The following is a 56,313-nucleotide window of genomic DNA, read 5'->3' on the forward strand; positions in this document are numbered from 1 at the left end:
GGGCCCGCCCGGGCGGCATGCGCGGCATGGACGCGACACCGCCGCCGAAGTCCGCGGATGTGCGTCCGGCGACCCGCCGGTGGTACAGTGCTGGCTGTCCGGGCCGGGGCGGCCCGCGCGCCTGCGCGCCTGTGCCGTCTGCTTTTGCCGGCCGACCTCCCCGCCCTGCCCGATTCGCCGTCCAGCCGCCTCACCGATACCGCCTGATATCCCATGGGAGCTTTAAGCCACCTCCGCGTTCTCGACCTGACCCGCGTGCTCGCCGGGCCCTGGTGCGCCCAGAACCTTGCCGACTTCGGCGCCGACGTGATCAAGATCGAACGGCCCGGCGCCGGCGACGACACCCGGACCTGGGGCCCGCCCTGGCTGCAGGACGAGTCGGGCCGCGACACCGCAGAGGCGGCCTACTACCTCGCCGCCAACCGCAACAAGCGCTCGGTGACCTGCGACATCAGCACGCCGGAGGGCCAGCAGCTGGTACGCGAACTGGCCGCGCAGAGCGACGTGGTGCTGGAGAACTACAAGGTCGGGCAGTTGAAGAAGTACGGGCTCGACTACGAATCGCTGAAGGCGGTCAAGCCGGACCTGATCTACTGCTCGGTGACCGGCTTCGGCCAGACCGGCCCCTACGCCGCCCGCCCCGGCTACGACTTCATCATCCAGGGCATGGGCGGCTTCATGAGCCTGACCGGGGAGCGCGACGACCTGCCCGGCGGCGGCCCGCAGAAGGCGGGCGTGGCGATCTCCGACCTGATGACCGGCCAGTACGCGACCATCGCCGTGCTGGCCGCGCTGGCGCACCGCGACCGCACCGGCGAGGGCCAGTACATCGACATGGCGCTGCTCGACGTGCAGGTCGCCATGCTGGCCAACATGAACACCAACTACCTGGCCAGCGGCGTCGCGCCGAAGCGCTGGGGCAACGCGCACCCGAACATCGTGCCGTACCAGACCTTCCAGGCGGCCGACGGCTGGATCATCGTCGCGGTCGGCAACGACGGGCAGTTCCGCAAGTTCGTCGAGGCCGGCGGCCGGCCCGAGCTGTCGGCCGATCCGCGCTTCGCCACCAATCCGCAGCGCGTGGCCAACCGCGACACGCTGGTGCCGATCCTGGCCGAGATGGTCAAGCCGCGCACGCGCGCGCAGTGGATCGCCGCGCTGGAGGCGGCCGGCGTGCCGTGCGGACCGATCAATACGCTGGACGATGTGTTCGAGGACGCCCAGGTCAAGGCGCGCGGGCTGCGCGTGGACCTGCCGCACCCGAGCGCCGGCGAGGTCAAGCTGGTCGGCAGCCCGATCAAGATGAGCGCCACGCCGCCGCAGGCGGTGCGCCACCCGCCGCTGCTGGGCGAGCACACCGACGCGGTGCTGGGCGAGATGCTCGGTTACACGCCGGAGCGCATCGCCGAGCTGCGGGCCAAGGGTGTGCTGTGACGAGCTGATGCCGCTTCGAATGACGATTTGAAAGGCGGTTCGATGCCGCTTCGATGCCGTATCGAATGACGAGTTGCACGACGGTTCTTGCGATGCATGACGAGGCGGCGGCCAAGGGGCCGGCCGTCGCCCGAGCCGATTCCCCCAACCCCCTTCCCCACCCTGAACCGAGCCGGAGTACCCATGCAGATCGATGCCTTGCTCGCTTTTCTCCACTTCCTGTCCATCTTCGCGCTGATCACCTTCCTGGTCGCCGAGGCCGTGGTGCTGCGGCCCGGCATCACACCGGCGGCGGTGCGCCGGGTCGGCATCTACGATCTGCTGTACTTCGGCTCCGCGATGGCGGCGCTGGCCACCGGCCTGCTGCGGCTGTTCTATGGCGCCAAGGGCGTCGAGTTCTATCTGCCCAACCCGTGGTTCCACGCCAAGATGACGGTGTTCGTGCTGATCGCGCTGTGCTCGCTGCCGCCGACCTTCCGCTTCCGCCGCTGGCGTGCGCAGGCCGCCGGCCAGGCCGGCTTCGTGCCGTCCGACGCCGAACTGAAGGCGGCGCGCCGCTGGGTCATGGTCGAGGCGCATCTGCTGATCCTGCTGCCGTTGTGCGCGGTGATGATGGCGCGCGGGCTGGGTATCCGCGGCTGAGTCCCGCCGCGCCCGCCATGCGGAGCCCGGGACCATGAAGACAACCAAGATCACCAACCCCGATACGAGGCGCCGGCGGACCCGCCGCGCCCACCGATTCCCAACCTGCTGACTGGCTACCATGTTCAAGACCTTCGCCGCCAATGCGCTGAGCGCGGCCGCCCTCGTGGCGTCCATCGGCGCCGCCCTGTTCGCCGCCCCCGCGGCCGCCCAACCGCCTGCCGCCGCCTGGCCGAGCAAGCCGGTGCGCTTCGTCGTGCCCTATCCGGCCGGCGGCCCGCTCGACACCGTCGCGCGCGCGATCGGCGACAAGCTCAAGGACTCGCTCGGCCAGCCGGTCGTCATCGAGAACCGTCCCGGCGCCGGCGGCAACCTCGGCGCCGATTACGTGGCACGCCAGCCGGCCGACGGCTACACCATCGTGATGGGCGCGGTCGCGACGCACGCGATCAACCCGACGCTGTTCGCGAAGATGCCGTACGACCCGATCAAGGACTTCACGCCGATCACGCTGGTCGCCGACGTGCCCAACGTGCTGGTGATGCATCCGGGCAAGGCCGCCGAGCTGCATATCGAATCGGTGCGCGACCTGGTCGAATACGCGCGCAAGAACCCGGGCAAGCTGGACTACGCGTCCGGCGGCAACGGCAGCGCCGGCCATCTGTCGGGCGAACTGTTCAAGAGCCTGGCCAAGGTCAGCATGGTCCATATCCCCTACAACGGTGCCGCGCCGGCCCAGTTGTCGGTGCTGTCAGGCCAGACCGACCTGATCTTCGACAACCTGGCCTCGGCCAGCGCCAATATCAAGGCGGGCAAGCTCAAGGCCTTCGCGGTGACCACGCCGGCGCGCGCCAGCGCCGTGCCGGAGCTGCCGACCATCGCCGAAGCGGGCAAGGGCCTGGGCCTGGAGAGCTTCGACATCTCGACCTGGTTCGGCGTGTTCGCGCCGGCCAACGTGCCGCGCGACATCGTCGACCGCCTCAACCGCGAGATCGTCGCGATCCTGAAGACCGACGAGATGAAAGCGCGCATGGCGCGCATCGGCGCCCAGCCCGCGCCGACCACGCCCGAGCAGTTCGGCGCGCTGGTGCAGCGCGAGCTGAAGAAGTACGCGCAGATCGTCAAGGCGTCGGGCGCGAAGGTGGACTGACGCGGCCTGACGCCACCGCGTCGATCCCGCCCGGCTGGCGCAAGCGCGGCCCGCTGCCTGTCATGGGCAGCGGGCCGTTTCCTTTTTTGACAGGGAGATTTCCGCGCGGACCGCTTTAACAATCTTTGCGCATGCTGCGACACGGCCTCCCCCGTACCTTGATGCCACGGCACCGCGGACGCGGTCCTGCATCAATGCAACTACCGGGGAGACATCGTGAACGCCAGCCACATCGACTTCGACATGCCGCTGCCGCCCGCCGCCTGGCACGGTACCTATCAGGTGCAGTGCGGCGCCGACGGGACGCTGGAGCTCGGCAGCAGCTTCGGGATGGCGCTGCGCGCCGGGCTCCACCGCCTGTTCCGTATCGGCAAGACCAGTGCCGATACGGCACGCAACCAGGCCTCATGGCGCGCACTGATCGCGGCTGTCGAAAGGCGCGGTGGCGCCGCGGTACGCGAGCGCCTGTGCCGCGCCAGCCTGGCGCTGCCTGGCGATCGCGTGCCCGGCCTGACGGTCGCCGACCGCATCGAGCGCGGCACCTATCTGTCGCACGCGGCGCTGCAGCAGGTATTCGTGCTGTTTCGCCGCGCCGTGTCCGTGGATCGGGCCAATCAACGGATCTATGCCGAACTGCTGACCCCGGCCGCCACCTCGTCGTCGGCAACGCCGCTGTACGCGATGCTCGACGGCATCAGCCTGGGGTTGAACGAGACCACCGACGCCGGCGCGCCTTGTCCGTTTCCGGCTACCCGCGCCTACGTCGCCGAACAGCTGAAGCTGGGGCTGCAGGCGCAGACCGCGCGGGCGCGCCGCCGCGATCCGGCCATGCTGAAATCCGCGCTGGCCAGCTGCGCCCCCCGAACTGGCCGGCCCGAACAACGCCGCGGGCTGCGATCGATGGCTGCGCGAATACGATCGCCGCCTGCGCTGCGGACCGATCCAGCACCCGGCGATGAGTCCCGGCGAACGCAAGGCCTGCGACCGGGAAGCCGCGGCAGCGGGACTGCTGGCCGAACTGCGGCACGGGGAACTGATGCGCGACCTGAAGCAGAACGAAGCCCGCCTCGCCCAGGAACGGTCGCGGCTGGCGCGCGCGGCCGGGAGCGCGGACGGGGAAGCGCTCCGGCACGGCACCGCAGCGCCGGCTGCGTGCAACGCAGGCAACGACAGCGACGCCGACGACGCTGGCGGCGACACGCTGTCCGGGCTGCTGGCCTCGCGCACCAGGCTGCTCGCCGAGCTGAAGGAGCGCGAACTGTACGACGTGCTGCGCCGCTGCGATGGCGAGCTGGCATTGAGCCCGCTGAGCCAGGACATGCCGCACATGCGCTCGCTGATGCAGCGCCGCGCCCAGGCGCGCGCGCAGCTGGACGGCGACCTGGCGGTGCTGAAGCAGCGCGACCTGATCCGCGCCGACCTCGTCAAGGGCTTGTGCCAGGCCGTACGCCAGCAAGTCGATCGCCATACCGCGCGCGGCGAACGCATGGACGAGTCGGCACTGTTGCGCATCGTCGAGGCGAAGCTGTCGGACCCGGCCTATCTGCGGCAGTTTCTCGCCGCCCGCAACCTGCAATACCTGCATGACCTCGGCCACGGCCACGACCGCGCCGCCGCCATCGCCGGGCTGGTGCGCGCCAGCGATCGGCATCCGCTTGACGAAGCCACACGGGGCGAGCTCGACAGCAGCGACTTCCAGTGGCTGTCCGCCGCGCTCGAGGCGGGCGAAAGCAAAGCCGTGGCACTCAACTACCGGCCAATGCTGACCGGCGCCCGCAAGCTGTTCGCACACTTTTTCCGCGAACGCTGGCCGATCGCGCAGATCTGCAACAACGTCGCGGCGCTGCTCGACGACTTTGCGGAAGACCACCTGCACGCGCAGCACCAGCGCGCGAGCCATGCGGCGATCCCCCTGGAAACACGCTGGCAGGCCGGCGTGCATGCGCTGCGTGACTGTATCCGCAGCGGCGAGCTGGGGCCGCCGGATGTGATCGGCGTCATCTTCCCCCGCGATCAAGCCGTACCTGCGCGAACGGCACCGCGTGATGGACCATGTGCGCCGCGAAATCCTGCTCGCCGAAGCCAGGCTGGACGAGTTGCGCGGCCTGTATCCCGCGCTCGCGGACTGGACCGCCAGCGTGCCGTCCGGCGCGGTGGCCGCCACGCTGCTCGACCTGGCCAGCATCCAGATCACCGCCCGGCTGATGAACGCGCACAATCGGCGGCTGGAAGCCAGGCGCGAGCAAGCGACCGGACAGCAAGAGGAGCAGCTCGCGATCACGACCGCCCGCAGGCTGGACGACTCGCTGCGCAAATGGTCCGGCCTGCGCGACGCGTATCGCGCCAGGATGGCCGATCACGGCATGGACGACCCCGAAGCGGACAGCCTGGGCCGCGCCGGCGACCGGGATCCCGACAGCATCGGCGACACCGCCGGCGGTCCGGGCGCGCCCGCTTCCGATGCACTCGCGCACAGCTTCCGGCAGCAATGGGAGCAGGCCGACCGGCATGCCTCGCAGACACTGGCCGCCACCGCCAACGCGCTGGAGAACGATCTGGACGCCGAAGTCGAGCAGCTGCGCCGGCGATCGGTGGCGCAGATGGTCAATGCCAAGCGGGACATCGAGCGGGCGCTACGCGACGCGCTGGAGGGCAGCCGCTCCAAGGCCGGCATGCTGGAGACCGTCTGCGACGTGCTGGAGCGGGCCGGCACGCTATTGCCGCGCTGGCTCGCGGCGATGAACGCCAACGGCGAATTCGAGGCGAACAACGCCACGCGCCGGAAAGCGCTGGCGTTGCGCGAGGCGGCGGTGTGCGCCTTGCCGCTGATCGACGAGATACGCCGCGAGTACGTCGAGCCGCTCGCCTACATGGCCGATCTGCCGGAGGCCGTTGTCGCACCATACCGGGAGGACTTGCAGGCCGTGCACCGCGCCCTGGACGCCCTCGCCCATTCGCTGCAATGGGTTGTCTCGGCGATACGTATTCCCGGCATGGAGAGCACGCCTGCCTCCCATCGCGACCCAGGCGAGGCCCGCGACACCCGCGACACCCGCGATGCCGGCAAGGCGGACCCGTCCCGGCTGCAGGTGCAACGCAGGACCCTGTCTCCCGGCAACAAGATCGTGCTCAACCTCTATCGCGGCAAGCTGCCGCCCCTTGTCGGCTGGACGGTACGGCAACTGGTCAGCATGGGCGCCCTGCGCTGATGCACGGCGCCAATGGACTGCACTCATGGACTGCGCTAATGCACTGCGCTCATGGACTGCGCTGATGCACCGCGCTAAGCCTGCCGCGGCAACCTCAACCCCACCTGCACGATGCGGCCATCCTCCATGCGCACCGCGGTCAAGGTCAGCCCCGCAATCTCCACCGTGTCGCCCTCCACCGGCGGGGGTGGCGAAGGCGTTCAGCATCGCGGCCTCCAGCGTCGACGGATACTCGCCCGGCGTCAGATCCCGCGTGCCATACAGTCCGGCCACATCGCGCAGCAGCGCGTCGCCCGACAGCACGAAGTCGTGCGGCACCTGCTGCCATGCCGGTGCGCGCTCCGGCGTGCGGAACAGCCGGGCCAGCGTCGGCACGCTGCTGGCCGGTCCCAGCACCGACGCCGTATCGCCGGCCTGCAGAACGGCCTGCTCGAGCGGCAGCAGCGCCTCGCCGCGGGCCACCGTCATCAGGCGGCAACGCGGCGGCAATTCGACCCGGTCCGCGCGCACGCCCGTCACCGCGGACTCGGGCTCGACCTCGAACTGCATCAGGTCCATCGCCGGTGCCCGCGTGCCGTGCAGGCGTTCGCGCGCCAGCGGCTCGGGATACGCGGGCCGCAGCACCCGGCCAAGCCGGGCAGCCAGCGGCACCGTGGTCCCCTGCAGCAGCAGGCTGGCCAGCACCACGGCAAAGGCGATGCGGAACAACAGGCCGGCATCGGGCATGCCCTGCAGCAGCGGAAACAGCGCCAGCACGATCGGCACCGCGCCGCGCAGTCCCATCCAGGCAATGAAGCCCTTCTCGCGCGCATTGAAGCGGAACGGCAGCAGCGAGATCCAGACCGCGACCGGGCGGGCCACCAGCATCAGGAACAGCGCCACGGCCATCGCGGGCACCGCCACGTCCCAGATCCGGTGCGGCGTCACCAGCAGGCCCAGCAGCAGGAACATCGCCGACTGGGCCAGCCATGCCATGCCGTCCATCGCCCGCATCGCGTCCGGGCTGACCGCGCGGTCGCGGTTGCCGATCAGCATGCCGGTCAGATACACGGCCAGAAAGCCGCTGCCGCCGGCGGTCTGCACGATCGCGAACACCATGGCGCCGCCCGAACACAGCAGGATCGCCTGCAGGCCTTCGGCCACCCGGATGCGCTCCAGCACATTGGCCAGGCAATAGCCCAGCGCCAGTCCCATCGCGCCGCCGACGCCGAACTGCACCAGCAACCGCCACAGCAGCGCGCCACCGCTCAGCCCTGCCGGCGCATGAATCCACTCGATCAGCGTCAGTGTCAGGAAGATCGCCATCGGATCGTTGATGCCCGATTCGATCTCGAGCACGCTGGCGACCCGCTCCTTGAGCCGGACGCCGCTGCTGTTGAGCAGCGAGAAGACCGCGGCCGCGTCGGTCGAGCCGACGATGGCGCCCAGCAGCAGGCCGAGCTTCCAGTCGATCTCCAGCACCCAGGCCGCGAACAGGCCCACCAGCCCGGTGGTCAGCAGCACGCCGACCGTCGCCAGCGCCAGCGACGGCCGCAACGCGACGCGAAAGGTCGCGTACTGGGTGCGCAGCCCGCCATCGAGCAGGATCACGGCCAGCGCCAGATTGCCGACCAGAAAGCTGAGCCAGGTATTGGAGAAGCGGATGCCGCCCGGGCCGTCGACACCGGCCAGCATGCCGACCAGCAGGAATACCAGCAGGAACGGCACGCCGACGCGCGAGGAGAAGGCGCCGACGACGATGCCGAGGGACATCACCACGGCGCCGATCAGGATCACGTGTTCAATGCTTTCCAAACTGGCCCTTGCAACGATAACGGTGGAGGAGACGGAGGCGGACAGCCTCGCGGCGCGGCACACAGGCGCCAGGGCGCACGGGCACAGGCGCGCGCGCACTGGCGCACCCCGGCGCGTCCGGCGCCCCCGGTGCACCCGGTGCAGCGGCGCTGCGGCGCTGCGGCGCGCAGCACGACAGCGCAGCATGACGGCCGCCGCGCCGCCGATGATAGCCGACGGCCATGTCGGCACTGCCTGGCCCGCCGCATCGCCGTCCTGCGCGCTGCGTGGGGCGGCCTCCGCGGAGACCTAGGGAGATACCCTCACATTGACCAAGTTTGCAGACATCTGAAAGGTCGCTGAAAGGTGGCGCCCTTACCTTCCCCCTGCCTGCGGACGGGGAGGGTGCCGCGCGTGATTTCGTTGCACTGCACAAAGGCTGCAACGACCCATCGCGACACCATGAGACCAGCGCCATCGACGCGCGGCTCACAGCGCCGCAAGCCCCAGTTTTGTCAAATCGAGGAGAATCATTTTGCGCATACGTAGCCAAAAGGACTTTGCCTCCGGCCTGATGTTCATCCTGGTCGGATTCGGCTTTTCCTGGGTCGCTCGCGGCTATTCGATGGGAACTGCCGCGAAGATGGGTCCGGGGTATTTCCCGTTCTGGCTCGGCGTCGTGCTCGCCCTGCTGGGCGTGCTGGTGCTGATCGGATCGATGTCCAGCAAGGGCGATGGTGACGAGCTGGCCCGCTGGGATATCAAGCTGCTGCTGTGGATCCTCGGTTCGGTGGTGCTGTTCGGCCTGCTGCTCAAGCCGCTCGGCATGGTGCTGTCGGTGATCGTGCTGGTGCTGGTGTCGTCGATGGCCAGCCACGAGTTCACCTGGCGCGGCGCGATCCTGAACACCATCGTGCTGGTGCTGATCAGCATGGGCGCCTTCGTCTACGGCATCAATCTGCAGATGCCGGTGTGGCCGGCCTTCATTACCGGCTAAGGAGCGCCAGATGGAACTGCTAACCAACCTGGGCATCGGCTTCTCGACCGCCCTGACCTTCCAGAACCTGGCCTACGCCTTCCTCGGCTGCCTGCTCGGCACGCTGATCGGCGTGCTGCCCGGCCTGGGACCGCTCGCGACCATCGCGATGCTGCTGCCGATCACCTACACGCTGCCGCCGGTGGCCGCGCTGATCATGCTGGCCGGCATCTACTACGGCGCCCAGTACGGCGGCTCGACCACGGCAATCCTGGTCAACCTGCCCGGCGAATCGTCCTCGGTGGTGACAACCATCGACGGCTACCAGATGGCGCGGCGCGGCCGCGCCGGGGTGGCGCTGGCGACCGCGGGCATGGGCTCGTTCTTCGCCGGCTGCGTGGCGACGCTGATCCTGGCCGGCTTTGCCGCGCCGCTGTCGGAACTGGCGTTCAAGTTCGGCCCCGCCGAGTACTTCTCGCTGATGGTGCTGGGCCTGATCGGCGCCGTGGTGCTGGCCTCGGGCTCGCTGGTCAAGGCGATCGCGATGATCGTGCTGGGACTGCTGCTGGGCCTGGTGGGTACCGACGTGAACTCGGGCGCGGCGCGCTTCTCGTTCGACGTGCCGGAGCTGACCGACGGCCTGAACTTCGTGGCCGTGGCGATGGGTATCTTCGGCTTCGCGGAAATCATCGCGAACCTGGAGCAACGCGAAAAGCGCGAGACCTTCACCGACAGCATCACCAACCTGTTCCCGACCAAGGAAGACTTCAAGCGCATGATCCCGGCGGTGCTGCGCGGCACCGTGCTCGGTTCGGCGCTGGGCATCCTGCCGGGCGGCGGCGCCTCGCTGGCTTCGTTCGCGGCCTACACGCTGGAGAAGAAGTCGTCGAAGTATCCGCACGAGTTCGGCAAGGGCGCGATCGAAGGCGTGGCCGGTCCCGAGTCGGCCAACAACGCCGCTTCGCAGACCTCCTTCATCCCGCTGCTGACGCTGGGCATTCCGCCCAACGCGGTGATGGCGCTGATGGTCGGCGCGATGACGATCCACAACATCCAGCCGGGTCCGCAGGTCATGACCAGCAACCCGCAGCTGTTCTGGGGCCTGATCGCCTCGATGTGGATCGGCAACCTGATGCTGATCATCCTGAACCTGCCGCTGATCGGCATCTGGGTCAAGCTGCTGAAGGTGCCCTACCGCTTCCTGTACCCGGCCATCCTGACGTTCTGCTGTATCGGCGTCTACTCGGTCCAGAACACTACGTTCGACGTGTTCCAGACCGCGGCCTTCGGCGTGGTGGGCTATCTGTTCCTGAAGCTCAAGTGCGAACCGGCGCCGCTGCTGCTCGGCTTCGTGCTCGGACCGATGATGGAAGAGAACTTCCGCCGCACGCTGCTGCTCTCGCGTGGCGAGTTCACGGTGTTCTTCACCCGTCCGCTGTCGCTGAGCCTGCTGATCGCCGCCGCGATCCTGGTGCTGATCGTGGCCCTGCCGTCGATCAAGGCCAAGCGCGAGGAAGCGTTCCAGGAAGAATAAGAAGCAACACGCAACACGTGAAACGGGGTGCCGGCCGGCACCCCGTTTTTTTTGGCCGAGGCGAACGAAACGCGCCCTAGCGCGGCTCGCAGAACAGCGCCGCGCAGGCGGCGCGGATCGCCTCGGTGATATGCCGGCGCGAATGATCGCGCCGCTCCAGCATGCCGATGGTGCGCCATACCGGCTCGCCTCCCGCCTCCAGCGGCAGCACCCGCAGCGCCTCGTCGTCGCGCCAGCGCGCCCGCTGCAGCAGCGGCACCACGGTCACGCCGACCTGCTGCCGCACCAGCTCGACCAGCGCCTCGATCGAATTGAGTTCGAGGAATTCGTTGACGCGCAGATGCGCGCGCCGCAGGGCCCGCTCGACCAGCATGCCGGTCAGCTGGGTCCGGTCGAAGCGCAGGAAGGCCTGGCCCGCCAGCGCCTGGCGCGCGTCCGCGGCGGCGCTGCCCGCGGCGGCAATCGCCACCAGCGGCTCGCGATACAGCGGCGTCCAGCGCAGCGCCCCCGCCAGCCGGCCCGGCCCCTCCACCACGATGGCCGCGTCGAGCTCCCCAGCCTCGACCAGCGTGGCCAGCTCGATCGACTTGGCGCCGACCAGCCGCACGTCCAGCGCGGGATGCTCGGTCTTCATGCTGGCCACCACGTGCGACAAGCCGCCCATCACCGACACCACGGCGCCGACGGCGACCGCACCGGCCATCGCCTCCGGCGTCTCCGGCGCGGCGCGCATCTCGTCGTACAGTGCCAGCAACCGGCGCGCGCGCGGCAGCAGTTCGCGCCCGCCCGCGTTGAGCACGACCACGCGGCCGGTCCGGTCGAACAGGTCGCGCCGCAGTTCGCCCTCGAGCGCGCGCATCTGCAGGCTGACCGCCGCCTGGGTCAGCGCCACATGGCCGGCGGCGGCGGCAAAGGAGCCGTGCTCGGCGACGGCGACAAAGGTACGAAGGAACCGGATGGTGCTCATAAAGTAAGAGGGAAGCGGTCAGCGCGGAGGCGGCAGACCGGGTCTGGAAGCAGCGTGCCTTAAGCAAAACTTGAGAAGCAAGCAAGAAATATTAGCTTTCATTATGTAAAGCTGCACGGAATAATGCGCCATCGGCCGGCCCGCCGGCATCGAACCGACAACGTCCACGGAGATTGAAGATGACATCCTGGCTGCGCCTGCTGGGCACCGGCCTGGCGGCGACGCTGGCCTTCGCCGCCGCGCCCGCCCTGGCCGAAAGCTATCCCGCCAAGCCGATCCGCCTGATCGTGCCCTTCCCCCGCCAGCGGCGCGACCGACCTGCTGGCGCGCGCGATCGCACAGAAGGTCGGCGCCAACCTCGGCCAGCAGGTCGTGGTCGACAACCGGCCCGGCGCGGGCGGCGCGATCGGCTCCGACATGGCCGCCAAGGCCCCGGCGGACGGCTACACGCTGCTGATGGCCACCAGCAGCACGCATTCGATCGGCCCGCATATCCATCCGCGCCTGCCGTACAACGTGCAGACCGATTTCACGCCGATCGGCCAGGTCGCCAGCGCGACCAATCTGCTGGTGGTGTCGAACCATCTGCCGGTCAACAGCGTCAAGGAACTGATCGCCTATGCCAAGGCGCATCCCGGCGAGCTGAACTACGCGTCCAGCGGCAACGGTACCGTGGTCCATCTGATGGCCGAGGCCTTCAGCGCGCAGGCTGGTGTCCAGCTGACGCACATTCCGTACAAGGGCACCGCGCTGTCGATCGCCGACCTGATCTCGGGCAAGGTGCATATCCTGTTCGACAGCATCGTCACCGGCCTGCCGCACGTGCGCGACGGCAAGCTCAAGGCGCTGGCGGTGACCAGCCCGAAGCGCTCGTCGCTGGTGCCCGACGTGCCGACCGTCGGCGAATCGGGCCTGCCCGGCTTCGTCAGCGAAACCTGGTTCGGCATCTATGGCCCGAAGAACCTGCCGGCCGACCTCGTTACCCGCCTGAACGCCGAATTCAACAAGGCGATCCAGGCGCCGGAGGTCAAGGAACGGCTGGCCAAGCTCGGCGCCGAGCCGGTCGGCGGCACGCCCGCGCAGTTCGCGACGATCGTCGGCAAGGAAAGCGCCCGCTGGGGCAAACTGATCAAGGACCGCAACATCACCGCGGAATAACGCCAAGACCGAATTACGCCAAGAGACAAGGGACAAGAGACACGCCATGCAGACCTTCGACTGGACCAATCCGTACCCCTCCGTGCGCATTCCGCTGTTCGCGCGCAACGTGGTATCGACCTCGCACCCGCTGGCCGCGCAGGCCGGCCTGCGCATGCTGCTCAAGGGCGGCAATGCGATCGACGCGGCGATCGCCGCCGCCGCCGCGATCACCATCGTCGAGCCGGTCTCCTGCGGCCTGGGCAGCGATGCCTTCGCGATCCTGTGGGACGGCAAGCAGCTGCACGGCCTGAACTCGTCGGGGGGTGGCGCCGGCCGCATGGAATCCCGAGTACTTCCGCAACAAGTACGGCGAGGAAGGCAATGGCATCGCCAAGCGGCCGATCCGCGGCTGGGACAGCGTCACCGTGCCGGGCGTGGTGGCCGGCTGGGCCGCGCTGCACGAGCGCTTCGGCAAGCTGCCGTTCGCCGACCTGATGGAGCCGGCCATCGAGATCGCCGAGCGCGGCTACGCCGTGCCGCCGATCATCGCGCACAAGTGGGCCGCCGCGGTGCCGGACCTGAAGGACCAGCCGGGCTACGCCGACACCTTCATGCCGAACGGCCGCGCGCCGCATACCGGCGAGAAGTTCGTGATGAAGGCCGCCGCCGAAACGTTGCGCCGCATCGGCGCCAGCGGTGGCCGCGACTACTACGAAGGCCAGATCGCCGAGCGCATCGCCGCCTTCAGCAAGGAGTGCGGCGGCGCGATGACGCTGGCCGATCTGCGCGACTACCGTCCGGACTGGGTCGAGCCGATCCGCAAGTCCTATCGCGGCTACGAGATCCACGAGATTCCGCCCAACGGCCAGGGCATCGCCGCGCTGATGGCGCTCGGCATCCTGGACAACTTCGACGTGGGCAACCTGCCGGTCGATTCGATCGACTCGCAGCATCTGCAGATCGAGGCGATGAAACTGGCGTTCGCCGACCTGTACCGCTACGTGTCCGACCCGCGCAGCATGGAAGTCACGCCCGAGCAGATGCTCGACGATGCCTACCTGAAGTCGCGCGCCAGGCTGATCGACATGAAGCGCGCCACGCATTTCGACTTCGGCATGCCCAAGGTCGGCGGCACCATCTACCTGACCGCGGCCGACGAGAACGGCATGATGATCTCGTTCATCCAGTCCAACTACATGGGCTTCGGTTCCGGCGTGGTGGTGCCCGGCACCGGCATCAGCCTGCAGAACCGCGGCGTCGGCTTCTCGATGGATCCGAAGTCGCCCAATGTGGTGGCCGGCGGCAAGCGCCCGTTCCACACCATCATCCCCGCGTTCATGACGCGCAACGGCCGGCCGGTGATGAGCTTCGGCGTGATGGGCGGCGACATGCAGCCGCAGGGCCATCTGCAGACCGTGGTGCGCATGCTCGACTACAAGCAGCAGCCGCAGGCGGCCTGCTGCGCGCCGCGCTGGAAGGTCAACCGCGACTTCACGCTGGACGTCGAGGCCACCATGAACGCCGCCACCGTCGCCGGCCTGAAGGACCGCGGCCACCAGCTCAAGTCGGTGGCCGACCCCTACATGGACTTCGGCTCGGGGCAGTTCATCTGGCGCCTGTCGGAAGACGCCGAGCACGGCTACGTCGCCGCCAGCGACAGCCGCCGGGACGGGCAGGCCGTGGGGTTCTGACGGTCCTCCGATCCCGCTGTCCCCCTGGACACTCATTGCGCCGGCTTCATGCCGGCGTTTTTTTTGCTTCCCGACAATGCCTTGTGTATTCAATTCCCCTCCATGTATAAACCATGTTGAAACATTCCCGCCACGACCCGAGACTTGCGCCACAGGAGGCTCAAATGGCCAAAGCAGCCAGACTGACCATCCAGAAATGGGGAAATAGCCTTGCCGTCAGGATTCCCTCCGCGGTAGCGAGATCGGCGCACTTTGTAGAAGGACAGGAGGTCGAGGTGCAGGTGGAAGAGGTGGGAGTGACCGTCAAGCCTGTGGGAAAGCGGGCAATGACGCTTGACGAGAAGCTGGCCCTGTTTGACTCGGCCGTCCACGGCGGCGAAGTCATGGCGGCGCCACCCGTCGGTTCGGAGGCGATGTAGCGATGCCGAAGAGCGCGTGGGTACCCGATCGCCGCGACATTGTGTGGATCGAATGCAGCCCGCAGATCGGGCGGGAAATGAAAGACCGACACCCGTTGCTCGTCTTGTCGCCACGGGCGTTCAATGAAAAAACCGGCTTGGTCATCGGCTTGCCGATGACGACGGCCGCCTACAACGAGACCAACCCGTTTGCCATCAAGCTCGAAGGTGTCGGCAAGCTGTCGGCCTACATCCTCGCGCATCAGCCAAAATCCTTCGACTGGCGCGGCCGGCACGCCAAGCCCCATCCCTGGAAGCAGGCACCCACGGATGCCTTCGCGGCAGCCTGCGAGCAATTGAATCAGATCGTCTGTCTGTGCGGCTGACGCGGGGACGGGAACTGGCCTGATGCCGGGCTAGCGAACTGTATATGGCTCGGGCGCGCCATCGTCCTACACTGGCACCCTGTCCCTACCCGATGCCACCGCCATGCCCAGCTACGCCTTCCGCCTGCTCAATGTCTTCGCCGAATCGACCTTCGGCGGCAATCCGCTGTGCGTGTTCGAGGACGGGCGCGGGCTGGACGATGCGACCATGCAGGCGCTGGCGCTGCAGTTCAATCTGTCGGAGACGACCTTCATCCTGCCGTCGGAGCGGGCCGACGCGATGGTGCGGATCTTCACCCCCGGCTACGAGATGCGCTTCGCCGGCCATCCGACGCTGGGCACCGCGCATGCGGTACGGGCGCTGCGCGGCACCGGCGATGCGCTGACGCTGGAGTTCAAGGCCGGCGTGGTGCCGGTGCGCGCGCACGGCGATGTCTGGACCTTCACCGCCCCGCATCGCGGCCAGCCAAGGACCGCGCCAGCGCCACTGCCGGATGCCGAAGTGGCCGCGCTGCTCGGGCTGCGGGCCGACGACCTGGCCGGCTCGCCGATGTGGGTCGATACCGGCGCCGACCAGCTGCTGGTGCCGCTGAACAGCCCGGACGCCGTGCGCCGCGCGGCGCCCGACGGCAGCCGCCTGGACGCCTGGCCCGCCAGCAGCCTTGGCCGCAAGACCGCCTATCTGTTCGCCTTCGACCCGCAGCAGCCGGGCCGCGTGATCGCGCGCTACTTCTTCACCAAGCAGGGCGGCGGCGTGGCCGAGGACCCGGGCACCGGCTCGGCCTGCGCCAACCTGGGCGGCTGGCTGCTCGCCACCGGCCATGCCTTGCCGGCCCGCTACGAGATCGCCCAGGGCGACCTGGTCGAGCGGCCCTGCCGGCTGCGGCTGGAGGTCGATGCGGAAGACGGAGAAGGCGCGATCCGCGTCGGCGGCCGCGTGATCGAGATCGGCCGGGGCACCGTCACGCTGTAGACTTGCCGTTGCCGCGCACGGCGTCCAACGCGCACGGTCCACCCGTTCCGCCGCACTGCGCCCAACGCGCACGGTCCAACCCGTTCCGCCCCACTCTTCCACCTCGCTCCGACCGCCAATCCGCCATGACCGACCACACCATCACCACGCTGGCAGACCTGGAAACGCACTACGGCAAACCCGCGCCGGCCTCGCTCGCCAAGGAAGTCGATTACCTGCATCCGCACTACCGCGCCTTCGTCGAGGCCTCGCCGTTCTGCCTGCTGTCGACGGTGGCCGACGGCATGGCCGAATGCTCGCCGCGCGGCGACGCGCCCGGCTTCGTCAAGGTGCTGGATGACCGCACGCTGCTGCTGCCGGACCGCCGCGGCAACAACCGCATCGACAGCCTGCGCAACATCCTGGCCGACCCGCGCGTCGGCCTGCTGTTCCTGGTGCCGGGCGTCGACGAGACGCTGCGCGTGGCCGGCACGGCGACGATCTCGACGAATCCCGATCTGATCGCCCAATGCACGGTCGACGGCAAGGCGCCCTCCACCGTGTTGCTGATCGCGATCCGCTCGGTGTTCTTCCAGTGCGCCCGCGCGCTGGTGCGTTCGCGCCTGTGGTCGCCGGAGGCGCAGATTCCACGCAGCGCGCTGCCGAGCACCGGCACCATCCTGGCGACGCTGAGCCGCGATGCGATCGACGGCCGCGCGTACGACGCCGAACTGCCGCAGCGGATCCGCCAGACGCTGTACTGAGGGCCTCGGGGCTTGGGGGCCCTCGGGCGTCCGGGCCGTGGGGCCTCGGGATCTCGGGATCTCGGGATCTCGGGGTCTCGGGGGGTTTCGAGGTGTCGGCGAGGTGCGTCTCGGAGACCTTGCCCCCCGCGCCCCCGTGCCACACCTCGCCCATAACCCCGTGTTAAGCCGGTGCAATAAAACGGCATAGGACATGCGCAAGCGCGCTCCTTACACTGGGCTTGCCCGTGCGCTCCACCGTTCGAGCGGCACGCGGCGGGAGGCCCATGGACGATATCGTCGACCTGCTCGAGACCCGGGCGCGCGAACAACCGGATCGGCTGCTGCTGGCCTGGGAGCCATTCGAAGGCCCCGCGCGCGAATGGACGCGCGGCGCATTCCTCGATGACGTCCGCCGCGTCGCCGGCGGACTCGCCCGGCGCGGCGTGCGCCCCGGCGATCGCGTGCTGCTGCATGCCAACAACTGTCCCGAATTCCTGCTGACCTGGTTCGCCTGCGCCTGGCTGGGCGCGGTCTGCGTGGTGCTCAATCCCAAGTCGGCAAGCGACGAGCTGGCCTTCTTCGCCGACCACACCGGCGCGGTCGGCATCGTGACGCAGCGCGGCTTGCCCGGCTCGCTCCCTTCCCTCGGTTCCGACGCTCACCGGCTGCGCTGGCAGATCGTCATCGATGCGGACCATGCCGACCATGCCGACCATGCGGACCATGCAATCGGCTTCGCGTCGTTGCACGATGCCCCGGTCGAACGCGCGCGATTGGACCCGCTCGCCCCCCGGCAGCATGATGTTCACCTCCGGCACCTCGTCGCGCCCGAAGGCCGTGGTCTGGTCGCGCGCGAACGCGCTATGGGCGGCGCAATTGTGTGCCGCCGGTATCGGCCTGCTGTCCTCCGATATCGTCCTGATCCCACTGCCGCTCTATCACGTCGTGGGCCTGGCCTGGAGCGTGCTGCCGGCCCTGCAGGCAGGCGCGGCCATCGTGCTGCAGCCGCGCTTCTCGGCGAGCCGCTTCTGGCCAGTCGCGCTGGCGCGGCGCTGCACCTTTGCCCCGCACGTCCAGTTCACCAGTGCGGCGCTGTTCCGCCAGCCGGTCCCGCCGGCCCACCACTTCCGGCTGTGGTGCAACTCGGTCTGGCTGCCGGACCACGAGCGGCATTTCCGCGTGCCGATCCTGGGCTGGTGGGGCATGACCGAACTGGTCGGGCCCGGCATCCTGGGACGCGCGAACCGGCCGATCGCACCGGGCGCCATTGGCCTGGTCGCACCGGGCTATGCGGCCCGGATGGCAGACAGCCACAGCATGTCGCTGGCGCCGGGCGAGGTCGGCGAGCTCGAGATCCTCGGCGAGCGCGGGCGGACATTGTTTGCCGGCTACTTCAACGACGAGGATGCCAACGCGGCCGCCTTCACCGCGGACGGCTGGTTCCGCACCGGCGATCGCATGAAGGTCCACGCCGACGGCTCGATCCAGTTCCTGGAGCGGGCGCGCGATGTGATCAAGTGCGGCGGCGAAGGCGTGTCGCCGGCGGAAGTCGAACGCGTGGTCCGCGCGGTGCCGGGCGTGGCCGACGTCTCGGTCGTGGGCCGCGCGGATGGCGCGATGGGCGAGGTCGCGGTGGCCTTCGTGGTGCCAGCCGCTCCGAACGGCGCCACCGAAGCGTTGTCCCGCGAGATCGACGCGGCCTGCCGCGCGCAGCTCGCCGGCTTCAAGGTGCCGCGCGAGATCCGGTTTCTCGCCAGCCTGCCGCTGGTCGGCATCAACAAGGTCGCCAAGGGCGAGCTGCGCCGCCTTGCCGCTCGGACCGACACCGACACCAGCACCGGCACCAGCAGCACCGGCTCCGGCTCCGGCTCCGGCTCCGGCTCCGACTCCGACTCCGACTCCGACTCCGGCTTCGACTGCGGCACCAGGACCGTGACCGACGACCGCGACCGCCATTTGCCAGCCCCACCCCAAGGAGGCTCAGCATGAAAGCCATCGTCACGCTCCTGTCCATGATGCTGGCCTGCGGCGGCGCGGCGCTGGCCGAGGAGTTTCCGTCGCGCACCGTCACGCTGGTGGTGCCGGCCGCGCCCGGCGGACCGAGCGACGCGCTGGCGCGCACGCTGGCGGAGAAACTGAAGACCACGCTCGGCCAGAGCGTCGTCACCGAGAACCGCGGCGGCGCCAACGGCACCATCGGGGTCAACTCGGTGGTGCGCAGCAAGGCCGATGGCCATACGGTGCTGTTCTCGGTCGACGGGCCGCTGACCACCATTCCGGCGCTGATGCCAGACACGCCCTACGATGCCTCGCGCGACCTGATGCCGGTGGCCATCGTCGGCGATGGCGGCGACGTGGTGCTGGCGGTGCCGGCCGATTCGCCCGCGAAGACGGCGCAGGAACTGGCGACGCTGCTGCGCCAGCGGCCGGACAAGGCCAACTATGTATCGTCCGGCGCCGGCTTTCCCAGCCATGTCGTCGGCGAGCTCTACAAGCGCGAGGCCAAGGCATCGGCCCAGCATGTGCCGATGAAAGGCGCGGGCGCGGCGATGGTGGAACTGCTGTCGGGCCGGTACAGCTTTTCGTTTCCGCCGGCGAGCCTGGCGATCGTGCAGCAGAAGGCCGGCAAGATCCGCGTGCTGGCCGTGGCGGGCGAACGGCGCAACACGCTGTTCCCGGACGTGCCCACGCTGGCCGAAGCGGGCTATCCCAATATCGCGGCCCCCGGCTACTGGATCGCGACCTACGTGCCGGCCGCCACGCCGCGTGCGACGGTGGACCGGCTCGCGGCCGCCATCCGCGGCGTCACCCACGCGCCGGACTTTGCGCCGCTGCTGCAGGCGCAGGGCATGGTCGCCTCCGACCTGTCGCCCGAGCAGATCCGCGCGCGCGTGCAGCGCGAATCCGCGTACTGGCGGCGGACCATCGAGCAACTGAACATCAAGATGGAATGAGGCGGCGATGGCCCGTCCCATCGATTTCTATTTCGACTTCATCTCGCCCTACGGCTACTTCGGCTCGACGCAGATCGATGCCCTTGCGGCCCGCCATGGCCGCACCGTGGTGTGGCGCCCTTTCCTGCTAGGCGTCACGGTGGTCAAGATCATGGGGCTGAAGCCGCTGATGGAGACGCCACTGAAAGCGGACTATCTGCGGCTCGACAAACCCCGCATGGCGCGGATACTGGGCGTGCCCTTCGTCCAGCGCGATATGCAAGGCGTCAGCTCGGTCAAGGCCTCACGGGCCTTTCTGGCACTGGACGAACGCGATCCGGCGCAGGCGAAGCGCTTCGCGCAGCGGATCTTCGCCCGGCTGTGGGAGCGCGGGGAGGACATCACGGATCTCGACGCGGTGCTGGAGGAAGCCGCCGCGGTCGGCGCCGATACCGGCTGGCTGGCGGCCGAGATCGCCTCGCCCGAAGGCAAGCGGCGGCTGGAAGGGGCGGTGGACCATGCCGTTGCGCAAGGCGTCTTCGGTGCGCCCTTCTTTATCGTCGACGGCGAGCCGGTGTGGGGCGTCGATCGGCTGTGGCTGGTGGAACGGCTGCTGAACGAGTCGGCCTGAGAACCGATGCGGGAAGTGCGGGGCCTGAAACGAGGCTTCAAGCGAGTCCTCAAACGAGACCTCAACGAGACCTCAACGAGACCTCAAGCGAGACCTTGGGCGGGGCCTCAGCCCGCCGCGCTGCGCGCCTTGCCTTTGGCGGCGGCCGCGGCGGGGCCCGCTCCGGCCGGGCACGGATGCCCTCGACCAGCGTACGCACCATCGCCTCCGCCAGCCGCTCGCGCGCGTGCTCGTCGGCATCGGCCTCGGGCCGATACCAGATCAGCGACCATTGGATACCGCCCAGCAAGGTCTTCACCGCGATCGACAAGTCGGCATCGGCGGCCAGCGAGCCATCGCGCCTCGCCGCCGCGGCCTGGTCCTTGAACAGACGCTCGAAGCGGTCGCGGCTGGCGATCAGTTCGTCCAGCGTCTGCCGTTGCGACGGCGTGGTCGCGCCGAAGCGATGCATCTGCACGCCCTGCGCTACCACGCTCTCGAAGGTATGGTGTTCCAGCACGGCAACCGCATGCGCGCGCAGCATCGCCGCCAGCACGGTGACGCCATCGCCCTCGACCTTGCGGGCGGGCTCCACCGCTTCGAACAACAGACGCATGCCTTCGCGATGCACCTCGAAGAACAGGTCGATCTTCGACGCGTAATGATGGTAGATGCGTCCCTTGGTCGCGCCGAGCCGCCGCGCGACGTCGTCGATGCTGGTGGCATGGAACCCTTGTTCCATGAAACATTCGGCGGCCTGGATCAGGATTTCCTGCTTGCTTGGGGTCATGCCGCCCCTCCCCGGGCGATATCGCGAAACAGTTCTCTGGCGTAGCGGCGGAAGTCTACCTCCAGCGTATAGCGCGCCGAGCCGACGAAGCGCCGCGACACGTAGCGCCGATGGGCATCGATCTCCGCCATCATGCCGTCCGGACCCGGCAGCCGCACCTTCGTTGGCGAGCACCGCAGCCAGCCACTTGCCCTGGATCTCGACCAGCGGAATGGTTGGGCCGATCGGCTGCACCAGCCCGAGCAGGAACAGGCCGTGCCGCCCCGGCGGCATCATGCGGCGATAGAGCTCGGCCTTGCCGTCCGCGACCTCGAACACCTGCCGGTCGAGAAACGGAAAGCTGGCCTGATAGCCGGTCGCGTGGATGATCGCATCGACGGCCTCGCGGGTGCCGTCCTCGAACTCGACGTGGTGGCCATCGAGCCTGCGGATGTTCGGCTTGATGCGGATCCAGCCATGCCCGCAATACGGGATCAGCTCCTGGCTCAGCGTCGCATGCTCGCGCCAGATCTCGTGGCGCGGCCGCGGAATGCCGACGCGGGCCTGGTCGCCGGTCGCCAGATACGCGAGCCAGCGCACCAGCGTGCGCGTGACGCGCGTGGGCAGATGCAGGCGCCGCGCGAAGAAGGCCGACCAGCGGTCGGTCGGATGGCCCATGATGTATTTCGGCATGATCCACGCGCTGCGCCGCGTCGAGATCCACGTCCGCTTCGCCGACTTGCAGACGTCGACGGCGATGTCGACCGCGGAATTGCCGATGCCGACGATCAGCACGTTCCTGTCGCGGAACGGCTCGGCGGTGCGGTAGTGATGCGAATGGATCTGCTCGCCGGAAAACGCGCCGTCGAAGCGCGGCCAGCGCGGGTCCCACAGATGGCCGTTGGCGACGATCACCGCGCGATAGCGCCGGCTGCTGCCGTCCCCGAGCGTGACGCGCCAGCTGCCGTCGCCGGCCGGCTCCACGCGCTCGACCCGCGTGTTGAAGCGGATATGCGGCGGGATGCCGAAGCGCTCGGCATAGGCTTCCAGATATTCGATGACCTCGTAGTGCGACAGGAAATCCGGATAGTGGTCGGGGATCGGGAAATCGGAGTAGCCGAGGTTGGTGCGGCTGGTGTCGATATGCAGGCTGCGATAGGCCGACGACATGCCGTTGTCGTTTTCGTAGCGCCACATGCCGCCGATCTTCGAGCCCAGTTCGAAGCAATCGAACGCGATGCCCTTCTCCTTCAGCGCCTTGGCGGCGGTCACCCCGGACGAGCCGGCGCCGACGATGCAGACCGGCAGCGCGGCCACCTCGGGCGACAGCCGGTCGTCGAAGCGCAGCGCGGCATCGGCCTGCCGCTCGTGTCCACTGGTGGAGAGCGGGCCGTTACGGCGGAATCCGATCGCGGGGTTCTTCATGCCGTCCCCTTGTCGCGCAGGGACGCGCCGAGGTTGGCTCCGACGTCGGCCCCGAGGTTGGCCCCGAGGTACGCGCCGAAACGCGCGTCGAAATCGGCGTCGGCATGCAGGCCGAGCGCGCTGGCCCTGTCCGACGTAAAGGCGCGCGGCCAGCTGTCTACCACGCGCTGGAGCGCGGGGTCGGGCTCGTAGCGGACCCGCGCCGCGGCTTCGTCCCCGGCCACGCGACGCAGCGCGGCCACCATCTCCGCGACGGTGATCGACAGCGACGGCAGGTTCAGCGCGCGATCGTGCGGCAACCGTGCCGCCGGCAGCTCGTGCATCGCGATCAGGGCCCGGGCCACGGCCTGCTCCGACGCCACCGGCATCCGCGTGTCCGGATGCAGCCCGCAGACGACGTCGCGGCCGGCCAGCGGCTCGCGCACGATCGCGGCGATGCGGTCCGACACCGCGGGCGATGGCGCGCCGTCGCGGATCAGCACGATCGGCAGGCGCAGCGCGCGCGCGTCGACGCGGCCGCGGCGGCTGTAGTCGGCCAGCAGCAGCTCGGCGATGGCCTTGTGCGTGCCATAGGTCGTGTCGGGCTCGGCGCGCAGGCCATCGCCGACCGTCGCGGGCAGGTCGCCGCCGAAGACGGCGATCGAGCTGGCCAGCACCAGCCGGGGCGGCTTGCCGAAGCCGGCGATCAACTCGCGCAGGGCCTCGACATGCAGGCGATAGGCGCGCGGCTCGTCGGCTTCGGCCTCCAGCGTCAGGCTGGCCGCCAGGTGGAAGACGCTGTCCGGCGCCAGCGCCGCCAGTTGCGCGGCAAAGCCGGGCCCGGCCAGGTCGCCGCGCAGCACGGTGCGGCGGCACGGCGCGTCGCCGGCAAGCGGCACATCGGCCCGGTCTGCCAGCACCAGTTCCTCGATCCGGCGCGGCGTGCCGCCGGCATCGGCCAGGCTTCCCTTCGCGATCAACGCGCGGTGCAGCGCGGTGCCGATAAAGCCGGCCGCGCCCGTGATCAGAACCCGCATGCCTTTGTCTCCTTGTTGTCGCTTGTTGTTTTTCTTGTCGCCGCTCTTGCCGAAGGTCAGGCAAGCCTCCGCTTCGGAAACATACTACTGAGTAGGTTTTGGAACGTCAAAAAAAATATCGACGTGGCGTGGCGGCAGCGGCGAGGAACAGCGGCCCCGTGGTCCAGGGGACGCCGCTCCCAAATATCCGGGAAAATCGGCCCGGCCTATCTCGCCCCGCCGCGCGGCAACCACTCCGCCGCGTCGCTGCCCAGCGGCACCGACGGCTGCTCCCAGCGCGCCGGGGTTTCCGACAGCTGCGCGGCGTGGCGCACCGTGGTCAGCATGCCGAAGCCGGACGGCACTGCTTCCAGCAGGTCGCTGATGTCGTCGATGCGCTGATCCGGCGCCTTCAGGCCCGCTTCGATCCGCCCCAGACTGCGCAGCCACTGGGCGGTCTGCGCCAGCGACACGCGCACGTGCCAGCTGCCGCCCTCGGTGGCGCGCCGGTGCAGCGCCGCCATCGCTCCCACCGCCAGCAGATAGCCGGCGGCGTGGTCGAGCACTTGGGCCGGCAAGGGGCGCGGCGCGTCGCTGCCGGCGGCGCGGGCCTCCGCATCGTTGAAGCCGGTCGCGGTCTGCACCAGCGAATCGAAGCCGCGCTTGCCGGCCCACGGTCCCACATGGCCGTAGGCAGACAGCGAGACATAGACGATGCCCGGCCGGGCGCGCGCCGCCGCCTCGGGGCCGAAGCCCAGCGCCGCGAGCCCGCCGGGCCGGTAGCCCTGCAGGAACACGTCGGCGCCGTGCAGCAGCTTGTGCAGCGTGTGCTTGTCGTCGGCGTCGCGCAGGTCGAGCTGGCAGGAGCGCTTGCCGCGGCCGGTGTCGATCACCAGCGGTGCGATCGACGGCAGATGCGGCGCGGTGACCAGCAGCACGTCGGCGCCATGCGCGGCGAGGGTACGGCCGGCAACCGGGCCGGCGATGATCCGCGTGAATTCGAGCACGCGCACGCCCGACAGCGGACGCGCATCCTGCGCCGGCAGCTCCGGCAAGGGCAGCGGCGGCGCGTCGCCGATCCGCTCGATCACGATCGGCGGCAACTCGCGCAGCGCGGTGGCCTGCGGATGGCGGTCCCACTCCTCGAAGCTGCGCATCGCCGCGACGACCAGCCCCGCATCGGAGGCGGCGGTCTCGAAGGCCTCGGCCTCCCATTTGCCGAGCGCGGCCTGCACCGCGTCCTTGTCGTTGGCGCAGCCGAGCAGGCGCAGCACGCCGTCGCGGTGATGCAGGAAGTTGGTGTGCAGCCGGACCCAGCGGCCGTCACCGCAGCGATAGGCGCCCGCGATCTTGTCCCACAGCTCCGGCGCGGGGCCGCCGTCGACGCGCAGATAGCGCTCGCTGCGGAATTCCGCGATGGCGTGGCGCATGTCGACGGCGACCTGCTGCCAGCGGCCGGTGCGCTGCTGCCACAGCGCCGCGGCCGCCAGCGCGGACGCGGCCAGGCTGGCCTGCGCGGCGGTGCCGACCGCGAACGACGACGGCAGCACCGGTTCGGCGCCGCTCAGCCGCGCCTGCGCAAGGGCGGCCTCGGGCAGGCCGGTGGTGCGCCACAGCGCGGCAAGGGTGGCGGCGGGATCGGGCGATGGCATGGGGCTCCTCGTAAAACGATGGGGGTGGGATGGCAATGCGATGGCGACGGTGGGGTCGGCACATCGAATCGGCAAATCGAATCGACAAATCGAACCGGTGGCTGCAGTGCGGGCGCCCGCTGGCGGACCGCTTCGGGATGCACAGGAACTCCATGCTAGCGCGCCGCACAAGATTGCGCGCGCGGCGGATGCGCCGGCACGGTAAAATCACCGGTTCCCGCCAACCTGCCGGGCCCTCCGGGGCGCCGGCGCGCTGGCCCGGCGCAAATCCGCGCCGATCCTTCACGAATCCGAATCCGCCCTGTAGCCGGCCGCGCGACCCGCGGCCCAACCTGGCCAAACCATGAGCCACGACCCGAAAGCCCAAGACAGCACGCCCGCCGCCTCGAACTTCCTGCGCAGCATCATCGACCAGGATCTGGCCGCCGGCACCTATGCCGGCCGCACCGACGCGCAGGGCCGGCCGCTGCCCGCCGTGATCACGCGCTTCCCGCCGGAGCCCAACGGCTATCTGCATATCGGCCACGCCAAGAGCATCTGCCTGAATTTCGGCCTGGCGCGCGACTACGGCGGCCGCTGCCACCTGCGCTTCGATGACACCAATCCGGTCAAGGAAGACACCGAGTACGTCGATTCGATCATCGACGCGGTGCACTGGCTCGGCTTCAGCTGGGACGGCACCGATGCGCAGGGCGGCCCGCAGGCCCACCTGTACTACGCCAGCGACTACTTCGACCAGCTGTACGCCTTCGCCGAGAAGCTGATCGAGCGCGGCGTCGCCTATGTCGACAGCCAGAGCGCCGAGCAGATCGCCGCCAGCCGCGGCAACTTCGCCGAGCCGGGCACGCCCTCGCCCTACCGCGAGCGCAGCGTCGAGGAGAACCTGCAGCTGTTCCGCGACATGCGCGCCGGCAAGTACGGCGACGGCGAGCACGTGCTGCGCGCGAAGATCGACATGGCCGCGCCGAACATCGTGATGCGCGACCCGGTGCTCTACCGGATCCGCCATGCGCACCACCATCGCACCGGCGACAAGTGGTGCATCTATCCGATGTACGACTTCACGCATTGCATCTCCGATGCGATCGAGAACATCACGCACTCGCTGTGCACGCTGGAGTTCGAGAACAACCGCCCGCTGTACGACTGGGTGCTGGCCCAACTGCGCGATTGCGGCCTGCTGCGCGAGCCGCTGCCGCATCAGTACGAATTCGCCCGGCTGAACCTGACCTATGCGATCACCAGCAAGCGCAAGCTGCTGCAGCTGGTCAACGAGGGCCGCGTCGACGGCTGGGACGACCCGCGCATGCCGACCATCGTCGGCATCCGCCGGCGCGGCTATACGCCCGAATCGATCCAGCTGTTCTGCGATCGCGTGGGCGTGGCGAAGTCGGACAGCTGGATCGACATGAGCACGCTGGAAGGCGCGGTGCGCGACGACCTCGATGCGCGCGCGGCGCGCGGCGTGGCGGTGCTCGATCCGCTCAAGCTGATCCTGGACAACTATCCGGAAGGCCAGAGCGAGGCGTGCTCGGCGCCGGTCCATCCGAAGCAGCCCGAGCTCGGCAAGCGGGTGTTTCCGCTGTCGCGCGAGCTGTGGATCGAGCGCGAGGACTTCAACGAGAACCCGCCGAAGGGCTATTTCCGGCTGTTCCCGGGCAACAAGGTGCGGCTGCGCTACGGCTACGTGATCGAATGCACCGGCGTCGACAAGGACGCCGACGGCAATGTCGTCGCCGTGCACGCGAACTACCTGCCGGACACCAAGAGCGGCACGCCAGGCGCGGACAGCGTCAAGGTCAAGGGCAACATCCACTGGGTCAGCGCGCAGCATGCGCTGCAGGCCGAGGTGCGGCTGTACGACCGACTGTTCAACGACCCGCATCCGGATGCCGGCGGCAAGAACTTCCTCGATGCATTGAACGCCGACTCCAAGCGCGTGGTCACAGCGTATCTGGAGCCCGGCCTGCGCGAGGCCAAGGCCGAGGACCGCTTCCAGTTCGAGCGGCACGGCTATTTCGTCGCCGACCGCGTCGACAGCCAGCCCGGCCGTCCGGTCTTCAACCGCATCGTCGGACTGAAGGACAGCTGGGGCAAGTAATTGCCGCGGCCCACGCCGGCGCGCCGAGGAATCGGCGCCCGGCGCCACCTCCAACCCCAATCTTCATCATGCAGACCCTGACCTTCCCGCTGGACCGCGAGCACATCGCGCTGAACGATCTGCTCAAGCTGGCCGGCGTGGCCGACAGCGGCGGCGCCGGCAAGGCGCTGGTCGCTGCCGGCGAGGTCGCGGTCGACGGCGTGCCCGAATCGCGCAAGACCGCCAAGATCCGCGCGGGCCAGGTGGTGACGCTGCCGGGCGTGACGATCCGGGTGGTGGCGGCCTGAGGGCCGATGGAGTGCGGAGCGGCGCTGGAGTGCCTAGCGGGCTGGAGTGCCTAGCGCCGCTTGAGTGCCGAGTGTCGCTTGAGTGCCGAGTGCCGCTTGGGACCGCTTGAGGCCCGATCGAGGGCCGCCTGAGCAAGACACAGGCGCCCACAAGCGCCACATGGGGGCCACATAAGGGCCACATAAGGGTCACCTGAGCGCTACCTGACCGCCGGCGACGCGCCGACGACAGAACCAAAGGACAACGCCATGCCGATCGCTTTCTGGTGCGTGCTGGTCGCCGGCATCCTGCCCATCGTCACGGTGGGCATCGCCAAATGGGGCGCGCCGGGTTTCGACAACCACGATCCGCGCGCCTGGCTGGAGCGGCAGACCGGCCGCGCCCGCCGCGCCGACCTCGCCCACCGCAACCATTTCGAAGCCTTTCCGCTGTTCGCCGCCGCGGTGTTGTGCGCCAGCCACCTGCAAGCGCCGCAGGCGCGCATCGACGAGCTGGCGGTCGCCTTCATCGTGATCCGCGTGCTCTACACCGTGTGCTACCTGGCCGACCGCGCCACGCTGCGCTCGCTGTGCTGGACGCTCGGCTTCCTGTGCGTGCTGGGCATTTTCCTGCTGCCCGTGCTGGTGCCCTGAAAGAGACCGTTGACTTCTGTCACAGGTCGACCCGGCGACACCTGAAACCCCGAAATCTTCTGTAGAATCAGCGCTTTGCAAAATTTAGCCCTGGCTTTTTCGCCTGGGTGCGACGGGACGGGGGAATCATGATCGGGATTGGACTGGGGGATGTGGTGGCGGCTTCGCTCGCTGCCGCAGGGGCGTGCTTGATCTGCAGCATTCCGCGCGATTTCGTCGGCCATCTGCGCAACTTCCCCGCCTGGGTGATGCGCACCTACGGTCGCCGCGCCCTGGTGATCCCGGTGCTGGTGATGCTGGTCGTCGGCCGTCTGGTCGAGCTCGGCGTCAACGGGCAGATCGACAGTCCCGCCGGGCAGGCGATGGTGATCGCCGCCGCCTTCCTCGCGCTGGTGATCGCCTCCGCGGTGCTGCGCTTCTACTTCAGCGATTACCGCAAGTCCCGCTGACCGCCGCGGCGCGCGTGCCGGACATCCGGCGCGCGGCGCTGCCGCTTCCGCTGTCGTATCCGCTGTCGTTTCCGCTGTCGTTTCCGCCGTCGTATCCGCTGCTGCTTTCGCTGTCGTTTCCGCTGCGGTTTCCACCGCAGCTTCCGCTACCCTCCTTCCTGCTCCCCCCGCCATGCCGTCCGCACCGTCATGCAGGCGGTGATCGGGTAACATGCGCGCTTTGCCGGCCGGCCGTGCCGGGCATCCTGCCCGCGCCATCGGCCGGCGTGCCGCCTCCCCTCTTCCCCCATGGCCCTGAAGTCCACCATCTGCAAAGCCGAGCTGTCGATCTCCGATATGGACCGGCATTACTACGGCACCCACGCGCTGACCGTCGCGCAGCACCCGTCCGAGAACGACGCCCGCATGATGGTGCGGCTGCTGGCGTTCGCCTGCGCGGCCGGCGAGACGCTGACCCTGACCCGCGGGCTCGACGAACCCGACGAGCCGGACCTGTGGGAGCGCAGCCTGACCGGCGAGATCGACCACTGGATCGACCTGGGCCAGCCCGACGAGACGCGGCTCAAGCGGGCCGCCTCGCGCGCCGCGCGCGTGACCGTGTTCGCCTACCAGCCCGCCAGCGCGCGCGAATGGTGGAAGGGCATCGCCGGCAAGGCCGGCAAGCTGCGCAACCTGACCGTGCATGCGGTGCCGGGCGAGGCGGTCGACGCGCTGGCCGGCATGGCCCGCCGCGCGATGCGGCTGACGGTGACGATCCAGGACGGCGAGATCTGGTTCAGCGACGACGAGCGCAGTGTGCAGCTGCGCCTGGATACCTGGCAACGGGCCGACGCCTGACCCCTGGCGCCTGACGCCAAACCCATCAACGCTTGCGGGTACACTGCCGGCTCGGCAGCACCGAGCGCGCCAGCCATGGCGGCGCGGCCCCGTGCGCCGAATCACCACGCGCATCGCGGCCCCCAAAGGCCGCGCCGCGCAGTCACACAAAGGAAAGACCGATGATCACCACTCCTTCCGGCCTGCAATACGAAGACACCGTGACCGGCCAGGGCGCCGAAGCGACCGCGGGCAAGCATGTCACCGTGCATTACACCGGCTGGCTGTACGAGAACGGCCAGGCCGGCCGCAAATTCGATTCGAGCAAGGATCGCAACGATCCCTTCGTGTTCCCCGCTGGGCGCCGGCCATGTGATTCGCGGCTGGGACGAAGGCGTGCAGGGCATGAAGGTCGGCGGCACGCGCCGGCTGGTGATTCCCGCCGACCTGGGCTATGGCGCACGCGGCGCCGGCGGCGTGATTCCGCCGAACGCCACGCTGCTGTTCGAAGTGGAACTGCTGGCCGTCTGAGGCGGTTGACGCTCCGGAAAGACTGAGCCGGCAGGCCGGCTCAGAAGCCGATCGACGCGTTGCCCACGTCGACGCGGACCCGATCGCGGCCCAGGATATGCGCGGCATGCCGCGCGTACTCCCGGGCCCAGTCCGGATCGCTGGTGAAGCGCTGCTCGCCCGAGAAGCGCGCCACGCTGAGGATCTTGTCGATGACCAGCACCTTGCCCACCGGGCTGGAAGCCTGGCAGTCGAGCTCCGCATACTCCCGATCGAACCAGCGCCAGCCGGCATCGTCGCTGATGCCCGCGAGTTCGGTATCGCCGATGGTGAACTCGAATTCCTTGCCGGTGCCGAAGGCCACCGTAAGCGTTCGCGCCATGGTCCATCCCTCCTGGTAGTTGGCAGCCATTGTAAGGACGGCGCAACATCGGCCGCCACCCCGCCGGCAGTGGGTACCTCCGTACCGTTGCCCCACGCCGACATCCCCCCGCCATGTGGTGTAGCAAGCCTCCCGCTGCCCGGCTTTGCATTATGCTTGCACCATGGCCATCACCCGACAAGATCTCGAAGCGGACCGGCTGCGGACCACGCTGGGCGGTACCCCGGTGGCTTCCTCGCTGCTGTCGGAAGACGCGCTCGAGCGCTCGTTGCGCTCCACGCTCGATCACCGGCCCGACCAGCCCGACATGCACGGCGACGTCTGGCTGTTCGGCTACGGCTCCCTGATCTGGAACCCGATGGTGGTGCACACCGAGCGCCGGCTCGCGACCGTGCATGGCTATCACCGCGGTTTCTACCTTTATTCGCGCATCAATCGCGGCACCTGGGACAACCCCGGCCTGGTGCTGGGCCTGGACCGCGGCGGCAGCTGCCACGGCATGGTGTTCCGCATCCCCAGCCATGTCGTCGAGCAGGAATTCCGCGTGCTGTGGCGCCGCGAGATGATGACCGGCGCCTACCATCCGCGCTGGCTGCGCGTGAAGCTCGACGGCGAGGCGCCACCGCAGCGGGCGCTCGCCTTCGTGATGAACCGCGCCCACGAGGCCTATGCCGGGCGCCTGCCCGACGAGCGCGTGGTCACCTGCCTGCGGCGCGCCACCGGCCTGTACGGCCCGGCGCGCGACTATCTGCACCAGACCCTGCTGGGCCTGGCCACCCACGGCGTCGACGATCCCTATCTGGGCCGGCTGTGGCGACAGATCCAGGCCGCCGACGCCGAACCGGCCGGCGAGCCGGCCGCGGACTGCGAACCGGCCAACGCCGCCTGAACCGGAGACCGCCATGCCCGCCCCCGCCCGAGCCCGCCGCCTGATGGTCGCCGAAGCGCTGGGGTTGTCGGGGCTGCTGCTCGGCGGGGCCTTGCTGTCGGGGCCCGCCGGCGTGTCGATGGCGGCCCGTCCCGGTTCCTCCTCGCCCGCGCCCGCCTCGCCGTCGCCTTCGTCGTCGCCCTCCCAGCGGGCCGCCACGCAGCCGGGCAGCGCCGGCCGGCCGCACAACGCGCTGAGCGCGCTGAACCGCAATCTGCTGACCGCCGCCTCGCTTGGCGACGCGGCGCTGGTGCGCAAGCTGCTGGGCGCCGGCGCCTCGCCGCATGCCGCCGACGAGCGCGGACGCACCGCGCTGCTGATCGCGCTCTATCAACGGCATGGCGAGGCCGCTCGCGCGCTGATCCACGCGGGCGCCGATGTCAATCACAAGGACGATCAGGCCAACAGCGCCTTCCTGCTGGCCGCCGCCAGCGGTCAGGTGGAGCTGGTGCGGCTGACGCTGTCACACGGGGCCGATCCGCACAGCACCGACCGCTATCGCGGCACCGCGCTGACGGCGGCCTCGCAGCATGGCAACCCCGAGGTGGTCAAGCTGCTGCTGCAAGCCGGCGTGCCGGTCGATCATGTCAATGCGCTGGGATGGACGGCGCTGCTGGAGGCCATCGTGCTCGGCGACGGCAGCGCGCGCTACGAGCACGTGGTCCAGCTGCTGCTCGATGCGGGCGCCGACGCCAACCTGGCCGATCGCGACGGCGTCACGCCCACGCGGCATGCGCGCGAGCGCGGCTACAAGACGATGGTGAAGATGCTGATGCGGGTGCGCGGGCACTGACCGATCGCGGGATCGGTCGCGCGACCGACGTGCAATCGCACCCGCGGAGGGCCGACCGCCTTGCCGGCGGCTTCGCGTCCGTAGCCGATGCTCACGCCAGGGGAGGCGCCCCGGGCGGGACGCCTCGCCCCGCCCGGCACCGTGCGCCCTCAACCCAGGCGCGCGTTCTCGGCTTCCTGCAACTGGCGCCACATCACCTTGCCGGTCCCCGACTTCGGCAGCGCGTCGACGAACTCGACCACGCGCGGGTACTTGTAGGCGGCCATATTGTCCTTGGCCCAGGCGATGATGTCGTCCGCCGTGGTCTTGCCCTTCGCGTGCGCCTTCAGCACGACCACGGCCTTGACCGTCTCGCCGCGATAGGCGTCGCGCGTGCCGATGATGCAGGCCTCCTGCACGTCCGGATGCTTGTACAGCAGGTTCTCGACCTCGGCCGGCCAGACCTTGAAGCCCGACGCGTTGATCATCCGCTTGAGCCGGTCCGTGATGAAGAAATAGCCCTCCTCGTCCATCCGGCCCAGGTCACCGGTGCGGAAGAAGGTCTTGCCCTCGAACTCGATGAAGGCCTCGCGCGTCGCGTCCGGCTTGCCCCAGTAGCCCTTGAACACCTGCGGGCCGCAGACGATGATCTCGCCGACCTCGCCCGGAGGCAGCTCCTTCAGCGTGACCGGGTCGACCACGCGCGCATCGGTGTTGAAGGTCGGCACGCCCAGGCACTGCAGCTTGGGCCGGTCGGCCGGATTGCTGTGGGTCGGCGCCATCGTCTCGGACAGCCCGTAGCCCTCGAGATAGTTCAGGCCGAACTGCTCGCGCAGCCGTTCGGCGATCGCCTGCGGCATCGCCGCCCCGCCGCCGCCGATATAGCGCAGGCTCGACAGGTCGAACTCGGCCAGGTTGGGGCTGGCCAGGAAGTCGATCACCATGGTCGGGATATTGGTCCAGTGCGTGACCTGGTAGCGCGAGATCAGCCGGCCCGCGACCTCGCGGTCCCAGCGCGGCAGCATCACCACCGTGGCGCCGCTGTAGATCGGACCATTCATGCCGTACTGCATGCCGGTCACGTGGAACAGCGGCAGCACCGACAGGATCACCGACTCGGCGCCCGAGCCCGACCAGGTCGAGCCGCCGACCACGTTGTGCATCACGGACCGATGGGTATGGATGCAGCCCTTGGGGAAGCCCGTGGTGCCCGAGGTATAGGGCATCACCGCCATGTCGTCGGGGCCGGCGGTATGCGGGCCGGGCTGGTGGCCGCCCGCCAGCGCGTCGCGCCATTGCACGGCGCCGGCCGGCAGCGCATGCTCGGCGGTCAGCCAGGCGGGCGGTGCGTCCTCGGGGTGCTCGTGGCGCTCGGGCAGCGCATCGGCGTATTGCGTCACCAGCAGATGCTGCAGCTGCTGCTCCCGCGGCAGCTCGGCGTTGGCGGCCGCGGCGCCGCCGGCCAGATCGGCCGAGCAGATCGCCACGCGGGCCTGCGCGTCGGTGATGTAGTGTTTGAATTCCTCGGCCCGGTTCATCGGATTGACCGGCACCACGACCGCGTCGGCGCGCAGGATCGCGTAGTAGCTGACGATGAACTGCGGGCAGTTCTGCATGTACAGCAGCACCCGGTCGCCCTTGGCCACGCCGGCCTCGCGCTGCAGCCAGCCCGCCAGCGCGGTGGCCTGCGCCTCCAGCTCGCGGAACGTGATGGCCTTGCCGAAATAGCGGATCGCGGCCTTGTCGGCATAGCGGCGCGCCGACACCTCCAGATTGACCCACAGCGAGGTCTCGGGCAGCACGATGGCGGTGGGCGCCCGCTTGGGCCAGAACTGGAAATGCGGGCGCGCGGCGGGCTTCTGGGTCTGCATGCGTTTGTCTCCTGAGCGGTCTTTGCAACCGGTTCTCGTGCGTCGTTGCCGAGCCATCGTTGTCGAACGATGGGCACCGGCGCCACCGCGGCCGGCAAGCAGCCCCGGCGGCGAATCGTCAAGCAATATAACCGAACGACCGTTCTATTTCCAAGGGGGTAGATTCCCGCAAGCGGGGTTGAGATGAGCGGCGCCGTCCCCACATCCACACAAGGAAACGGCCGTGCGGCGCGATTCCGCGCCTCGGGCCGAATCATGCGACCCGCGAGTCCCGGCGACTCCCAAGGATTTCCCGGGACTCCCGCGGATCCACGCGATATCTGGCGAATTCACGAACAGCGAGGCAAGGAATGAGCGACGTCACCCTGCAGAACTTCGACCACGACGTGATTGCGCTGTCGCGCAGCGTCCCCGTGCTGGTGGACTTCTGGGCGCCATGGTGCGGACCGTGCCGCACGCTGGGCCCGCTGCTGGAGAAACTCGAGCGCGAGGCCGGCGGCAAGTGGAAGCTGGCCAAGATCAATGTCGACGAGAACCAGGAGCTGGCGGCCCACTTCGGGGTGCGCAGCATTCCCCACGTGGTGGCCTTCGTCGACGGCAAGCCGGTCGACCAGTTCATCGGCGTGCTGCCCGAATCGGGCCTGCGCGAGTTCATCGCGCGGGTCACGCCGAACCCGGGCCAGATCGCACTGCGCGAGGCGCGCCACGCGGCCGCCGGCGGCAATCGCGAGATTGCGCGCGAGGCCTTCCAGGCCGCGCTGGCTTTCGATCCCGGCTTCGACGAGGCGCGCATCGACTACATCGCCTTCCTGCTCGACGGCAATGCGCTGGAGGAGGCGGAAGCCCAGTTCGGCATGCTGACGCCGCGGGCGCCGCAGCACGACGCCTATGCCGCGCTGCAGACGCGCCTAGAGGCGATGAAGAGCCTGGGCGACCTGCCCGACGAAGGCACGCTGACCGGCCGCATCGCCGCCGACCCCGCGGATCTGCGGGCGCGCCTCGATCTGGCGCGGCTGCTGATCGCCCGCCGCCAATACGAACCGGCGCTGGAACAGCTGCTGGCGATCGTGCGCACCGACCGCGGCTTCGAGGACGATGTCGGCCGCAAGACGATGCTGTCGGTGTTCGAGATGATGGGCGACACGCCCGAGGCGGTGTCGCGCTGGCGCCGGCAGTTGAGTGCGGCGTTGAATTGAGGTTGCGGGGCCGAGAGGGCGCGGTTGCCCCTCTCTCCCGGCCCTCTCCCCCGGCCCTCTCCCCCGGCCGTCTCCCCCCGGCCGTCTCCCCTTACCCCGCCGGCCCCTCCACCAGCGTAAAGCCGTTCTGCCGCATGTAGGCCACCATCGCGGCGTCCTGCTTGCGCACGTGCAGCGCGAACCAGCCGGGCAGTTCCGCCACCAGGCGGCGCCCGGTCTCGAAGTCCCCTTCCTGCTCGACCTTCGCGCGGACCTTGTCGACGATCTCCAGCATCTGCCGGTGCTCGCCGGCATGGCATTGGCGCGGGCCGAAGTTCATCGCCTCCATCCACGCCTCCTCCATGTCGAAGTGATAGCGCGTGTGGTCGATCCACTCGTCCAGCGCGGCCAGAAAGCCCTCGTCGCTGGCGCGCTGGGCGGCCTGCAGCAGCAGCACGAACTCCGCATGGGTATGGTCGGTGACGGGCTCGCCCAGATGCAGGTCGGCCGGCAGCGCGCTGCTGTCGAGATCGGGCGTGGCCGTGGAGGCCGGGGGAGGCCGTGGAGGCCGTGGAGGCCGGGGAGGCCGGGGGAGGCCGGGGGAGGCGGAAGCGGGAGCGGAAACGGTCATGAAGGCGATCGGTTATGCTGCGCGGAATGCCCGAAGGCACAGGGATACGCGCAAGGATACCGAATCCCGCGCCCGGCGCCCGCGCCGACGCCGCTGGTTGCCCGCGTCGTCTCCGCATGCCGCCCGCTTCGTTCCTGCTGGCTCCCCGCTTCGTCTGCAGAGTTGCCAGCTGGTTGCCCGCCAATCTTCTTCCCCGCTTCCTCGCCCGCTCCCCTTCGATGCCAAGACTGATCTTCTTCTGCGGACATGCCGGCACCGGCAAGACCACGCTGGCCCATCGCCTGATCGGCCCTCTGATGGAGGCCACCGGCGAACCGTTCTGCCTGCTCGACAAGGACACGCTGTACGGCCGCTACAGCGCCGCCGCGATGGGCGCGCTGACCGGCGATCCGAACGACCGCGACAGCCCGCTCTACCTGCAGCATCTGCGCGATCCGGAATACCAGGGCCTGCTCGATACCGCCCGCGAGAACGTGGCGCTGGGCATCAGCGCGATCGTGATCGGCCCGCTGTCGCGCGAGATCCGCGAGCATCGCCTCAGCGACCCGCAGTGGCTGGCGCTGCCGGCCGGCACCACGGTGCGCGTGGTCTGGGTCCATCTGCCCGAGGACGAGGCGCACGCGCGCATCGTGCGGCGCGGCAATCCCAACGATGCCTACAAGCTGGCGCACTGGGAAGACTATCGGCAGCGGCGCTTCATGCCCGATCCGGCCGAGTATCCCGAGCTGATCTACTTCGACAACCTCGCGCCCGGCGAGGCCGAGGTGACGCGGCTGCTCGACGCGCTGCGGGGTTGAGCGCACGAACTCGTCGCGAAGGGGGACAACGGCGGGTGCCGGGCGATATCGCAGGCATCGGCGCCGCCGCGCCCATCTTCCCGGCCCCTCTCCCCGGCCATCTTCCCGGCCCTCTCCCGCAAGCGGCGAGGGGAGAAAACCGCCAGCCGTTGGAACCGGGCCGGTCAGCCAGGCTGCGCGATCGCGCTCAGCGCCACCGAAGCCGCGACGAACCCGAACACCGCGGTGACCGCCACCGACGAACCGAAGCCCGCGCAGGCCAGCCCCTGCGGCCCCTGCCGCCGATGGGCGGCGTCGGCAAAGGGCGCCTCGTCGATTTCGCAGGCCTGCTGCTCGGGCTCGGGATAGCGCAAGGGCTCGTCGGAATACACCGCCGGCAGCCCGAACGGCTTCTTCGGGTCGCGCGGCAGCCCCCATTGCTTGCGCAGCCCGGCGCGGACCTTGGCCAGCAGCGGGTCCTGGATGGTGCGGGACAGGTCGGCGACGCGCACGCGGGTCGGGTCGAGCTGGCCGCCGGCGCCGCCGCAGGTGACGATCGGCAGCCGCTGGCGCCGGGCCCATCCCAGCATCGCGATCTTGACCTTGACCGCGTCGATGGCGTCGATCACGTAGTCGTGGCCGGCCAGCAGCGCCTCGACATTGTCGGGCGTGACGAAATCGTCCACGGGACGCACCCGCACGCGCGGGTTGATCTGCACCAGCCGCTGGGCCATCGCCTCGACCTTGGCGCGCCCATACTCGTCGCCCAGCGCGTGGATCTGCCGGTTGGTATTGGACGGCGCGATATGGTCGAGGTCGATCAGCGTGATGCGCCCCACCGCGTTGCGGGCCAGCGCCTCCGCGGCCCAGCTGCCGACCCCGCCGATGCCGACCACGCAGATGCTGGCCGACTCCAGCCGGGCCAGGCCGTCGGCACCGTAGAGGCGTGCCACGCCGCCGAAGCGGCGGTGATAGTCGTCGTCCTCGGCGCTGTCATGCGGCAGCGCGGCAGGCAGGTCCGCCAGCGCCTGCGCGGCGGCGGGATCGTCATTGCGGTCGGGGCCGGAGTCGGCCCGGAAGTCGGAGCGGGAGGCAGCCCGGGAGTCGGCCCGGGTTTCGACCGGGGGAGTCGCTCCGGGAATCGACCCGGGAGTCGGTCCGGAAGTCGGCCCGGGAGTCTGCGTTAGGGTCGTCGGCCATCGAGGACTTCACCATCGGCTTGGACCCGCCTGCCGAAGAGTTGCAGCAGCGGCGGCGGGCAAAAAATGCGAAAAGCGCGGGCATCAATGTCAGTCGCATGCCGACAGGAGGGCCCGGCGCGCAACTATACAATAGCCGCAACGTGGTACGTCAGCCGCGCCAGCGCACCGGTCCGGTTCGCGCGTGCGCCGGCCAGGAGCCCCTCATGTCGATGCGCCGCCAGGCCGTGCTGTGGAGTGTGTTGACGCCCTTGGTATTGATTGCGGCGGTGGTGGCCTTCGTGCTGCTGTTCGACTGGAACCGCCTCAAGCCCTGGCTCAACGAGAAGGTCAGCGATGCCATCGGGCGCCCCTTCGCCGTCAACGGCGACCTGATCCTGACCTGGCGCCGCCCCGAAGGCGAAAGCGGCTGGCGGCGCCTGGTGCCGTGGCCGCGGCTGTCCGCGCGCGACATCACGATCGGCAATCCCGACTGGACCCAGCAGCCCAACCTCGCCACCGCCCGCGAGCTGGTGTTCCTGCTGCGCCCGCTGCCGTTGCTGGCACGCGAGATATCGCTGCCGACCATCACCATCGATGGCCCCTCCGTCGCGCTCGAACGGCTGGCCGACAAGCGCAACAACTGGACCTTCCCCACCCGCGAAGATAAAGAGCCATCGCAATGGCATCTGGAAATCGGCGAGGTGGTGCTGACGCGCGGCCATCTGGCGCTGAACGACGCGGCCAGCAAGATCGAGCTGCGCGCGACGCTCGAGACCATCGGCGACGCCGCGCTGTACGACAAGGATCGCGACGGCCCTCTCGCACCATCGTCGGCACCATCGTCGGCACCATCGTCGGCACCATCGTCCGCACCCTCGGCCGCCCCATCCTCCGCGCCGGCCGCCTCGGCAGCCCCCGCGCGCGGCGCCAGCGTGCCAGCGGCCGCAAACGCTTCGGCGGCGGCGGCCTCCGCGGCCGCGGCCAACAGCAAGGGCGAACCGGTCTACGGCATCCGCTGGCGCGCGGTCGGCCATTACAACAAGGCCACCATCAACGCCAACGGCAAGGCCGGTGCGGTGCTGAACCTGCGCGACGCCAGCCGGCCCTACCCGCTGCAGGCCGATATCCGCGTCGGCAGCACCCGCGCGCAGATCGAGGGCACGCTGACGGAGCCGGCCCGGCTGGCCGCGCTGGACCTGATGCTGCAACTGTCCGGCGAAAGCATGGCCGACCTGTACCCGCTGACCGGCGTCGTGCTGCCGGAGACGCCGCCGTACCGCACCAACGGCCGCCTGACCGCGACGCTGCGCAAGGGCGCGTCGGTCTACCGCTATCAGAACTTCACCGGCCGGGTCGGCGGCAGCGACCTGGGCGGCACGCTGACCTATACGCAGCGCGAGCCGCGCCCGCTGCTGGCCGGCGAACTGGTGTCCAGGCAGCTGCGCTTCGAGGATCTGGCGCCGCTGATCGGGGCCGACGCCAAGCCCGGCCAGGCCGCGGCGCGCAGCCCGGTGCGCCAGCCGGCCGACAAGGCGCTGCCGGTGGCGCCGTTCCGCACCGAACGCTGGGACGATATCGACGCCGACGTGCGCTTCACGGGCCAGCGCATCATCCGCGACGTCGATCTGCCGATCAACAATCTGGAGACCCATATCGTGCTGCAGGACGGCGTGCTGAACCTGAAGCCGCTGAACTTCGGCGTGGCCGGCGGCACGCTGAGCTCGACCCTGCAGCTGAACGGCAAGCGCACGCCGATGGGCGCGACCATCGACATGCGGGCGCGCCATCTGAAGATCAAGCAGCTGTTTCCCAATCTCGAATCGATGCGCGCCAGCATCGGCGAGATCAACGGCGCCGCCAAGCTGTCGGCCACCGGCAATTCGGTGGCGGCGCTGCTCGGCTCGTCCAACGGCGAGGCGCGGCTGCTGGTCGAGAACGGCACCATCAGCAAGTTCATCCTGGAGGCGATGGGGCTGAACGTCGGCAGCGTGATCATCGCCAAGCTGTTCGGCGACAAGCCGGTGCAGATCCATTGCGGCGTGGCGGACTTCACCTTCACCAACGGCATGGGCCGCGCCCGCACCTTCGTCATCGACACGCAGGACGCGATCATCAACGCCACCGGCGTGATCGACCTGTCCAGCGAGCGGCTGGGGCTGACGATCAACCCCGACTCCAAGGGCATGCGCGTGTTCTCGCTGCGCTCGCCGCTGTATGTGGGCGGCACGCTGAAGGACCCGCGCGTCAGCCCGGACATCGGCGTGCTGGCGCTGCGCGCCGGCGGCGCGGTGGCGCTGGCGCTGCTGGCGCCGGTCGCCACGGTGCTGCCGCTGATCGATCTGTCGCCGGCCGAGGAGAGCCAGTGCGGCAAGCTGCTGGCCGAACTGCGCAAGCGGCCGACCGCGCCGCCGCCGGGCAAGACGTACCGCGATCGCCGCGCACCGGCCTCGGCTCCGGCGGCCCCGGCGGCCCAGGCACCGGCGGGCGGCAACGAGCCGGAGCCGCGTCGCCAGAATCCCACTGCGCCGGCCGCACCGTCGCCCGCGCCCAACAGAACACCGATGTACCAGGGCGGCTGACGCGTTGCCCGATGCACTTCCCCGCGCTGGTGCGTCGGGCATCGATGCTCCAGCGCAACACTCCCGGGCCGACGCCCCCTTTCTGTGCACCAAAACCTAAAAGACCGTTGCACGCTGTCAACAAGCGTCCCATAATTAAATGGCCATTTACATGGAGACGCCCAGCGGTAGCGGCGGCTCGATGCACAACACCACGCTGTAAACGGATGGCAATTTGCAGGTGGCGCCCGTCAGGGCGCGGCCTGTTGCGGGGCGCGGCGCATGCCGCCCCCCGTTCGTCTTTTCCCGGTTGTTCCGGCCTGCCGTTTCACCCCCTCCGCTCCGGTCCTTGCACGAATGACGCCGTATTCCGCCGCCGCCATGCCGATCAGTGTTCTGATCGCGCTGACGGTGTGCAACCACGTGGCGTTCAACGCCAGCCGCGTCGTCGTTTCCCTGTTTGCCATTTCGCTGAAGGCCTCGACCATCACGCTCGGCGTGCTGATGTCGCTGTACGCGCTGCTGCCGATGCTGCTGGCGATCCGCGCCGGGCGCCGCATCGACCAGATCGGGCCGCGCCGGCCGATGACCGCGGGCTCGCTGATGGTGGTCGGCGGCACGCTGCTGCCGGCGATCTGGCCGAGCGTCGCCGCGCTGTACGCCTCGTGCGCGCTGATCGGCGTCGGCTTCATGCTGGTCCAGGTCGCGATGCAGCTGCTGATCGGGCAGCTGTCGACCGACGAGACCCGTCTTCGCAACTACACCTGGCATGCGCTGGGCCTGTCGGTATCGGGCACGTTGGGCCCGGTGGTGGTCGGCTACGTGATCGAGCACGCCGGCTATCGTCCCGCCTTCCTGCTGCTGGTCGGCGTCGCGCTGATCGGTCAGATCGGGCTGCGGCTCGTCCATGACCGCCTGCCCGCGCAGGGCGCCGGCGCGGCGCGCCAGGCCGCGCTCGACGGCAGCCGCGGCTCCGCGCTGGATCTGCTGCAGGTGCCCGAGCTGCGCGCCGTCTTCGTCGCCAGCGCGGTGCTGTCCGCCGCCTGGGACCTGCATGCCTTCCTGATCCCGATCCAGGGCACGCGCGTCGGCCTGTCGCCCTCGTCGATCGGCTGGGTGCTCGGCGCCTTCGCCATCGCCACGCTGGCGATCCGCATCGCGATGCCGCTGGTCACGCGCCATCTGTCCGAATGGAAGATCATCCGCGGCGCGCTGCTGGTCGGCGGCATCGCGTACCTGCTCTATCCCTTCGTCTCGACCTTCTGGCTGATGTGCTGCCTGGCGTTCGTGCTGGGCCTGGCGCTGGGCAGCGCGCAGCCGAACGTGATGAACATCCTGCATAGCGCGTCGCCGTCGGGCCGCGCCGGCGAGGCGCTGGGCCTGCGCTCGGCCGTGCTGAACACCAGCCAGGTGGTATGGCCGCTGACCTTCGGCGTGGTCGGCACCGCGCTGGGCATGCTGCCGATCTTCTTGTCGATGGCCGGCGCGATGGGCGTGGCCGGCTACTATTCGCGCGGACAGACGCGCAAGCTGCCGCCGCCCGCCGCCTGAGGCTGCGCGCGCGTTCGAGCCCCGGGGTTCGAGCTCAGGCTTGCAGCCACCGATTGGAGCCTGGTTGGAACATCGCCCGAGCCGGCTCGCGGGCCGGGATGCCTTCGCTATACTCCAGGCATCCGGATCCGCATATCGGCCGCGCACGCAGCTGTGCCGACGCGATCGGAGACCCGTTCAGGAATCTTCAGCCATCCCCGCCGCGGCCATGCCGCTGCCCTTCCCGCCATGACGCAACTCGCCGATCTCCGTCGTACCTATGTGCTCGGTTCCCTCACCGAAGCCGATGTCGCGCCCCAACCCATCGCGCAATTCGAACGCTGGTTCGAGGAAGCGCTGACCGCCAAGCTGCCCGAGCCGAATGCGATGACGCTGGCCACCGTCGATGCCAGCGGCCAGCCCTCGGCCCGCATCGTGCTGCTCAAGGGCATCGACGAAAGCGGCTTCACCTTCTTCACCAATTACGAGAGCCGCAAGGGGCTGGACCTCGCGGTCAATCCGCGCGCCGCGCTGCTGTTCCACTGGGTCCAGCTCGAACGGCAGGTTCGCATCGAAGGCGTCGTCGAGAAAGTCAGCGAGGCCGAGAGCGATGCCTACTTTGCCTCGCGGCCGCTGGGTTCGCGCATCGGCGCCTGGGCCTCGGCGCAGAGCCAGGAAGTGAGCGACCGCGCGCTGCTCGAACAACGCGAGGCCGAATTCCGCCAGCGCTTCGGCGAGAACCCGCCGCGGCCGCCGCACTGGGGCGGCTATCGCGTGGCGCCGACGCGCGTCGAATTCTGGCAGGGCCGCCCGTCGCGGCTGCACGATCGCATCGCTTATCTGCGCCAGGCCGACGGCAGCTGGCGCATCGCGCGCCTGTCGCCGTGATCGTCATCGCAGGCGCGTTGTTTTGCCCCTGTCATTGATATGGGGTCTAGGCAGTGCACTGCACACCCGCGCGGTTTGGCGTATAAAGTGAAACGCCAGACGCACCAGGCAGCGGGCTCTGGCGTTGGGTATGGCACGGTCTGATATATCGGGAAGCGAGGCCGCCCACAGCTGTTCGTTCGGAAATATGCCGCCATTCATCAGGAGGAAAGCCGCATGTTTTTCAAGCAAGCACTGGACACGCAACTGGAGCGCTGGGTCGCCGAACTGCGCGACAAGGCCAACCTCCCCGTCAAGCTGCGGCTCTGGAATGGCCACGAATATGCGCTGGGCAACTTCGAGCAGCCGGCGGTCACGCTGACCGTGCGGGAGGCCGGCGCGCTGCCGCTGCTGCTGACGCCGACGCTGGACAACCTGGGCGAGGCCTACGTCCAGCAGAAGATCGATCTGGAGGGCAAGCTCGCCGACATCATCGCGGTCGGCTACGGCTTCTCCCGCGCGACCACGCAACTGGCGGGCAGCACGCTGGCCCGCGTCGCGCAACGCTTCACCCATACCAAGCAGGAAGACAAGGCGTCGATCGAATACCACTACGACGTCTCCAACGACTTCTACAAGCTGTGGCTGGACCCGAACATGGTCTACTCCTGTGCGTACTTCGAGCACGGCACCGAGGACCTGGCCACCGCGCAGCTCAAGAAGATCGACCACATCCTGACCAAGATCCGCCTGCAGCCGGGCCAGACGCTGCTCGACATCGGCTGCGGCTGGGGTGCGCTGGTGCTGCGCGCCGCGCAGAAGTTCGGCGCGCGCTGCGTGGGCATCACGCTGTCGGAGAACCAGTTCGCGCTGGCCACCGAACGGGTCAAACAGGCCGGGTTGTCGGACCGCATCGAGATCCGCCTGCAGGACTATCGCGATGTCGGCGGCACCTTCGACCGCATCACCAGCGTCGGCATGTTCGAGCATGTCGGCAAGGAAAACCTGGTCACTTACTTCAGCCGCATGTGCGAGCTGCTGGCCGACGACGGTATCGCGATGAACCACGGCATCACCTCGCCCGACCCGGACAGCGGCAAGGTGCCGATGGACGGTGCCCAGTTCATGGACCGCTACGTGTTCCCGCAGGGCGAGTTGCCGCACATCAGCATGGTGCTGCATACGCTGGCCAAGGGCGGCCTCGAGGCCTACGACGTCGAACTGCTGCGCCGGCACTATGCGCAGACGCTGCGGCACTGGGCCGAGAACTTCGAGACGCACGGCGAGACCATTCGCGCGATGGTCGGCGAGAAGAAATACCGCATCTGGCGCGTCTATCTGGCCGGCTGCGCGCAGGCCTTCGATAGCGAGAAGATGTCGATCTACCAGGTGGTCTGCCACAAGGGCACCCAGCCGTCGAGCACGCTGCCCTGGTCGCGCCATTACATCTACGACAAGACGCTGGATTGAGGATTGAGGCGCCGCGTTGACGCCGGACTTCGCTGTCTGCGCCGGCTTCGCTGACTCGCTGACTTCGCTGACCCGCTGACCTAATCAGGCACGACCGAACCGCCTTTGACTGAAGACCTGTTCGGCGACCCGGTGTCCGACACGACATCGGGTCGCATCGTTTCTCCCGCCGCCCCTGCCGGCCCCACCGCCCCTGCCGGCCTCGCGACGCCGGCCGCGTCCGCGGCAGCCACCAAACCGGCCCGGCGCGGCAAGACGATCCAGCCGGTTGCCGCCTCGGCCGAACTGGCAGCGCTGGCCGCCCGGCTGCCCGCCCATCTCCACCTCGGCACCTCGACCTGGTCCTACCCCGGCTGGAAAGGGCTGGTCTACGACGGCGACTACAGCGACAGCCTGCTGTCGCGCAAGGGCTTGAGCGCCTACGCCGCCCATCCGCTGCTGCGCGCGGCCGGCGTCGACCGCGGCTTCTACGCGCCGATTCCGCTGACCGACTATCTCGCCTATGCGGCCCAGGTGCCCGACGATTTCCGCTTCCTGGTCAAGGCGCCCGCCAGCGTCTGCGATCCGTGGCTGCGCGCGAGCAACGGCGCGGGCCGGCTCGCCAACGCGGCGTTTCTCGATGTGGAGATCGCCGTCCGCGATTTCATCGTGCCGGCCACCGCGGGGCTCGGCGCCAAATGCGGGCCGCTGCTGTTCCAGCTGTCGCCGCTGCGCGCGATGGCGGCCGATGCCGCGGGCTTTCTGTCGCGGCTCGACGCCTTCCTGTCGGCGCTGCCCGCGCTCGACCCGGCGCAGACGCCGAACGCCTGCTATGCGGTCGAGCTGCGCGACCCCGAACTGCTGACACCGCGCTTCATCAAGCTGCTGCGTACGCATGGCGTGCGTTTCGGCTGCGCGGCGCGCGACCGCATGCCGCCGCTGGCGCGCCAGGCCGCGGCGCAGGCGCTGCGCGACGAAGGCGAGCCGGGGCCGCTGGTGCTGCGCTGGCTGCTGCATGAGGGCTATGGCTACGAGCAGGCCGAGGCGGCGTTCGAGCCGTTCGACCGGCTGCATGCGGTCGATCCGCAGACGCTGGCCGCCGCGGCCGACCTGGCCGTGCGCACGCTGCAGGCCGGGCAGCCGGCCTATCTGATCGTCAGCAACAATGCCGAGGGGTGCGCGCCGCTGACGCTGGCGCGGCTGGCGGAGGCGATCGCGCAGCGGCTGGGCGTCTAGCCTCCGCCACCTCCCGCCCCTCTGCCGCCTTCGCCACTGCCGCGGTTGCCGCGGTTGCCGCGGTTGCCGCGTTTGCCGCGGTGCCGCGCTTGCTGCCGCTGGCCGCGGTGCCGGGGTTGCCGCGGTGCACGCGCTTGCTGCTGCCGCTGGCCGCTGTTGTCGGGGTTGTCGGGGTTGTCGGGGCTGCCGCGGTTGCTGTTGCTGTTGCTGCCGCTGCCGCGACTGCCGGGGTTGCCGCGGTTGCAGCCGCTGCCGCGGTTGCCCGCGCTTACTGCGCGCGCAACCGGTGCGCGAAGCTCTTGCGGAACTTGGCCACCTTCGGCGAGATCACGAACGCGCAGTAGCCCTGTTCGGGGTGATTGCAGAAGTAGTTCTGGTGGTAGGCCTCGGCGCGCCAGTAGCGCTGCGCGGGCTCTAGCTGCGTCACCAGCGGCCCGTCGTAGAGCTGGCGCGCCGCGATGTCGGCCATCACCTGTTCGGCGGTGGCGCGCTGCGCGTCCGAGTGGGTGTAGATCACCGAGCGGTACTGCGTGCCGACGTCGTTGCCCTGGCGATTGAGCGTAGTCGGATCGTGGATCGCGAAGAAGATCTCCAGGATTTCGCGATAGGAGATCACGGACGGATCGAACGACACCCGCACCACCTCGGCATGGCCGGTATCGCCGCTGCAGACCTGCTCATAGCTGGGATCGTCGACATGGCCCCCGGTATAGCCGGACTCCACCGCGGTCACGCCTTCGACCTGCTGATAGACCGCCTCCAGGCACCAGAAGCAGCCGCCACCGAGCGTGGCGATTTCGGTTCGATCTTCCATGGATGCTTACCCGTTGGGATGCGCCGCAAGGCGCGATCGAACGATGATACCCGCCGCGCTCAGATCGTGCCGCCGCTGCCGCCGTTGGTGCCGTTGGTGCCATTGCTACTGCTGCTGCCACTGCCGCCGCTGGCCCCGCTGGCGCCGCGACCCGCCTCCAGCGTCGCGCGCAGCTGCGGCTTCAGTACCTTGCCGAGCGCGCTCTTGGGCAGCGCGTCGAGCAGCACCACCTCGCGCGGCAGCTTGAAGCGCGCGATGCGGGCGGCCAGCGTCTCGCGCAGCGGTTCGGTCGCCAGCGCGGCGCGGTCGGCGCCCTGCGCCGGCACGATGACCGCCACCGGCACCTCGCCCCAGCGCGGATCGGGCAAACCCACCACCGCGCATTCGGCCACGCCGGGCAGCGCGACCAGCGCGTTCTCGATCTCGGCCGGATAGATGTTCTCGCCGCCCGAAATGATCATGTCCTTGCTGCGGCCGACCACCTCGATGCAGCCGTCGGCGTCGCGATGGGCAAGGTCGCCCGAGCGGAACCAGCCGTCGACGAAGCCGGGATGGGACGGCTCGCGCCAGTAGCCCTGCATCAGATTGCTGGCGCGGATGCAGATCTCGCCGACCTCGCCCTCCTCGACCTCCTTGCCGTCGCGGCCGAGCAGCCGCACCTGCGCCTCGGGGTGCGGCCAGCCTGCATAGCCGGGCCGCGCCATCGCCTCGTGCAGGCGCAGCACGATCGAGACGGGGCCGGTCTCGGTGGCGCCGTAGACCTGCCCCAGCGGCACGCCGCGCGCATGGAAGGCATCGATATAGGCGCGCGGAATCGTCGACGAGCCGGCCATCACGCCGCGCAGCACGTTCAGATCGGCATCAGCCCAGCCGGGATGTTCGAGCACCGCGCGCAGCGTGGCCGGCACCATCAGCGACAGCGTCGGCCGCGCCTGTGCGAGCGCTTGGAGCCAGGCGTCCGGCGTGAAGCGCTCGTGCAGCGTCACCTGCGCGCCGAGCAGCAGCGCCGGCACGGTCTGGATGCAGAGCCCGCCCACATGGAACATCGGCAGCGTGGACAGGACATGGTCGGTATCGCGCATGTCGTGCGCCCACCAGCTGGCGCGCGCATTGGCGAGCAGCGCGGCCTGCGTGTGCAGCGCCCCCTTTGGCTGCCCGGTGGTGCCGGAGGTGTAGACCAGCAGCAGCGGCGTGTCGTCGGGCATCGGGCCGATCGGGGGAGTCGATGGGCTCGGGCGGCGCCGGGCTGTCGATCAGGCGATCGATATGGGCGTGGCGCACGGCCCCGCCGCGGCCATTCCGGCCGACTGCCCCCGCAATTGCACCTGCGCCTTCGCCCACAACTTCGCCCGCAATTTCTCCCGCAATTTCTCCCGCAATTTCTCCCGCAATTTCTCCGGCAATTTCATCTGCGACTTCCCGGGCGACCACAACCTCGCTGGCGCCCGCCACCGCGGCGGCAACATCCGCATGCGCATCGTCATGAAAGATCGCCCGCACGCCAGCATGCGCCGCGATCGCGGCAAGCTCGGGCACCGCCAGCCGGTAGTTCAGCGGCACGAAGATCGCGCCCAGCCGCGCGCAGGCGAACAGCAGCGCCAGCTGCAGATCGTGGTTCAGGCACAGCGTCGCCACGCGGTCGCCTCGCCCGACGCCCCAGTCGGCCAGCAGATGCGCGGCGACGCGTTCGATGCGGCTCCACAGCTTGGCATAGCCGATCGTGCGGCCGCGGAAATGCAGCGCCGGCCGTTGCGGCTGCGTGTCGGCCAGAGCGTGCAGCGGCCGCAGCAGCGCACCGACGCTGGCCGCATCCAGGTGCGGCCGCCCTCCGCAGGCGCCGCTCATTCGTCGCGCTCGCCCGGTTCGTACAGCGTCTCGCGACCCATGCGGTCGAGGACCAGCTCCGCGGTCCACGGCAGCATCAGCGCGCCGCAGCGGGAATCGCGATAAAGCCGTTCGAGCGGCAGGTCCTTGAGCATCGACTGCCCGCCGCAGGTGCGGATCGCCAGCCGCGCGATATCGTTGGCGCCTTCCATCACCGCGTAGTGCGCCGCATAGAGACGCATGCGCTGGTCCTTCGACGGATTGGGCCGCGCCTCGTGGATGACGCGCCAGAACAGCGAACGCATCGACTCGAGCTGGATGCGCATCTGCGCCACCGCGATCTGCTTGGTCGGATACATGCGGCGCTTGACCGGCGGCTGGCCCGGCACCTCGCCGCGCAGGTATTGCACGGTGAAGTCGTAGGCGGCCTGCGCCACGCCCAGATACGTGGGCGACAACGTGAAGAACATCGCCGGCCAGGTCTGCGCGGCCTTGTAGTAGACGCCGCGCGGCATCAGCTGCTCGTCGTCCGACACGAACACGTCCTTGAGCAGCAGCGTGCGCGAGACCGTGCCGCGCATGCCCATCGGGTCCCAGTCGCCGGTCACGGTCAGCCCCTCGGCCTTGCCCGGCACCGCGATATAGAGCGTGTCCCGCATGTCGGGATGGTGGTCGCCGCGGTCCTCGGTGCAGAGGATGCCGTAGTAGTCGGCCGCGCCCGACAGCGACGCGAAGATCTTGCGGCCGTTCAGCAGCCAGCCGCCCTCGACCTTGCGCGCGGTGGTGCCGAACGGCGCCTTGCCGGCCGCAGCAGCCGAGCCTTCCGAGAACGGCTGCGCGTAGACCGCGCCGTCCTTGACCACGCGCGAGAAATGCAGCTCGCGGCGGACCGCGTGCTCGGCGCGCTGTTCGTCAGTCATCGCGATGCCGTCGGCCAGCATGCCCGTCCACATGGTGGAGCAGATATGCATGTTGTAGGTCAGCGCGGTGGCGCCGCAGAAGCGGCCGATCTCCGCGCCGATCATGCAGTAGGTGGCGAAGTCCGCGCCCTCGCCGCCGAACGCGCGCGGCACGCACAGCGCCAGCAGGCCGGCCTCGCGCAGGTCGTCGTAATTGGCGAACGGAAAGCTCGCCTCGCGGTCCCATTGCGCCGCGCGCGGCGCGAAGCGTTCGCGGCCGAGCCGGTTGGCCAGCGTCAGCAGGCGGACCTGATCGTCGGTGAAATCGGCCTCGCCGACAGCGGGAACGAAGTCCAGGGGCATGATGGTGTCTCTCGTGGTCAGCTAGTTATGCGGTGGGCGCGTTGTGGGTTGGCTGCGTTGGTGCGTTGGCTGCGTTGGTGCGTTGGTGCGTTGGTGCGTTGGTGCGTTGGTGCGTTGGTGCGTTGGTGCGTTGGTGCGTTGGTGCGTTAATGCGTTAATGCGTTGTGCGTGATGCGTTGGTGCGGTGGCGCGCTGCCGCGTTGCTTCGACGGCGTCCCGGCCGACGTCAGCGGACCGGGAAATGCCGCCCCAGGAAATCGAGCACGGCCTCGTTGAAGCGCGCCGGCCGCTCCATGCAGGCCAGATGACCGACGCCCGGCAGGCAGCGGTACTCGGCGCCGGGAATGCGCGCCGCCATCCGTTCCATCACCGCCGGCGCGGCATTGGCGTCGTGCTCGCCGGCCAGCGCCAGCACCGGCACCGCGATGCCCGCCAGCGCCGCGCGCTGGTCGAAGCGCACCAGCGCGTGCAGCGCGGCGCGATAGGTGTCGGGCGGCACGCTGGCCATCACGCGCGTGGCGAAGGCCACCGCATCGGCGGGCGCATCGGGCGCGACCATGCCGCGCACCAGCCCGGCCGCCATCTCCGCCATGGTCCGGCCCGCGTCGAGCGGCGCGGTGCGGGCCGCGACGAAGTCGCGCTGCCAGTCGCCGTCGGCCTTGCCGAAGGCCGGCGAGGTGCCCGACAGCACCATGCCGTCAATCGCCGCGGGCATCGCCGCATAGGCCTGCTGCGTGACCATGCCGCCCATGCTGTGGCCGAGCAGCACCACGCGGCGGCCGGCGTCGCGCTCGGCCCGCAGCACCGGCTCCAGCGCGGCGGCCAGGCCGGCGAAGTCGTACGGATCGATCGTCGCGCTGTCGCCGTAGCCCGGCATGTCCCAGGCGACGGCGCGGTAGCCGGCATCGGTCAGCGCGTCGAACTGCGCGGGCCACGCGGCCTTGCCGCCGCCGATGCCGTGCAGCATCACCACGGCGACCGGGCCGTCGCCGCGGGCCACGGTGGCGATGCCGTTGGCGTGGCGTATCGGGGAATCGCGGTGCGGGTCGCGGTGGGGCTCGCGATGAGACTCGCGATGGGTGTCGGACGGGGACATCGGGGTTCCTTGCAGGGGGTCGGCGTGTCGGCAGCTCAACGGGTCAGTGGGCAGCGGGTCGGCAGGTCGGCAGGTCGGCGGGTCAGCGGGTCCGGCGGGTCGGCGGGTCGGCGGGTCGGCGGGTCGGCGGCAGCGTGTCGACGTGGGAGCGGATCACCGGTGGCCGGATCAGCGTGCCATCTCCGCCAGCCGCCCCTGCTCGACCTCGGCCACGCCGTCCAGCGTCACCGTGCAGCCGCGCAGCGGCAGATCGAAATGGCCCAGCGTATGGCGGCCGGCCACTTCGTTCGCGCCGGTCGAATACAGGAAATTGCCGGCGAACGCGCGCAGCTCGGTGCCGTTGCAATCGCGCCTGTCGTAGAAGGTCAGCGCGTCCCAGCGCGCCTGCGGGTTCATGCCCCAGCCGACATGCGAGACCGCGTAGGCGTCGCGCGTGCCTTCCTTGTCGGCCCAGGCCGCGTAGTAGCCGCGCATCATGTCGGCATCGACGCCGTTGCCCTCGATGCCGACGATGTAGTCGTGCTCGACATGGCAGACGACCGTGTCGCGCAGATAGGTCTTGAAGGTCAGGTTGACGTCGCCCGGCGCCAGCACCAGCGTGCCGTGGACCTGACCCGTGGCCGGGAACGCCAGGCACAGCCCGCCCGGCCAGTGCGCGACCTGCCCGGGCTTGTTGCAATAGCCCCAGACGCCGCCGACGCGCGCGCCGGCCAGTCCGATGCGCAGGTCGGTGCCGGCGCCGGAGGTCACGCGCATCTCCGCGGCACCGCGCAGCCGGCGCATGGCCGCCCGCACGGCGGTCTCCAGCGCGGGATCGGGCACGCAGCGTTCGAGGATTTCGGGATGTTCGTTGCTGATCATCAGCAGCCGCGGCACCACGCCGTCGGCGCCCTGCAGGATCCGCGGCAATTCCGGCGCGTGCAGCAGCCCTTCGACGGTGCAGTCCAGCACCAGGTGGCAGCGCGACAGCGCGGCGATCACCGGCTCCAGTTGCTGCAGCGCATCGCTCGCCCCGGTCGAGCGCACCGGCGCCGGCGCCTGCAGCGCGGGGGTCGGCACCCGCACGCGGATCGGGGGTCGCGCCCAGGGACTGCACCGCCAGTTCGGCCAAGTCCACGATGACTTGTCGGGATTGCGACTCCGCTACAATGCCGACAACTTCACCCGCGGAAAGCGCGCACAGCTCCAGCGTCCGGCGAAAGGCCGCCAGCCATCGGTGTTCGATCTGCTCAACGAGCATGACACTCCTCCTGATGCGGGCCACGCCCGCCCCTCGGTGCGTTCCGCGGCGTCGCAGCAAATCCCGCCTTGCCGTTTGCGATCCCGCGCCTGTGCTTCTTCGCCCCGAATTTCGTCGCCTGTGTTTCTTCGCTTGTGATTCTGGGTTCTGCGGCAAATAATATATGAAATTTCATGGAAATCAGCGGTACCCCAGCTATGGGATTTCCCGACGCCAACCCGCCTGACGGGAACCTGACCCCGCACGGCCAAGCCGCCGCGCCGGACTTCGACGCCCTGCATTTCCGCCGCGCGCTGTCGCAGTTCGCCACCGGGGTGACGGTCATCACCACGCGCGCCATGCGCGAATCCCCGGCCGATCCGCCCTTCGTCGGCATCACCGCCAGCTCGTTCAACTCGGTCTCGCTCGATCCGCCGCTGGTGCTGTGGAGCATGGCCAACCGCGCCAACAGCCTGCCGATGTTCCGCGGCGGCTCGCACTACATCATCAACGTGCTGGCCGCCACGCAGCTGGACCTGTGCCAGCGCTTCGCCACGCTCAAGGGCGACCGCTTCGCCGGCGTCGATTACCGGCTGTCGGCCAATGGCCTGCCGATCCTGGCCAATGCGCTGGCCTGGTTCGAATGCCACAACCGCAGCCGCTACGACGAGGGCGATCACGTGATCTTCGTCGGCGAGGTCGAGCGCTGCGGCATCCACAGCAGCGGCGGCCTGCCGCTGGTGTTCCAGGGCGGCGCGTTCTCCACCACCAGCCCGCTGCGCGACTGATCACCCCGCGCGCTTCTCCGCCCCGGCCCAACGTGACCATGCCCTTCGTCGACGGCTACCTGCCCTATCTGCTGGCGCGCGCCAGCCATCTGGTCTCGGGGGAATTCCACCGCAAGGTCGAACTGGCGGGCCTGAGCGTGCCGGAATGGCGCGTGCTGGCGACGCTGGCGGACCGCGACGTCTGCACGGTCGGCACGCTGGCCGATATCACGCTGACCAAGCAGCCGACGCTGACCAAGCTGCTCGACCGCATGACGGCCGATGGCCTGGTCGAGCGCCGCCGCGACGGCGCGCCCGATCGGCGCCAGGCGCTGGTGTCGATTACCGAGCGCGGCCGCGAACGGGCCCGGCCGCTGCTGGCCCAGGCCGCGGAACACGAGGCCCAGGTGCTGGCCGCGTTCGGCGCCAGCCAGGGGGACCAGCTGAAGGAAACGCTGCGCCGGCTGATCGCGCTGCACGCGCGGCGGTAGGCACGCGGCTGGCTGATCGCGCCGCGCGCGCGGCGCTAGGCACGCGCCCGGCTGATCGCGCTGCGCGCGGCGGCAGGCACGCGCCCGGCTGATCGCGCTGCGCGCGCGGCGGCAGGCGCGCCTTGGCGGCGCCCGGCGCGCTAGCCCTGCCCGCGCGGCTGCACCAGCTCCAGCGGCGAGCCCTCGGTCTTGATCCGCTGCAGCACGATGTTCGAGCGGATGTCCATCACGCCCGGCGTGCGATAGAGCCGGTTCACGATGAAATCGGAGTAGTGCTTCAGGTTGCGCGCCTGCACGCGCAGGGATGTAGTTGCTGTCGCCGGTGATCACATAGGCCGACAGCACTTCCGGCCACGATTGCACCGCCGCGTTGAAGGTATCGTGCCAGCCCTCGACCGCCGGCCGCATCGACACCTGCACGATCGCCTCCAGCTCCAGCCCCAGCCGCTCGGCGTCGAACCAGGCGCGATAGCCGCCGATCACGCCACTTTCCTCGAGCAGCCGCACCCGCCGCAGGCAGGCCGACGGCGACAGTGCCACGCGCTCGGCCAGGTCCTGGTTGCTGATGCGGCCGTTCTGCTGCAGGCATGCCAGGATGCGCAGATCGATGGGGTCCAGCGTCATGCCGCAGATCCTTTCGCAATAGGTTTGATTTATCGAATTCTATGCGAATTACGGCTGCTGCAGCCGTCGAAATAGCAAGCCTCTTTCCCGAAATCTTGACTATCATGCCGGGATCGGCGCCACCGCCGCCTAATGCTATGCGGGCCTTTTGCTGTCCCCGTCCGATGGCTTTACCCGCCTCCCGCATTACCGGCCTGTCGCTTTATCGCCCATCGCCCTATCGGCCCATCGCAAGCCCCCCTCGACGCGCCCCACATGTCCGACGCCCATCCGACCTCCCCGACCACGGCCCGCGCGCTGTGGGACATCAGCCCGCCGCTGTCGCCGGCGACGCCGGTGTGGCCCGGCGACACGCCGTTCCAGCAGCAGAGCGCCTGGCAGATGGACGAACACTGTCCGGTCAACGTCGGCCGCATCACGCTGTCGCCGCACACCGGCGCGCACGCGGATGCGCCGCTGCACTACGCGGCCGACGGCGCGCCGATCGGCGAGGTGGATCTGGACCCGTACCTCGGGCCCTGCCGCGTGATCCATTGCATCGGCGCGGCGCCGCTGGTGCGGCCGGAACAGGTCGCGGGCGCGCTCGACGGCGTGCCGCCGCGCGTGCTGCTGCGCACCTACCGCAGCGCGCCGCTGGCCGAGTGGGACCCCGACTTCTGCGCGGTGGCGCCGGAAACCATTGCGCTGCTGGCCGAACACGGCGTGCGGCTGATCGGCATCGATACGCCGTCGCTGGACCCGCAGCAGTCCAAGACCATGGATGCGCACCGGATGGTGCGAACGCATCGGATGGCGATTCTCGAAGGGCTGGTGCTCGACGCCGTCGCGCCCGGCGACTACGAACTGATCGCGCTGCCGCTGCGCCTTGCCGGGCTGGACGCCAGCCCGGTGCGGGCGGTGCTGCGCAGCCTGGCCTGAGCGCCCACCGCCACGGCGTCCCCGCCTTTGTCCGCATCTCCGCATCTCCGCATCTCTGCATGTCCGCATCGATCGCGATCGTCCCCGGAGGCGATCGCCAACCATCATCAAGGAAGCCATGACCGCAACTACCCGCGAGCAATGCCTGTCGCTGGACCGGCAAGACCCCCTGCGCCCGCTGCGCGACGCCTTCGCGCTGCCCGACGGCGTGATCTATCTGGACGGCAATTCGCTGGGCGCCCGCCCGCGCGCGGCCGCGGCCCGCGCCGCCCAGGTGGTCGAGCAGGAATGGGGCGAGGGCCTGATCCGCAGCTGGAATAGCGCCGGCTGGTTCGAACTGCCGCAGCGCCTGGGCAACCTGCTGGCCCCGCTGGTCGGCGCGAGCCCGGATGAGGTCGTCGTCACCGACACCACCTCGGTCAACCTGTTCAAGGTGCTGGCCGCCGCGCTGCGCGTGCAGGGACTGCGCAGCCCGGCGCGCAAGGTGATCGTCTCCGAGCGCAGCAATTTCCCGACCGACCTGTATATCGCCCAGGGCCTGGCCGATCTACTGCAGCAGGGCTATTCGCTGCGCCTCGTCGACAGCCCGGACGAGATCGACGCGGCGGTGCGCGACGATACCGCCGTGCTGATGCTGACCCACGTCAACTACAAGACCGGCGAGATGCTCGACATGGCGGCGCTGACCGAACTGGCGCATGCGCGCGGCGCGCTGACGGTCTGGGACCTGGCGCATTCGGCGGGCGCGGTGCCGGTTGCGCTGCGCGATTCCGGCGCGGACTACGCGGTCGGCTGCACCTACAAGTACCTGAACGGCGGCCCGGGCTCGCCGGCCTTCCTGTGGGTCGCGCCGGCGCTGCGCGACGCGTTCTGGCAGCCGCTGTCGGGCTGGTGGGGCCACGCCGCGCCGTTCGCGATGGAGCCCGACTACCGCCCGCGCAGCGGCGTCTCGCGCTTCCTGTGCGGCACGCAGCCGATGACCTCGCTGGCGATGGTCGAATGCGGACTGGAGATCTTCGGCCGCACCGACATGCAGGCGCTGCGCGCCAAATCGCTGCAGCTGACGGACCTGTTCATCGCGCTGGTCGAAGCGCGCTGCGGCCACCATCCGCTGACGCTGGTCACGCCGCGCGAGCACGCGCGCCGCGGCAGCCAGGTCAGCTTCGCCCATCCGCAGGGCTATGCCGTGATGCAGGCGCTGATCGAGCGCGGCGTGATCGGCGACTACCGCGAGCCGCAGATCATCCGCTTCGGCTTCACGCCGCTCTACACTGGTTTTGCGGACGTCTGGGATGCGGTGGAAGTGCTGCGCGACGTGCTCGACAGCGGCGCCTACGAAGCGGCGCGCTTCCAGACGCGCACGGCGGTGACCTGAGCAGCGAGCGAAACGATGACCATGGAATCGAAGAACATCAAGGCCGGGCACGGCGGCTGCCCGGTGTCGGGCGGCGCGGCGCACCAGGGAGAAACGTCGCGCGAGGGTGGATCTCCATCCGAGTCCCCGTCCGCAGACAAATGGCATGGCGCGCAGCTCGACATGCGCCAGCAGATGAGCTACGGCGACTACCTGGCGCTCGACCAGATCCTGAACGCCCAGCATCCGCTCTCGCCCGATCACAACGAGATGCTGTTCATCGTCCAGCATCAGACCACCGAGCTGTGGATGAAGCTGATGCTGCATGAGCTGCGCGCCGCGCGCGAGGCGGTGCGGCGCGACGACCTGCCGCCGGCGTTCAAGATGCTGACGCGGGTGTCGCGCATCAT

At 69.4% G+C, this 56,313-nt stretch carries 47 protein-coding genes and 8 pseudogenes (1 of these 55 cut by a window edge); 36 read left to right on the forward strand and 19 right to left on the reverse strand.

All coding sequences use genetic code 11. The annotated features are described in order from the left end of the window. Window positions 1-213 precede the first annotated feature (213 nt). From OJJOAM_RS05210 to OJJOAM_RS05220, 3 genes are all read left to right on the forward strand, one after another. Window positions 214-1,434 carry a CaiB/BaiF CoA transferase family protein gene (locus tag OJJOAM_RS05210; RefSeq protein WP_422649094.1) on the forward strand — a complete coding sequence of 407 codons (1,221 nt, stop codon included), beginning with the start codon at window positions 214-216 and terminating at the stop codon, window positions 1,432-1,434. A 183-nt stretch (window positions 1,435-1,617) separates the two neighbouring features. After that, window positions 1,618-2,076, forward strand: a complete 459-nt coding sequence (locus OJJOAM_RS05215) for a DUF2214 family protein (protein WP_149317838.1) — start codon at window positions 1,618-1,620, stop codon at window positions 2,074-2,076. A gap of 121 nt (window positions 2,077-2,197) precedes the next feature. Then, window positions 2,198-3,226, forward strand: coding sequence for a Bug family tripartite tricarboxylate transporter substrate binding protein (locus tag OJJOAM_RS05220; protein WP_422649095.1), 1,029 nt, complete (start codon window positions 2,198-2,200; stop codon window positions 3,224-3,226). Between the two features lie 405 nt (window positions 3,227-3,631). On the opposite strand, the gene OJJOAM_RS05225 is transcribed toward OJJOAM_RS05220, so the two are convergent. Both OJJOAM_RS05225 and OJJOAM_RS05230 read right to left on the reverse strand, forming a co-directional pair. Continuing rightward, window positions 3,632-3,844, reverse strand: a complete 213-nt coding sequence (locus tag OJJOAM_RS05225; protein ID WP_422649096.1) for a hypothetical protein — start codon at window positions 3,842-3,844, stop codon at window positions 3,632-3,634. A 130-nt stretch (window positions 3,845-3,974) separates the two neighbouring features. Beyond that, complete coding sequence (locus tag OJJOAM_RS05230; protein WP_422649097.1) at window positions 3,975-5,243, reverse strand: hypothetical protein; 1,269 nt, start codon at window positions 5,241-5,243, stop codon at window positions 3,975-3,977. Between the two features lie 28 nt (window positions 5,244-5,271). Between OJJOAM_RS05230 and OJJOAM_RS05235 the strand changes: the two genes are divergently transcribed. After that, window positions 5,272-6,435, forward strand: a complete 1,164-nt coding sequence (locus tag OJJOAM_RS05235) for a hypothetical protein (RefSeq protein ID WP_422649098.1) — start codon at window positions 5,272-5,274, stop codon at window positions 6,433-6,435. Window positions 6,436-6,509: 74 nt separating this feature from the next. On the opposite strand, the pseudogene OJJOAM_RS05240 reads toward OJJOAM_RS05235, so the two are convergent. Beyond that, window positions 6,510-8,229 (reverse strand): annotated as a pseudogene (locus OJJOAM_RS05240) (potassium/proton antiporter). Window positions 8,230-8,743: 514 nt separating this feature from the next. On the opposite strand from OJJOAM_RS05240, the gene OJJOAM_RS05245 reads away from it, so the two are divergent. Next, complete coding sequence (locus OJJOAM_RS05245; RefSeq protein ID WP_422649099.1) at window positions 8,744-9,205, forward strand: tripartite tricarboxylate transporter TctB family protein; 462 nt, start codon at window positions 8,744-8,746, stop codon at window positions 9,203-9,205. A 10-nt stretch (window positions 9,206-9,215) separates the two neighbouring features. Beyond that, window positions 9,216-10,718, forward strand: coding sequence for a tripartite tricarboxylate transporter permease (locus OJJOAM_RS05250; protein WP_422649100.1), 1,503 nt, complete (start codon window positions 9,216-9,218; stop codon window positions 10,716-10,718). Window positions 10,719-10,794: 76 nt separating this feature from the next. On the opposite strand, the gene OJJOAM_RS05255 is transcribed toward OJJOAM_RS05250, so the two are convergent. Next, entirely contained in the window at window positions 10,795-11,685 is an 891-nt protein-coding gene (locus OJJOAM_RS05255) for a LysR substrate-binding domain-containing protein (protein ID WP_422649101.1), read from the reverse strand. Between the two features lie 179 nt (window positions 11,686-11,864). On the opposite strand from OJJOAM_RS05255, the pseudogene OJJOAM_RS05260 reads away from it, so the two are divergent. The 10 genes and pseudogenes from OJJOAM_RS05260 (at window position 11,865) to OJJOAM_RS05305 (ending at window position 20,562) form a co-directional block, all read left to right on the forward strand. Continuing rightward, a pseudogene (locus tag OJJOAM_RS05260) lies at window positions 11,865-12,843 on the forward strand (Bug family tripartite tricarboxylate transporter substrate binding protein). 46 nt (window positions 12,844-12,889) lie between these two features. Continuing rightward, a pseudogene (gene ggt, locus OJJOAM_RS05265) lies at window positions 12,890-14,516 on the forward strand (gamma-glutamyltransferase). Window positions 14,517-14,680: 164 nt separating this feature from the next. Next, window positions 14,681-14,935, forward strand: a complete 255-nt coding sequence (locus OJJOAM_RS05270) for an AbrB/MazE/SpoVT family DNA-binding domain-containing protein (RefSeq protein WP_422649102.1) — start codon at window positions 14,681-14,683, stop codon at window positions 14,933-14,935. Window positions 14,936-14,937: 2 nt separating this feature from the next. Further along, on the forward strand, window positions 14,938-15,300 hold the full coding sequence (locus tag OJJOAM_RS05275; RefSeq protein WP_422649103.1) for a type II toxin-antitoxin system PemK/MazF family toxin: 363 nt from the start codon (window positions 14,938-14,940) through the stop codon (window positions 15,298-15,300). 103 nt (window positions 15,301-15,403) lie between these two features. Further along, entirely contained in the window at window positions 15,404-16,273 is an 870-nt protein-coding gene (locus tag OJJOAM_RS05280; RefSeq protein WP_422649104.1) for a PhzF family phenazine biosynthesis protein, read from the forward strand. Between the two features lie 125 nt (window positions 16,274-16,398). Further along, entirely contained in the window at window positions 16,399-17,016 is a 618-nt protein-coding gene (locus OJJOAM_RS05285; protein ID WP_422649105.1) for a pyridoxamine 5'-phosphate oxidase family protein, read from the forward strand. Window positions 17,017-17,282: 266 nt separating this feature from the next. After that, window positions 17,283-17,666, forward strand: a pseudogene (locus OJJOAM_RS05290) (AMP-binding protein); the annotation flags it as partial. 130 nt (window positions 17,667-17,796) lie between these two features. Further along, on the forward strand, window positions 17,797-18,987 hold the full coding sequence (locus OJJOAM_RS05295; protein ID WP_422649106.1) for an AMP-binding protein: 1,191 nt from the start codon (window positions 17,797-17,799) through the stop codon (window positions 18,985-18,987). After that, window positions 18,984-19,952, forward strand: a complete 969-nt coding sequence (locus OJJOAM_RS05300; protein WP_422649500.1) for a Bug family tripartite tricarboxylate transporter substrate binding protein — start codon at window positions 18,984-18,986, stop codon at window positions 19,950-19,952. Before OJJOAM_RS05295 ends, OJJOAM_RS05300 begins: the two co-directional genes overlap by 4 nt. Window positions 19,953-19,959: 7 nt before the next feature. After that, window positions 19,960-20,562, forward strand: coding sequence for a 2-hydroxychromene-2-carboxylate isomerase (locus tag OJJOAM_RS05305; protein ID WP_422649107.1), 603 nt, complete (start codon window positions 19,960-19,962; stop codon window positions 20,560-20,562). Window positions 20,563-20,623: 61 nt separating this feature from the next. Here the strand turns inward: OJJOAM_RS05305 and OJJOAM_RS05310 are convergent, their stop codons facing one another. The 3 genes from OJJOAM_RS05310 to OJJOAM_RS05320 all read right to left on the reverse strand — a co-directional run bounded on the left by OJJOAM_RS05310 (window position 20,624) and on the right by OJJOAM_RS05320 (window position 25,382). Then, entirely contained in the window at window positions 20,624-22,735 is a 2,112-nt protein-coding gene (locus tag OJJOAM_RS05310) for an NAD(P)-binding domain-containing protein (protein WP_422649108.1), read from the reverse strand. Next, window positions 22,732-23,751 carry an NAD-dependent epimerase/dehydratase family protein gene (locus OJJOAM_RS05315; RefSeq protein WP_422649109.1) on the reverse strand — a complete coding sequence of 340 codons (1,020 nt, stop codon included), beginning with the start codon at window positions 23,749-23,751 and terminating at the stop codon, window positions 22,732-22,734. The genes OJJOAM_RS05310 and OJJOAM_RS05315 overlap by 4 nt, the downstream gene beginning before the upstream one ends. Window positions 23,752-23,957: 206 nt before the next feature. Further along, window positions 23,958-25,382, reverse strand: a complete 1,425-nt coding sequence (locus OJJOAM_RS05320; RefSeq protein ID WP_422649110.1) for a CoA transferase — start codon at window positions 25,380-25,382, stop codon at window positions 23,958-23,960. Between the two features lie 343 nt (window positions 25,383-25,725). Here OJJOAM_RS05320 and OJJOAM_RS05325 point away from each other — a divergent pair, with 343 nt between their 5' ends. The 6 genes and pseudogenes from OJJOAM_RS05325 (at window position 25,726) to OJJOAM_RS05350 (ending at window position 30,199) form a co-directional block, all read left to right on the forward strand. Beyond that, window positions 25,726-27,483 (forward strand): glutamine--tRNA ligase/YqeY domain fusion protein, encoded by a 1,758-nt coding sequence (locus OJJOAM_RS05325; protein WP_422649111.1) that lies wholly within the window; start codon window positions 25,726-25,728, stop codon window positions 27,481-27,483. A gap of 68 nt (window positions 27,484-27,551) precedes the next feature. Further along, window positions 27,552-27,770 (forward strand): RNA-binding S4 domain-containing protein, encoded by a 219-nt coding sequence (locus OJJOAM_RS05330; protein ID WP_226108325.1) that lies wholly within the window; start codon window positions 27,552-27,554, stop codon window positions 27,768-27,770. Window positions 27,771-28,019: 249 nt separating this feature from the next. Continuing rightward, complete coding sequence (locus OJJOAM_RS05335) at window positions 28,020-28,403, forward strand: MAPEG family protein (protein WP_422649112.1); 384 nt, start codon at window positions 28,020-28,022, stop codon at window positions 28,401-28,403. A gap of 128 nt (window positions 28,404-28,531) precedes the next feature. Beyond that, window positions 28,532-28,852, forward strand: a complete 321-nt coding sequence (locus tag OJJOAM_RS05340; RefSeq protein ID WP_226108327.1) for a hypothetical protein — start codon at window positions 28,532-28,534, stop codon at window positions 28,850-28,852. Between the two features lie 288 nt (window positions 28,853-29,140). Continuing rightward, window positions 29,141-29,689 (forward strand): YaeQ family protein, encoded by a 549-nt coding sequence (locus OJJOAM_RS05345; protein ID WP_422649113.1) that lies wholly within the window; start codon window positions 29,141-29,143, stop codon window positions 29,687-29,689. Window positions 29,690-29,850: 161 nt separating this feature from the next. Beyond that, window positions 29,851-30,199, forward strand: a pseudogene (locus OJJOAM_RS05350) (FKBP-type peptidyl-prolyl cis-trans isomerase). A gap of 40 nt (window positions 30,200-30,239) precedes the next feature. Here OJJOAM_RS05350 and OJJOAM_RS05355 read toward each other — a convergent pair. After that, entirely contained in the window at window positions 30,240-30,560 is a 321-nt protein-coding gene (locus OJJOAM_RS05355) for a hypothetical protein (protein ID WP_422649114.1), read from the reverse strand. A 163-nt stretch (window positions 30,561-30,723) separates the two neighbouring features. Between OJJOAM_RS05355 and OJJOAM_RS05360 the strand changes: the two genes are divergently transcribed. Beyond that, complete coding sequence (locus OJJOAM_RS05360) at window positions 30,724-31,449, forward strand: gamma-glutamylcyclotransferase (RefSeq protein WP_422649115.1); 726 nt, start codon at window positions 30,724-30,726, stop codon at window positions 31,447-31,449. 13 nt (window positions 31,450-31,462) lie between these two features. Then, the gene (locus OJJOAM_RS05365; protein WP_422649116.1) at window positions 31,463-32,281 is read left to right on the forward strand and encodes an ankyrin repeat domain-containing protein; all 819 of its coding nucleotides are present in this window, start codon (window positions 31,463-31,465) and stop codon (window positions 32,279-32,281) included. Window positions 32,282-32,430: 149 nt separating this feature from the next. Here OJJOAM_RS05365 and OJJOAM_RS05370 read toward each other — a convergent pair whose 3' ends face one another. Further along, complete coding sequence (locus OJJOAM_RS05370) at window positions 32,431-34,131, reverse strand: long-chain fatty acid--CoA ligase (RefSeq protein ID WP_422649117.1); 1,701 nt, start codon at window positions 34,129-34,131, stop codon at window positions 32,431-32,433. 350 nt (window positions 34,132-34,481) lie between these two features. On the opposite strand from OJJOAM_RS05370, the gene trxA reads away from it, so the two are divergent. Further along, complete coding sequence (trxA, locus tag OJJOAM_RS05375; protein ID WP_422649118.1) at window positions 34,482-35,327, forward strand: thioredoxin; 846 nt, start codon at window positions 34,482-34,484, stop codon at window positions 35,325-35,327. 91 nt (window positions 35,328-35,418) lie between these two features. On the opposite strand, the gene OJJOAM_RS05380 is transcribed toward trxA, so the two are convergent. After that, window positions 35,419-35,937, reverse strand: coding sequence for a bacteriohemerythrin (locus OJJOAM_RS05380; RefSeq protein ID WP_422649119.1), 519 nt, complete (start codon window positions 35,935-35,937; stop codon window positions 35,419-35,421). A gap of 218 nt (window positions 35,938-36,155) precedes the next feature. Here OJJOAM_RS05380 and OJJOAM_RS05385 point away from each other — a divergent pair, with 218 nt between their 5' ends. Then, complete coding sequence (locus OJJOAM_RS05385; protein WP_422649120.1) at window positions 36,156-36,734, forward strand: AAA family ATPase; 579 nt, start codon at window positions 36,156-36,158, stop codon at window positions 36,732-36,734. 164 nt (window positions 36,735-36,898) lie between these two features. Here OJJOAM_RS05385 and OJJOAM_RS05390 read toward each other — a convergent pair whose 3' ends face one another. Beyond that, complete coding sequence (locus OJJOAM_RS05390; protein WP_422649501.1) at window positions 36,899-37,738, reverse strand: tRNA threonylcarbamoyladenosine dehydratase; 840 nt, start codon at window positions 37,736-37,738, stop codon at window positions 36,899-36,901. 380 nt (window positions 37,739-38,118) lie between these two features. Here OJJOAM_RS05390 and OJJOAM_RS05395 point away from each other — a divergent pair, with 380 nt between their 5' ends. From OJJOAM_RS05395 to OJJOAM_RS05415, 5 genes are all read left to right on the forward strand, one after another. Beyond that, complete coding sequence (locus OJJOAM_RS05395; protein WP_422649121.1) at window positions 38,119-40,473, forward strand: AsmA family protein; 2,355 nt, start codon at window positions 38,119-38,121, stop codon at window positions 40,471-40,473. A gap of 336 nt (window positions 40,474-40,809) precedes the next feature. After that, on the forward strand, window positions 40,810-42,003 hold the full coding sequence (locus OJJOAM_RS05400) for an MFS transporter (RefSeq protein ID WP_149317807.1): 1,194 nt from the start codon (window positions 40,810-40,812) through the stop codon (window positions 42,001-42,003). A 228-nt stretch (window positions 42,004-42,231) separates the two neighbouring features. Beyond that, the gene (gene pdxH, locus OJJOAM_RS05405; RefSeq protein WP_422649122.1) at window positions 42,232-42,870 is read left to right on the forward strand and encodes a pyridoxamine 5'-phosphate oxidase; all 639 of its coding nucleotides are present in this window, start codon (window positions 42,232-42,234) and stop codon (window positions 42,868-42,870) included. A gap of 216 nt (window positions 42,871-43,086) precedes the next feature. Then, window positions 43,087-44,319, forward strand: coding sequence for a class I SAM-dependent methyltransferase (locus tag OJJOAM_RS05410; RefSeq protein WP_422649123.1), 1,233 nt, complete (start codon window positions 43,087-43,089; stop codon window positions 44,317-44,319). 105 nt (window positions 44,320-44,424) lie between these two features. Then, window positions 44,425-45,534 carry a DUF72 domain-containing protein gene (locus OJJOAM_RS05415; protein ID WP_422649124.1) on the forward strand — a complete coding sequence of 370 codons (1,110 nt, stop codon included), beginning with the start codon at window positions 44,425-44,427 and terminating at the stop codon, window positions 45,532-45,534. Window positions 45,535-45,802: 268 nt separating this feature from the next. On the opposite strand, the gene msrA is transcribed toward OJJOAM_RS05415, so the two are convergent. The 7 genes and pseudogenes from msrA to OJJOAM_RS05450 form a co-directional block, all read right to left on the reverse strand. Beyond that, entirely contained in the window at window positions 45,803-46,348 is a 546-nt protein-coding gene (gene msrA, locus OJJOAM_RS05420; RefSeq protein WP_422649125.1) for a peptide-methionine (S)-S-oxide reductase MsrA, read from the reverse strand. A 59-nt stretch (window positions 46,349-46,407) separates the two neighbouring features. Next, window positions 46,408-47,553: a class I adenylate-forming enzyme family protein gene (locus OJJOAM_RS05425; RefSeq protein WP_422649126.1), complete on the reverse strand. Its 1,146-nt coding sequence runs from the start codon at window positions 47,551-47,553 to the stop codon at window positions 46,408-46,410. Between the two features lie 48 nt (window positions 47,554-47,601). Further along, window positions 47,602-47,757 (reverse strand): hypothetical protein, encoded by a 156-nt coding sequence (locus OJJOAM_RS05430; RefSeq protein ID WP_422649650.1) that lies wholly within the window; start codon window positions 47,755-47,757, stop codon window positions 47,602-47,604. A 76-nt stretch (window positions 47,758-47,833) separates the two neighbouring features. After that, window positions 47,834-48,193: pseudogene (locus OJJOAM_RS05435) on the reverse strand (AMP-binding protein); the annotation flags it as partial. Then, entirely contained in the window at window positions 48,190-49,434 is a 1,245-nt protein-coding gene (locus tag OJJOAM_RS05440; RefSeq protein ID WP_422649127.1) for an acyl-CoA dehydrogenase family protein, read from the reverse strand. The pseudogene OJJOAM_RS05435 and the gene OJJOAM_RS05440, both read right to left, overlap by 4 nt. A 226-nt stretch (window positions 49,435-49,660) precedes the next feature. Beyond that, window positions 49,661-50,401, reverse strand: coding sequence for an alpha/beta fold hydrolase (locus OJJOAM_RS05445; RefSeq protein ID WP_422649502.1), 741 nt, complete (start codon window positions 50,399-50,401; stop codon window positions 49,661-49,663). A 297-nt stretch (window positions 50,402-50,698) separates the two neighbouring features. Beyond that, window positions 50,699-51,770: pseudogene (locus OJJOAM_RS05450) on the reverse strand (peptidase M29). Window positions 51,771-51,967: 197 nt separating this feature from the next. On the opposite strand from OJJOAM_RS05450, the gene OJJOAM_RS05455 reads away from it, so the two are divergent. Together OJJOAM_RS05455 and OJJOAM_RS05460 are read left to right on the forward strand one after the other, a co-directional pair. Then, the gene (locus OJJOAM_RS05455; protein WP_422649503.1) at window positions 51,968-52,537 is read left to right on the forward strand and encodes a flavin reductase family protein; all 570 of its coding nucleotides are present in this window, start codon (window positions 51,968-51,970) and stop codon (window positions 52,535-52,537) included. A 38-nt stretch (window positions 52,538-52,575) separates the two neighbouring features. Then, entirely contained in the window at window positions 52,576-53,007 is a 432-nt protein-coding gene (locus OJJOAM_RS05460; RefSeq protein WP_149317798.1) for a MarR family winged helix-turn-helix transcriptional regulator, read from the forward strand. Window positions 53,008-53,147: 140 nt separating this feature from the next. Here OJJOAM_RS05460 and OJJOAM_RS05465 read toward each other — a convergent pair. Then, window positions 53,148-53,631 (reverse strand): annotated as a pseudogene (locus OJJOAM_RS05465) (Lrp/AsnC family transcriptional regulator). Window positions 53,632-53,886: 255 nt separating this feature from the next. On the opposite strand from OJJOAM_RS05465, the gene kynB reads away from it, so the two are divergent. The 3 genes from kynB to kynA form a co-directional block, all read left to right on the forward strand. After that, complete coding sequence (gene kynB / locus OJJOAM_RS05470) at window positions 53,887-54,549, forward strand: arylformamidase (RefSeq protein ID WP_422649128.1); 663 nt, start codon at window positions 53,887-53,889, stop codon at window positions 54,547-54,549. A gap of 118 nt (window positions 54,550-54,667) precedes the next feature. Further along, window positions 54,668-55,924, forward strand: coding sequence for a kynureninase (kynU, locus tag OJJOAM_RS05475; RefSeq protein ID WP_422649129.1), 1,257 nt, complete (start codon window positions 54,668-54,670; stop codon window positions 55,922-55,924). A 162-nt stretch (window positions 55,925-56,086) separates the two neighbouring features. Beyond that, on the forward strand, window positions 56,087-56,313 hold the 5' portion of the coding sequence (gene kynA / locus OJJOAM_RS05480) for a tryptophan 2,3-dioxygenase (RefSeq protein ID WP_422649504.1). Its footprint extends 565 nt past the window's final position; the window shows 227 of its 792 coding nt (coding positions 1-227); the start codon lies at window positions 56,087-56,089; its stop codon lies off the right edge, out of view.

Origin of the sequence: Cupriavidus sp. H18C1 (assembly GCF_049311595.1) — a bacterium.
Classification (GTDB): Bacteria; Pseudomonadota; Gammaproteobacteria; order Burkholderiales; family Burkholderiaceae; genus Cupriavidus; species Cupriavidus cauae.

What these genes read in the sequence shown, in the direction of transcription:
- msrA (WP_422649125.1), bottom strand. Translation starts at nt 46,348, where the DNA reads ATGGAAGATCGAACCGAAATCGCCACGCTCGGTGGCGGCTGCTTCTGG.
- OJJOAM_RS05275 (WP_422649103.1), top strand. Translation starts at nt 14,938, where the DNA reads ATGCCGAAGAGCGCGTGGGTACCCGATCGCCGCGACATTGTGTGGATC.
- OJJOAM_RS05220 (WP_422649095.1), top strand. Translation starts at nt 2,198, where the DNA reads ATGTTCAAGACCTTCGCCGCCAATGCGCTGAGCGCGGCCGCCCTCGTG.
- OJJOAM_RS05445 (WP_422649502.1), bottom strand. Translation starts at nt 50,401, where the DNA reads ATGCTGCACGGCATCGGCGGCGGCAAGGCCGCGTGGCCCGCGCAGTTC.
- OJJOAM_RS05410 (WP_422649123.1), top strand. Translation starts at nt 43,087, where the DNA reads ATGTTTTTCAAGCAAGCACTGGACACGCAACTGGAGCGCTGGGTCGCC.
- OJJOAM_RS05250 (WP_422649100.1), top strand. Translation starts at nt 9,216, where the DNA reads ATGGAACTGCTAACCAACCTGGGCATCGGCTTCTCGACCGCCCTGACC.
- OJJOAM_RS05335 (WP_422649112.1), top strand. Translation starts at nt 28,020, where the DNA reads ATGCCGATCGCTTTCTGGTGCGTGCTGGTCGCCGGCATCCTGCCCATC.
- OJJOAM_RS05340 (WP_226108327.1), top strand. Translation starts at nt 28,532, where the DNA reads ATGATCGGGATTGGACTGGGGGATGTGGTGGCGGCTTCGCTCGCTGCC.
- OJJOAM_RS05370 (WP_422649117.1), bottom strand. Translation starts at nt 34,131, where the DNA reads ATGCAGACCCAGAAGCCCGCCGCGCGCCCGCATTTCCAGTTCTGGCCC.
- OJJOAM_RS05210 (WP_422649094.1), top strand. Translation starts at nt 214, where the DNA reads ATGGGAGCTTTAAGCCACCTCCGCGTTCTCGACCTGACCCGCGTGCTC.
- OJJOAM_RS05395 (WP_422649121.1), top strand. Translation starts at nt 38,119, where the DNA reads ATGTCGATGCGCCGCCAGGCCGTGCTGTGGAGTGTGTTGACGCCCTTG.
- OJJOAM_RS05455 (WP_422649503.1), top strand. Translation starts at nt 51,968, where the DNA reads ATGGGATTTCCCGACGCCAACCCGCCTGACGGGAACCTGACCCCGCAC.
- kynU (WP_422649129.1), top strand. Translation starts at nt 54,668, where the DNA reads ATGACCGCAACTACCCGCGAGCAATGCCTGTCGCTGGACCGGCAAGAC.
- OJJOAM_RS05440 (WP_422649127.1), bottom strand. Translation starts at nt 49,434, where the DNA reads ATGCCCCTGGACTTCGTTCCCGCTGTCGGCGAGGCCGATTTCACCGAC.
- OJJOAM_RS05305 (WP_422649107.1), top strand. Translation starts at nt 19,960, where the DNA reads ATGGCCCGTCCCATCGATTTCTATTTCGACTTCATCTCGCCCTACGGC.
- kynB (WP_422649128.1), top strand. Translation starts at nt 53,887, where the DNA reads ATGTCCGACGCCCATCCGACCTCCCCGACCACGGCCCGCGCGCTGTGG.
- OJJOAM_RS05315 (WP_422649109.1), bottom strand. Translation starts at nt 23,751, where the DNA reads ATGCGGGTTCTGATCACGGGCGCGGCCGGCTTTATCGGCACCGCGCTG.
- OJJOAM_RS05285 (WP_422649105.1), top strand. Translation starts at nt 16,399, where the DNA reads ATGACCGACCACACCATCACCACGCTGGCAGACCTGGAAACGCACTAC.
- OJJOAM_RS05360 (WP_422649115.1), top strand. Translation starts at nt 30,724, where the DNA reads ATGGCCATCACCCGACAAGATCTCGAAGCGGACCGGCTGCGGACCACG.
- OJJOAM_RS05365 (WP_422649116.1), top strand. Translation starts at nt 31,463, where the DNA reads ATGCCCGCCCCCGCCCGAGCCCGCCGCCTGATGGTCGCCGAAGCGCTG.
- OJJOAM_RS05215 (WP_149317838.1), top strand. Translation starts at nt 1,618, where the DNA reads ATGCAGATCGATGCCTTGCTCGCTTTTCTCCACTTCCTGTCCATCTTC.
- OJJOAM_RS05310 (WP_422649108.1), bottom strand. Translation starts at nt 22,735, where the DNA reads ATGAAGAACCCCGCGATCGGATTCCGCCGTAACGGCCCGCTCTCCACC.
- OJJOAM_RS05385 (WP_422649120.1), top strand. Translation starts at nt 36,156, where the DNA reads ATGCCAAGACTGATCTTCTTCTGCGGACATGCCGGCACCGGCAAGACC.
- OJJOAM_RS05400 (WP_149317807.1), top strand. Translation starts at nt 40,810, where the DNA reads ATGACGCCGTATTCCGCCGCCGCCATGCCGATCAGTGTTCTGATCGCG.
- OJJOAM_RS05295 (WP_422649106.1), top strand. Translation starts at nt 17,797, where the DNA reads ATGATGTTCACCTCCGGCACCTCGTCGCGCCCGAAGGCCGTGGTCTGG.
- OJJOAM_RS05255 (WP_422649101.1), bottom strand. Translation starts at nt 11,685, where the DNA reads ATGAGCACCATCCGGTTCCTTCGTACCTTTGTCGCCGTCGCCGAGCAC.
- OJJOAM_RS05425 (WP_422649126.1), bottom strand. Translation starts at nt 47,553, where the DNA reads ATGCCCGACGACACGCCGCTGCTGCTGGTCTACACCTCCGGCACCACC.
- OJJOAM_RS05280 (WP_422649104.1), top strand. Translation starts at nt 15,404, where the DNA reads ATGCCCAGCTACGCCTTCCGCCTGCTCAATGTCTTCGCCGAATCGACC.
- OJJOAM_RS05320 (WP_422649110.1), bottom strand. Translation starts at nt 25,382, where the DNA reads ATGCCATCGCCCGATCCCGCCGCCACCCTTGCCGCGCTGTGGCGCACC.
- OJJOAM_RS05330 (WP_226108325.1), top strand. Translation starts at nt 27,552, where the DNA reads ATGCAGACCCTGACCTTCCCGCTGGACCGCGAGCACATCGCGCTGAAC.
- OJJOAM_RS05345 (WP_422649113.1), top strand. Translation starts at nt 29,141, where the DNA reads ATGGCCCTGAAGTCCACCATCTGCAAAGCCGAGCTGTCGATCTCCGAT.
- OJJOAM_RS05430 (WP_422649650.1), bottom strand. Translation starts at nt 47,757, where the DNA reads ATGAAATTGCCGGAGAAATTGCGGGAGAAATTGCGGGAGAAATTGCGG.
- OJJOAM_RS05270 (WP_422649102.1), top strand. Translation starts at nt 14,681, where the DNA reads ATGGCCAAAGCAGCCAGACTGACCATCCAGAAATGGGGAAATAGCCTT.
- pdxH (WP_422649122.1), top strand. Translation starts at nt 42,232, where the DNA reads ATGACGCAACTCGCCGATCTCCGTCGTACCTATGTGCTCGGTTCCCTC.
- OJJOAM_RS05460 (WP_149317798.1), top strand. Translation starts at nt 52,576, where the DNA reads ATGCCCTTCGTCGACGGCTACCTGCCCTATCTGCTGGCGCGCGCCAGC.
- OJJOAM_RS05300 (WP_422649500.1), top strand. Translation starts at nt 18,984, where the DNA reads ATGAAAGCCATCGTCACGCTCCTGTCCATGATGCTGGCCTGCGGCGGC.
- OJJOAM_RS05355 (WP_422649114.1), bottom strand. Translation starts at nt 30,560, where the DNA reads ATGGCGCGAACGCTTACGGTGGCCTTCGGCACCGGCAAGGAATTCGAG.
- OJJOAM_RS05380 (WP_422649119.1), bottom strand. Translation starts at nt 35,937, where the DNA reads ATGACCGTTTCCGCTCCCGCTTCCGCCTCCCCCGGCCTCCCCCGGCCT.
- OJJOAM_RS05325 (WP_422649111.1), top strand. Translation starts at nt 25,726, where the DNA reads ATGAGCCACGACCCGAAAGCCCAAGACAGCACGCCCGCCGCCTCGAAC.
- trxA (WP_422649118.1), top strand. Translation starts at nt 34,482, where the DNA reads ATGAGCGACGTCACCCTGCAGAACTTCGACCACGACGTGATTGCGCTG.
- OJJOAM_RS05235 (WP_422649098.1), top strand. Translation starts at nt 5,272, where the DNA reads ATGGACCATGTGCGCCGCGAAATCCTGCTCGCCGAAGCCAGGCTGGAC.